Annotated in this window: 51 protein-coding genes (1 of these 51 cut by a window edge); 31 read left to right on the forward strand and 20 right to left on the reverse strand. The window is 67.0% G+C overall.

What is annotated here, in order from left to right:
• Positions 1-361 precede the first annotated feature (361 nt).
• Both D3654_RS21025 and D3654_RS20790 read right to left on the reverse strand, forming a co-directional pair.
• Positions 362-685 carry a DUF7368 family protein gene (locus tag D3654_RS21025; RefSeq protein ID WP_425359406.1) on the reverse strand — a complete coding sequence of 108 codons (324 nt, stop codon included), beginning with the start codon at positions 683-685 and terminating at the stop codon, positions 362-364.
• Between the two features lie 107 nt (positions 686-792).
• Positions 793-1,917: an EcsC family protein gene (locus D3654_RS20790; protein WP_120521462.1), complete on the reverse strand. Its 1,125-nt coding sequence runs from the start codon at positions 1,915-1,917 to the stop codon at positions 793-795.
• Between the two features lie 1,862 nt (positions 1,918-3,779).
• On the opposite strand from D3654_RS20790, the gene phnD reads away from it, so the two are divergent.
• Genes phnD through D3654_RS10640 form a run of 5 tightly spaced genes read left to right on the forward strand, consistent with a single transcriptional unit; the run spans position 3,780 to position 7,723 of the window.
• A complete protein-coding gene (gene phnD / locus D3654_RS10620) occupies positions 3,780-4,679 on the forward strand; it encodes a phosphate/phosphite/phosphonate ABC transporter substrate-binding protein (protein WP_120521463.1) in 900 nt (299 codons plus the stop codon).
• Positions 4,676-5,497, forward strand: a complete 822-nt coding sequence (gene phnC / locus D3654_RS10625) for a phosphonate ABC transporter ATP-binding protein (RefSeq protein WP_245413175.1) — start codon at positions 4,676-4,678, stop codon at positions 5,495-5,497. Before phnD ends, phnC begins: the two co-directional genes overlap by 4 nt.
• Entirely contained in the window at positions 5,487-6,362 is an 876-nt protein-coding gene (gene phnE, locus D3654_RS10630) for a phosphonate ABC transporter, permease protein PhnE (protein WP_245413176.1), read from the forward strand. Before phnC ends, phnE begins: the two co-directional genes overlap by 11 nt.
• A 10-nt stretch (positions 6,363-6,372) precedes the next feature.
• Positions 6,373-7,125 (forward strand): tyrosine-protein phosphatase, encoded by a 753-nt coding sequence (locus tag D3654_RS10635; RefSeq protein WP_120521465.1) that lies wholly within the window; start codon positions 6,373-6,375, stop codon positions 7,123-7,125.
• Entirely contained in the window at positions 7,118-7,723 is a 606-nt protein-coding gene (locus tag D3654_RS10640; RefSeq protein WP_120521466.1) for a TetR/AcrR family transcriptional regulator, read from the forward strand. The genes D3654_RS10635 and D3654_RS10640 overlap by 8 nt, the downstream gene beginning before the upstream one ends.
• A 3-nt stretch (positions 7,724-7,726) precedes the next feature.
• On the opposite strand, the gene D3654_RS21030 is transcribed toward D3654_RS10640, so the two are convergent.
• From D3654_RS21030 to D3654_RS10655, 3 genes are all read right to left on the reverse strand, one after another.
• A complete protein-coding gene (locus tag D3654_RS21030) occupies positions 7,727-8,011 on the reverse strand; it encodes a winged helix-turn-helix domain-containing protein (protein ID WP_120521467.1) in 285 nt (94 codons plus the stop codon).
• A 15-nt stretch (positions 8,012-8,026) separates the two neighbouring features.
• Positions 8,027-9,079 (reverse strand): restriction endonuclease, encoded by a 1,053-nt coding sequence (locus D3654_RS10650; protein WP_120521468.1) that lies wholly within the window; start codon positions 9,077-9,079, stop codon positions 8,027-8,029.
• Between the two features lie 165 nt (positions 9,080-9,244).
• On the reverse strand, positions 9,245-10,060 hold the full coding sequence (locus D3654_RS10655) for a glycoside hydrolase family 25 domain-containing protein (protein ID WP_120521469.1): 816 nt from the start codon (positions 10,058-10,060) through the stop codon (positions 9,245-9,247).
• A gap of 743 nt (positions 10,061-10,803) precedes the next feature.
• On the opposite strand from D3654_RS10655, the gene sigK reads away from it, so the two are divergent.
• The 3 genes from sigK to D3654_RS10675 all read left to right on the forward strand — a co-directional run bounded on the left by sigK (position 10,804) and on the right by D3654_RS10675 (position 12,878).
• Positions 10,804-11,418, forward strand: coding sequence for an ECF RNA polymerase sigma factor SigK (gene sigK / locus D3654_RS10665; RefSeq protein ID WP_120521471.1), 615 nt, complete (start codon positions 10,804-10,806; stop codon positions 11,416-11,418).
• Positions 11,419-11,428: 10 nt separating this feature from the next.
• On the forward strand, positions 11,429-12,289 hold the full coding sequence (locus D3654_RS10670; protein WP_425359409.1) for an anti-sigma factor: 861 nt from the start codon (positions 11,429-11,431) through the stop codon (positions 12,287-12,289).
• 136 nt (positions 12,290-12,425) lie between these two features.
• Positions 12,426-12,878 carry a DUF4383 domain-containing protein gene (locus D3654_RS10675; RefSeq protein WP_120521473.1) on the forward strand — a complete coding sequence of 151 codons (453 nt, stop codon included), beginning with the start codon at positions 12,426-12,428 and terminating at the stop codon, positions 12,876-12,878.
• Positions 12,879-12,988: 110 nt separating this feature from the next.
• On the opposite strand, the gene D3654_RS10680 is transcribed toward D3654_RS10675, so the two are convergent.
• Both D3654_RS10680 and D3654_RS10685 read right to left on the reverse strand, forming a co-directional pair.
• A complete protein-coding gene (locus D3654_RS10680; RefSeq protein ID WP_120521474.1) occupies positions 12,989-13,372 on the reverse strand; it encodes a GNAT family N-acetyltransferase in 384 nt (127 codons plus the stop codon).
• 26 nt (positions 13,373-13,398) lie between these two features.
• Entirely contained in the window at positions 13,399-14,070 is a 672-nt protein-coding gene (locus D3654_RS10685) for a hypothetical protein (protein ID WP_120521475.1), read from the reverse strand.
• Positions 14,071-14,171: 101 nt separating this feature from the next.
• On the opposite strand from D3654_RS10685, the gene D3654_RS10690 reads away from it, so the two are divergent.
• Entirely contained in the window at positions 14,172-14,927 is a 756-nt protein-coding gene (locus D3654_RS10690; RefSeq protein WP_120521546.1) for an ArsR/SmtB family transcription factor, read from the forward strand.
• A gap of 46 nt (positions 14,928-14,973) precedes the next feature.
• Here the strand turns inward: D3654_RS10690 and D3654_RS10695 are convergent, their stop codons facing one another.
• A complete protein-coding gene (locus D3654_RS10695; protein ID WP_245413177.1) occupies positions 14,974-15,699 on the reverse strand; it encodes a DUF2182 domain-containing protein in 726 nt (241 codons plus the stop codon).
• Positions 15,700-15,799: 100 nt separating this feature from the next.
• Positions 15,800-16,417 carry a DUF1326 domain-containing protein gene (locus D3654_RS10700; RefSeq protein ID WP_120521477.1) on the reverse strand — a complete coding sequence of 206 codons (618 nt, stop codon included), beginning with the start codon at positions 16,415-16,417 and terminating at the stop codon, positions 15,800-15,802.
• 257 nt (positions 16,418-16,674) lie between these two features.
• On the opposite strand from D3654_RS10700, the gene D3654_RS10705 reads away from it, so the two are divergent.
• Positions 16,675-17,499, forward strand: a complete 825-nt coding sequence (locus tag D3654_RS10705) for a GntR family transcriptional regulator (RefSeq protein ID WP_120521478.1) — start codon at positions 16,675-16,677, stop codon at positions 17,497-17,499.
• Between the two features lie 24 nt (positions 17,500-17,523).
• Here D3654_RS10705 and D3654_RS20480 read toward each other — a convergent pair whose 3' ends face one another.
• Both D3654_RS20480 and D3654_RS10715 read right to left on the reverse strand, forming a co-directional pair.
• Positions 17,524-18,228, reverse strand: a complete 705-nt coding sequence (locus tag D3654_RS20480; protein WP_162943709.1) for a hypothetical protein — start codon at positions 18,226-18,228, stop codon at positions 17,524-17,526.
• Between the two features lie 242 nt (positions 18,229-18,470).
• Positions 18,471-20,165: a PucR family transcriptional regulator gene (locus tag D3654_RS10715; RefSeq protein WP_162943710.1), complete on the reverse strand. Its 1,695-nt coding sequence runs from the start codon at positions 20,163-20,165 to the stop codon at positions 18,471-18,473.
• Between the two features lie 103 nt (positions 20,166-20,268).
• On the opposite strand from D3654_RS10715, the gene D3654_RS10720 reads away from it, so the two are divergent.
• Genes D3654_RS10720 through D3654_RS10740 form a run of 5 tightly spaced genes read left to right on the forward strand, consistent with a single transcriptional unit; the run spans position 20,269 to position 24,996 of the window.
• Positions 20,269-21,153: a hypothetical protein gene (locus tag D3654_RS10720; RefSeq protein WP_120521481.1), complete on the forward strand. Its 885-nt coding sequence runs from the start codon at positions 20,269-20,271 to the stop codon at positions 21,151-21,153.
• A 49-nt stretch (positions 21,154-21,202) separates the two neighbouring features.
• Positions 21,203-22,144 carry an ABC transporter substrate-binding protein gene (locus D3654_RS10725; protein ID WP_120521482.1) on the forward strand — a complete coding sequence of 314 codons (942 nt, stop codon included), beginning with the start codon at positions 21,203-21,205 and terminating at the stop codon, positions 22,142-22,144.
• Positions 22,141-23,097, forward strand: coding sequence for an amino acid ABC transporter permease (locus tag D3654_RS10730; protein ID WP_245413178.1), 957 nt, complete (start codon positions 22,141-22,143; stop codon positions 23,095-23,097). Before D3654_RS10725 ends, D3654_RS10730 begins: the two co-directional genes overlap by 4 nt.
• Entirely contained in the window at positions 23,094-23,858 is a 765-nt protein-coding gene (locus D3654_RS10735) for an amino acid ABC transporter ATP-binding protein (protein ID WP_120521483.1), read from the forward strand. Before D3654_RS10730 ends, D3654_RS10735 begins: the two co-directional genes overlap by 4 nt.
• A 25-nt stretch (positions 23,859-23,883) precedes the next feature.
• Complete coding sequence (locus D3654_RS10740) at positions 23,884-24,996, forward strand: mandelate racemase/muconate lactonizing enzyme family protein (protein ID WP_120521484.1); 1,113 nt, start codon at positions 23,884-23,886, stop codon at positions 24,994-24,996.
• Positions 24,997-25,019: 23 nt separating this feature from the next.
• Here the strand turns inward: D3654_RS10740 and D3654_RS10745 are convergent, their stop codons facing one another.
• Positions 25,020-25,532, reverse strand: a complete 513-nt coding sequence (locus D3654_RS10745) for a nucleoside deaminase (RefSeq protein ID WP_120521485.1) — start codon at positions 25,530-25,532, stop codon at positions 25,020-25,022.
• 142 nt (positions 25,533-25,674) lie between these two features.
• Here D3654_RS10745 and D3654_RS10750 point away from each other — a divergent pair, with 142 nt between their 5' ends.
• From D3654_RS10750 to D3654_RS10770, 4 genes are all read left to right on the forward strand, one after another.
• Positions 25,675-26,292: an ankyrin repeat domain-containing protein gene (locus D3654_RS10750; RefSeq protein ID WP_120521486.1), complete on the forward strand. Its 618-nt coding sequence runs from the start codon at positions 25,675-25,677 to the stop codon at positions 26,290-26,292.
• Between the two features lie 87 nt (positions 26,293-26,379).
• Positions 26,380-26,757 (forward strand): YciI family protein, encoded by a 378-nt coding sequence (locus D3654_RS10755; protein ID WP_120521487.1) that lies wholly within the window; start codon positions 26,380-26,382, stop codon positions 26,755-26,757.
• A 9-nt stretch (positions 26,758-26,766) separates the two neighbouring features.
• Complete coding sequence (locus D3654_RS10760) at positions 26,767-28,056, forward strand: RNA polymerase sigma factor (protein ID WP_120521488.1); 1,290 nt, start codon at positions 26,767-26,769, stop codon at positions 28,054-28,056.
• A gap of 1,294 nt (positions 28,057-29,350) precedes the next feature.
• Positions 29,351-30,961: an ABC-F family ATP-binding cassette domain-containing protein gene (locus D3654_RS10770; protein WP_120521490.1), complete on the forward strand. Its 1,611-nt coding sequence runs from the start codon at positions 29,351-29,353 to the stop codon at positions 30,959-30,961.
• Positions 30,962-30,971: 10 nt separating this feature from the next.
• Here D3654_RS10770 and D3654_RS10775 read toward each other — a convergent pair whose 3' ends face one another.
• The gene (locus tag D3654_RS10775; RefSeq protein ID WP_120521491.1) at positions 30,972-31,757 is read right to left on the reverse strand and encodes a pullulanase X25 domain-containing protein; all 786 of its coding nucleotides are present in this window, start codon (positions 31,755-31,757) and stop codon (positions 30,972-30,974) included.
• 147 nt (positions 31,758-31,904) lie between these two features.
• Entirely contained in the window at positions 31,905-32,930 is a 1,026-nt protein-coding gene (locus tag D3654_RS10780) for an adenosine deaminase (protein WP_120521492.1), read from the reverse strand.
• A gap of 491 nt (positions 32,931-33,421) precedes the next feature.
• On the opposite strand from D3654_RS10780, the gene D3654_RS10785 reads away from it, so the two are divergent.
• From D3654_RS10785 to D3654_RS10795, 3 genes are all read left to right on the forward strand, one after another.
• On the forward strand, positions 33,422-34,957 hold the full coding sequence (locus D3654_RS10785) for an HNH endonuclease signature motif containing protein (RefSeq protein ID WP_245413183.1): 1,536 nt from the start codon (positions 33,422-33,424) through the stop codon (positions 34,955-34,957).
• A 562-nt stretch (positions 34,958-35,519) separates the two neighbouring features.
• Positions 35,520-36,125, forward strand: coding sequence for a transglycosylase family protein (locus D3654_RS10790; RefSeq protein ID WP_120521494.1), 606 nt, complete (start codon positions 35,520-35,522; stop codon positions 36,123-36,125).
• Between the two features lie 131 nt (positions 36,126-36,256).
• Complete coding sequence (locus D3654_RS10795; protein WP_120521495.1) at positions 36,257-37,150, forward strand: MSMEG_6728 family protein; 894 nt, start codon at positions 36,257-36,259, stop codon at positions 37,148-37,150.
• A gap of 26 nt (positions 37,151-37,176) precedes the next feature.
• On the opposite strand, the gene D3654_RS10800 is transcribed toward D3654_RS10795, so the two are convergent.
• Entirely contained in the window at positions 37,177-39,000 is a 1,824-nt protein-coding gene (locus D3654_RS10800) for a gamma-glutamyltransferase family protein (protein ID WP_120521496.1), read from the reverse strand.
• 9 nt (positions 39,001-39,009) lie between these two features.
• Positions 39,010-41,403: a Tex family protein gene (locus tag D3654_RS10805; protein WP_425359407.1), complete on the reverse strand. Its 2,394-nt coding sequence runs from the start codon at positions 41,401-41,403 to the stop codon at positions 39,010-39,012.
• Between the two features lie 73 nt (positions 41,404-41,476).
• Here D3654_RS10805 and D3654_RS10810 point away from each other — a divergent pair, with 73 nt between their 5' ends.
• Positions 41,477-41,773: a hypothetical protein gene (locus tag D3654_RS10810; RefSeq protein WP_120521498.1), complete on the forward strand. Its 297-nt coding sequence runs from the start codon at positions 41,477-41,479 to the stop codon at positions 41,771-41,773.
• 113 nt (positions 41,774-41,886) lie between these two features.
• Here the strand turns inward: D3654_RS10810 and D3654_RS10815 are convergent, their stop codons facing one another.
• Positions 41,887-42,324: a CBS domain-containing protein gene (locus D3654_RS10815; protein ID WP_120521499.1), complete on the reverse strand. Its 438-nt coding sequence runs from the start codon at positions 42,322-42,324 to the stop codon at positions 41,887-41,889.
• Positions 42,325-42,668: 344 nt separating this feature from the next.
• On the opposite strand from D3654_RS10815, the gene D3654_RS20650 reads away from it, so the two are divergent.
• The gene (locus D3654_RS20650) at positions 42,669-44,987 is read left to right on the forward strand and encodes a hypothetical protein (protein ID WP_205571784.1); all 2,319 of its coding nucleotides are present in this window, start codon (positions 42,669-42,671) and stop codon (positions 44,985-44,987) included.
• A gap of 198 nt (positions 44,988-45,185) precedes the next feature.
• Positions 45,186-48,788, forward strand: a complete 3,603-nt coding sequence (locus D3654_RS10830; protein ID WP_120521500.1) for a TM0106 family RecB-like putative nuclease — start codon at positions 45,186-45,188, stop codon at positions 48,786-48,788.
• Between the two features lie 66 nt (positions 48,789-48,854).
• Here D3654_RS10830 and D3654_RS10835 read toward each other — a convergent pair whose 3' ends face one another.
• The 3 genes from D3654_RS10835 to D3654_RS10845 form a co-directional block, all read right to left on the reverse strand.
• Positions 48,855-49,934 carry an alkene reductase gene (locus D3654_RS10835; protein ID WP_120521501.1) on the reverse strand — a complete coding sequence of 360 codons (1,080 nt, stop codon included), beginning with the start codon at positions 49,932-49,934 and terminating at the stop codon, positions 48,855-48,857.
• 80 nt (positions 49,935-50,014) lie between these two features.
• Positions 50,015-50,677, reverse strand: a complete 663-nt coding sequence (locus tag D3654_RS10840) for an SRPBCC family protein (protein WP_120521502.1) — start codon at positions 50,675-50,677, stop codon at positions 50,015-50,017.
• A gap of 207 nt (positions 50,678-50,884) precedes the next feature.
• Positions 50,885-52,633, reverse strand: a complete 1,749-nt coding sequence (locus tag D3654_RS10845) for a purine-cytosine permease family protein (protein ID WP_120521503.1) — start codon at positions 52,631-52,633, stop codon at positions 50,885-50,887.
• A gap of 256 nt (positions 52,634-52,889) precedes the next feature.
• On the opposite strand from D3654_RS10845, the gene bioB reads away from it, so the two are divergent.
• The 6 genes from bioB to D3654_RS10875 form a co-directional block, all read left to right on the forward strand.
• Positions 52,890-53,882 (forward strand): biotin synthase BioB, encoded by a 993-nt coding sequence (bioB, locus tag D3654_RS10850; RefSeq protein ID WP_120521504.1) that lies wholly within the window; start codon positions 52,890-52,892, stop codon positions 53,880-53,882.
• 152 nt (positions 53,883-54,034) lie between these two features.
• Positions 54,035-54,142, forward strand: coding sequence for a biotin synthase auxiliary protein BsaP (gene bsaP / locus D3654_RS21050; RefSeq protein WP_483458050.1), 108 nt, complete (start codon positions 54,035-54,037; stop codon positions 54,140-54,142).
• Complete coding sequence (locus D3654_RS10860) at positions 54,139-55,533, forward strand: adenosylmethionine--8-amino-7-oxononanoate transaminase (protein WP_245413179.1); 1,395 nt, start codon at positions 54,139-54,141, stop codon at positions 55,531-55,533. Before bsaP ends, D3654_RS10860 begins: the two co-directional genes overlap by 4 nt.
• A gap of 8 nt (positions 55,534-55,541) precedes the next feature.
• Positions 55,542-56,717 (forward strand): 8-amino-7-oxononanoate synthase, encoded by a 1,176-nt coding sequence (locus D3654_RS10865; protein WP_120521548.1) that lies wholly within the window; start codon positions 55,542-55,544, stop codon positions 56,715-56,717.
• Positions 56,714-57,424 carry a dethiobiotin synthase gene (gene bioD / locus D3654_RS10870; protein WP_120521507.1) on the forward strand — a complete coding sequence of 237 codons (711 nt, stop codon included), beginning with the start codon at positions 56,714-56,716 and terminating at the stop codon, positions 57,422-57,424. The genes D3654_RS10865 and bioD overlap by 4 nt, the downstream gene beginning before the upstream one ends.
• Positions 57,421-57,517, forward strand: the beginning of a protein-coding gene (locus tag D3654_RS10875; RefSeq protein WP_120521508.1) for a cytochrome P450 family protein. It continues 1,031 nt past the right edge of the window; 97 of the gene's 1,128 nt are visible here — the first part of the coding sequence; it begins with the start codon at positions 57,421-57,423; its stop codon lies beyond the right edge, outside the window. Before bioD ends, D3654_RS10875 begins: the two co-directional genes overlap by 4 nt.

The following is a 57,517-nucleotide window of genomic DNA, read 5'->3' on the forward strand; positions in this document are numbered from 1 at the left end:
ATGCTTAGACACACTCATCCCAGCAGGGCCACGGGCCCCATCTTTATCTACGACACGGAATCATTTCCCTGCCAACCACGAAGAGCCCCTTATCCACGGTTCGTTTCGGGTCGCAGAAGAACCCGGCGGACCGCTATCGGCGTTCATCAGCGCACAGCATCCGGGCAAGTCGGTCCGCGTCTGAAAGCATCCGTGCTGAAGAATCGAGGGCCCACTGAACCAGCCATCACGAGCCCCCGAAGGACTCGCCGTTCCCGACGCGGCCGTGCCGGAGGCGATCACAGCTCCGACAGCAGCGTCACGGAGCTGGCGGGTGGACTCGGTGTCAGAGCCCGATTCACCATCAATCGCGAAGAGCCGGTTACCACCATCGGTGACCGCACTCCGGGTTCTGGCAGGCCCAGTTCGGTGTCCCCCACTCGACTTTGCCGGTGGCAGGATAGATGCGTTGTTCCTGCGCCATTATGCAGCCGGCAAATTCTGCTTTCGGGTATTGCTCCCTGACATGGGGCATAACCATGCCGTAAATGATGTGCCAGGCCTCATGCCCACAGATTGGACACTCCGCTGTCTCAACTCTTTTCCTTGTCGCGCTATCTCTAGTCATGCGTTTAAGGTAACGGCCTGCGCGGACATTCCTAGCCCTTAGAAAAGGTTTTTCGTCGAGAAATGCCTTTTCTAACAATCCGATCGCCTTGGGCTGTCATGCGCACCATGGCTCAAGTCCGAGTTCAACCTCCGAACGCATAATGTGCAGGGCACGCTCGCACGGTCTAAACGCACAGCGCGCGTTTAGAGTAGGTCGGGCCCGCCGGCCTCGACTATCTCACCGAGCACGCTGATAGGCTCATCGCCGCCGTCGGGGCCAGGCTGGTCGTCATCAGGAAAAAATCCTCGTTCTTCTTCCTCGCCAAGGTGTGGGTACTTCTCCAAAAGGAACCGCCGACGGTATGCGATGTTGGCGGCGTCAAAGATCCCTTCGAGTGTGGCCCAGTTGAGGGAGCCGCCCACGAGAATCCCTGCTACGGGTACGACTTTGCCCAGTCCTTGCTTTGTAAGGCGGACACCGAATGCCTTCGCGAACTGCTTCGAAACCTGGGCAACGATTGATCTGTCAAGGATCTCCCAAGTCTTTTTGCGGACAAGAGCTTGGGTGAGCCGCGAAATATCCGCCATTGCTGCGGACTTTGCGCCGGCGGATACAGCCGTTCCGGCATTGACTACAGACATTATGAAGAGCTTTTCTGCGGGTTCTTCAGGATCATAGCCGTAATGCAATGAGACCTCGCCGACGCAACGAGAGCCAAGCGCCAGAACAAATGCGGCATCACCAACGAAGGCGCCCGCAATTACGGCCCCCGAAGGTGCAGCCGCGGCCCCTCCGCTGAGGGGGACTGCAAGCTCCCCACCGGAAATCGCCAGCCCTGCACCGGCTCCAGAAAGTGCGGCAGCAAGGGGATATCCCCAGCTCGCCGCTCGTCCTCGGACAGCGTCGATCTGTTCAAGGTCGAGGCTACGCAGGTCGGAAAGGACCGTGATGGCATGCTTTCGCTTGTTGTGTTTCGCGACCACTTGCTTTGGTGAGAGTCCTGCCCGGGAGACCCGCGCAATCGATTGGCGCATCGATGTAATAGCAGCGGCGCTCCAGTCGGCGACGCCATCCGGGATGGAATTGGCCACTTTGCGTGCCCCAGTCCCGAGGGCGTGAGCGGTGCTGGAGACGATCTGTTGTCCCCGGACAACAGCACCCTGAGCTCCAGGCCGTTCCTCCAAGTACTGTGCTGCACCCTCACCGAGCTTCACAGCTCCGCTGACCAGCTTCTCGCCAGTATTTCTTATTGTCTGTGAGAGCGGACGGCCTTTAAACCGCTGGATGTTGTGCCACGCTTCGAGCTCGTACGCCGAGGGTTCTGTCATGCCGCAATTATGCCTTCACGTAGCAGTGAACCGAGTTCGACACGAGCGCCACTCGCCACACAGGGCACGACGGGGACGCAGCGGCTGCATTCACAGCTTGAGCACGTAAGAATCCACCCTGCCGAATGAACATGGTGGTCTTCGAAATGTGGATCGCTGACCGCGGTGCCTAGCCAACATATTGCCGATTATTGGCGCAAATTCCATTCCAATGAGGCGCAGTTATAGCTCTACGGACATGCCGCCCTTGGCCGCGGAACAACTGTACCTTGGGCCGTCCCGAGCGCGGAGCTTGATCATGGGCTCCACAAGCGAATTCATAATGAGTTTGGAATCTGCCGGGCTGGGCGACCATAGTCTTGGTGGCCCCAAAGATGAACTTCGTGTGGGACCGAATGCCACACCCCGGTGATGGTAGATCTGCTAAACGTGCCCAGTGCTCCGACGGGCGGCGCGACAATGGTTAGCTCGAGTTCTGTTCCGGAAAACGCTAGGGCTAAGCTATCGCCCTCCCTTTGAAGCTGCGAATACCAACCGGCGATGTCTCCGAGCGTTAGGACAAGCCGCCCTCGTTCGGCATTCATTTCCCGGAAGCATCTGGGTCGCTCCCGAATCTGTCGGTCTGGGGCAAACAGCTGCATATCAAGGTGCGCCTGAATGTGAAGGCCTTGACAATCGCTAAGGCCCCCTTCGCCACACCACCGTTCGAGGACCTCGCTAATCAGTCTCCCGGAGGTCCCAACCTCAAACTTGAGTAGATGGTGAGAATACGGAATCCAATCCATTTGAGGCGCAGAAAAGTAGCGCAGCGCATCGTGCCCCCATACACGAGCAAGGACAGTCAACTCTGGGCAGGAACGAGGCATACCTTGAACGATCCAGCGAGCAACACCTATCGCAGGATCGGACCACCCTAGCAATGCAATCGCCAGTGTGGGAAGTGGCGCCCAGTAGCGCGCATTGTCGGAATTCCTGTCATCGAAAAGCCCTCGCTGCATCTGCCAGGTTGAGTCCCAACCTGCCAAGGTATGAAACAAGGGGCCAATTCCCCAAGTCCAAGGCGGAGAGTTGTCCCCGACTAACTCGGGATCGTGCGCGCTCCACTCCTCTGGTGCCGGTCGGAGCAGCCTAGGGGACGGACCCTCGTGCCGTCGGGAAACCTTCAGCAAGACACCGATGATGCTGCGCCACGCCTTGTTTATGGTTTCGCTCTGCAGGATTTCAGGCCCAACGTCGCAGGTCTCAACCAGACCATTGCACGCCAAATTCAAGAGCGCCAAAGATGCAACCGCCCGTCGGGGATCGCGCTCGCTTCCCTCAACAATGGCGCGCATTTCTAAAAGTGCTCCTTCTAGTTGGCCGATGGATTCAACCTTTGCGGCGGTCGGCAGGCTCAATCCAGTTTCAAGAAGGAATAGTCGCAACCGACTGATTGCTCCGCGTAGCGAGCTTTCGTCCACAATTGGTAGGACTAGCCTCGCCGCCTGCCACTGGTCCGCCACTCCGCGTGCCTCTGCGGTCCTGCCCCTTGCGGGCCAACACAGCACCGCAGCGGACTCAAGCGTGAGAAGACTGTCGTGGAGAGATTCAAACGGCACCCAAGGATCTACTCGCATGGGATGACCCTAATTTGCAGCCGGAGTTTAGAACAGACCTCTGGCCAATGGTTCTACGTGACCTCACGAGCTTCCAAAGGCCGGGAATCCTGCCTCATCTCCTACCCCACCCCAACTCGTAACCTCCCCGCAACCAGCAGACTGCCAGTCTCGTAATTCCGATTCAGATACCGCTGGTTTCGTAATTCCGTCACCGCGGCTGCCACCTCCGGGCAGCCGACCCCAACCTTGACGGAAGGCATCACCATGCACGCTCGTGCAGGCATCATCGCTACTTCGCTCGTCGGACTGCTGGCCCTCACCGGCGCCCTGGCCGGCTGCTCCGGCACCGCCAACGCAGGCGCCCCGGAAGCCAAGAAGGAACTCGTCTTCGCCACTCCCCCGGGCACGGACGACCCCGAAGAGCAGTCCATCATGCAGCACCTTTCCACCATGGTGGGCGAAGCCTCCGGCCGCCCCACCAAGAACCTCCAGCCCGCCGACTACCTGGGCGTCGTCGAGGCCGTCCGCAACGGCTCCGTGGACGTCGCCGTCCTCAGCCAGTTCTCCTCCGCCCTGGCCTACAAGACCGGCAGCGTGGACCCCATCCTCGTCTGGCCCGCCAGCCCCGAACCGGCCGCCTTCTGTCTGGCCAAGAAGGACAGCGGCATCACCAAGCCCGCCGACCTCAAGGGCCACCAGATCGCCTTCGTGGACCCCGGCTCCACCACCGGCGACTTCATGCCCAAGGCCCTCTTCAAGAAGGCCGGCCTCACCGACGGCACGGACTACAAGAGCACCTTCGCCGGCTCCCACGACTCCGCCGTGCTGGCCCTCGCCAACGGCAGCGTGGACGTGGCCTGCACCGCCCGCCAGCTCTACCCCACCTTTATCGACAAGGGCATCCTGAAGGAAAGCGACGTCACCATCATCGGCAAGACCGATCCCATTCCCGTGGGCATCTCGATCGTGGTGCGCAAGGACCTGGACGAGGCAACCCGCACCGCCCTCAAGGCCAAGCTCCCCGCCATGATGGCCGCCGACGAGAAGATCGCCAAGACCCTCGGCCTCAAGGGCACCCCCACCGAGGACCCCGAGTTCAGCACCTACGAACCGCTTGTAAACGTGGCCGAATCCATCGGCGTGGACATCGAGGACCTCCGGTGAGTGCCGCCGTCCTCAACAAGCCCGCAACACAGGGCAAACCGCCCGCCCCGCCAACGCAGACCACGCCGACCGTCACCGCCCGCGCCCTGCGCGTGCAGTACGGCGAGCAGCTGGCCCTGGACAGCATCGACCTCGACGTTCGCCCCGGCGAGGTCCTGGCCCTGCTGGGCCACTCCGGCTCCGGCAAGTCCACCCTCATGAAGACCTTCACGGGCATCGCGCCGTTCACGGCGGACAAGCTCGAGGTGGCCGGCCGCGAGGTGGCCAAGCAGAACCCGGCCGGCCTGCGGGAGCTGCGCTCCGACGCCGGCTACGTCTTCCAGCACTTCAATCTGGTGCCGCGCCTCACCGCGCTCACCAACGTGCTCACCGGGGGCCTGCACAGCGCCGGCCCGCTCAACCTGCTCGGCACCTTCAGCCGCGCCCAGCGCGCCACCGCGCTGGAGTTGCTGGACCGCGTGGGCCTTGCCCACAAGGCCCGGCAGCGCTGCCGCGAGCTCAGCGGCGGTGAACAGCAGCGCGTGGCGATCGCCCGCGCCCTCATGCAGCGGCCCCGCCTCATCCTGGCCGACGAACCCGTGGCGTCCCTGGACCCGCGCCTGGCCGGGACCATCCTGGGCCTGCTGCGGGACATCGCCCGCGACGAGCAGATCCCCGTGATCGTCAGCCTCCACGTGGTGGGCCTGGCCCGCCGCTACGCCGACCGCGTGATCGGCCTGCACTCCGGCTGGCTGGTCTTCGCCGGCCCCGCCGCCCAGCTCACCGAAAAGGAGGTGCACCAGATCTATGGAACAGACACTGAGCTCCTTGAAAACTGAAACTGAAATGCCCGACGCCGGTGCTGCCGCCACCGCCCCGGCAAGGGCCCCGGCAGTCCTGCCGGGCTCCCTTTCCGAAGCGGACCGCGCCCGCCTCTCCCGCCCGTTCAACCTCCCGACTCCGCGCGGCGCGGCACTCTGGGTGCTGGTCGCCGTCGTACTGGTGTGGTCGGGGCTCGGCGCGGGATTTAACCCGGACAAGCTACTAAGCGGCATCCCGAACATGGCCAACTTCCTGGGCCGCCTGTTCCCGCCCACCTTCGACAAGTTCGACGTCATCGTCAAACTCCTGGTCGAGACCCTGCAGATGGCCATGGTGGGCACCGTGCTCGGCGCCCTGGCCTCGCTGCTGCTGAGCTTCGGCGCGGCCAGCAACATCGCCCCGCGCTGGATCTACACCGCCTGCCGCTGGGTGCTGAACGTGCTGCGCTCCATCCCGGACCTCATCTTTGCCCTCATGTTCGTCTCCGCCGTGGGCCTGGGACCGTTCGCCGGCATCCTGGCAATCGTGCTGGGCTCGGTGGGCTCCATCGGCAAGGTCTACGCCGAGGCCATGGAATCCGTGCAGCCCGGGCCGGTGGAGGCGCTCACCGCGGTGGGCGCGAACAAGCGGCAGATCGTGGCCTACGCGGTGCTCCCGCAAGCCGCTCCCGTGCTGGTCAGCTACACGCTGCTCCTGTTCGAAGGCAACGTCCGCGGCGCCACCATCCTGGGCCTGGTGGGCGCGGGCGGCATCGGCCTGGAACTCACTACCGCCATGCGCATGTACGACTACGGCCACCTCTGCGCCATCATCATCAGCATCATCGTGCTGGTGACCATCATCGACCGCGCCAGCGCCTTCATCCGCGCCAAACTCAGTTAGGAACCGTCCCTTGGAAACCCTTGATCTCAGCCCCGTCAACCTCCGCGACCTCGGCGGGCTGCCGGTGGACGGCGGCGTGACGCGCAGCGGCGTGCTGCTGCGCAGCGACGACGTCTCCATCATGCCCGCCGATTTCGCCCGGCAGATGGTGGACGACGGCGTCCGCCAAGTCATCGACCTCCGCTCGGCTGAGGAGGCGCTCTTCACCGGCCGTGGTCCCCTCACGGTGCCCGGCGTCAACTACCACCACCTGCCGCTGACGGCCTCCGTGTCCATGCCGGAAGACATCAGCCGCGAGCTGATGTCCTCCTCCACCACTCCGGAGCAAGTGGGTGCCTGGTATGCGGCGCTGGTGGAGGGCCAGGCCCGGCAGCTCGCGCTGGGGCTCACGATCGTTGCCATGAGCGACGGCGCCTCGGTGTTCCACTGCGCGGCAGGCAAGGACCGCACGGGAGTGTTCGCCGCCGTCGTGCTTTCCGCACTGGGTGCCTCGCAGGAAACCATTTCCGCGGACTATGCCGAGACGGCCGCCCGGCTGCCGCGGCTGTTCCCGCGCCTGCAGGCGATCATGGGCGGGCTGCTGCCGATGCCTACCGGCGGCGAGCAGTATGGCGCCATGATGGGCGCGCACGCGGCGTCCATGGACGCGATGCAGCGGATCCTGGTGGAACGGCACGGCAGCGTGCTTGAGCCGGTACGCCAGGCCGGGCTGGGCGATGGGCTCATCGGGGAACTGCGGGGGAAGCTGGTGACGGATGCCTGAAACACTCGTCCGCGCTCCCGGTCGCCCGCGGGACACGACCCTGGAGGCCACAGTCCTGTCCGCCACCGTGGACCTGCTCCTGGAGCGCGACACCCGAGAGGTCACCATGACCGCCATCACCGAGCGCTCCGGCGTGAGCCGGGCGGCGATCTACCGGCGCTGGCCCAGCCGCGAGGAACTGATCGCGGCCGCGCTGGACAGCGTGCGCAGCGAAGTGGAGATCACGCCGTCGGGCAGTTGCCTGGACACGATCCTCGACACGTACGAGCAGGCGTCCGAAGTGGTGGACGGCCGGGTGGGCACGCTGATCAAGAAGCGCGTGGCCCTGGGCCTGGAGAACGAGAAGCTGCGGGCGCTGTCCTGGGAGCGGCACGTATCGCGCCGCCGGGAGCCCGTGGCGGCGGAGATCCGGCGCGGCATGGAGACCGGCGAGATCGATCCCGGTGTGGACGTGGAGGCCATGATCGACCTCATCAACGGCATGTACTACTACCAGCTGGTGGTGCGTTCTGCTGGGTCGGAGGATCCGGCCGCCGCGCGGGAGCGGGTGCGCAATGCAGTGCGGCTGGTGTTCGAGGGGGCGGCGCGGCGGGGCTGACGGCTACTTTCGTGCTTCGGCCCAGCCTATGGCCGTCAGTTTCCAGGTCCCGCGGCTAGGCCGTTCAATGAGGCCTTCTTGAAACATGAGGCTGCTAGATTTCCTGGCGCGTGTAATCCATTTCTTCACGCCCTTGGAGTGTTCTTCCAAGTCAATCTCGTTGAAAAGGTGACCATATCGTTCTTCCAGCAGCCTGAGGCATTCCTCGGCAGTCAGTGTCCCGTCAGCCTGTTCCGCCAACAGGGTCAAGATCCTCGTGCGGTGGACACGTTCTTGGGTTCTCAACATCTCCGGGCCCTTCCATTAGCCGGCTTCATCGGCAAGCGTCCAAATCTGTTTCAGCGGTAGTTCCTGCCGTACTCGTGCAGGAAATTCTGCATAGTGATCCTGGACCTGGCTCACAAGTTCGTCCGCGTCCCAGACGCGAATGGCGAACCTTTGCGAGTCCACCAACTTTCGGGCTGCCATGGTAAGTCCGCCCCAAGCTACGAGAAGGCCCTGGTCAGCCTTGTGGATGGACAACGACCCATGCAGCTGGGACACGGTCGGAGAATCTACTGGACTGGCCTGGCTTTTCACCTGAACGATGACGCGCGGACTGTCCAAACCCAAGAGCCCCTTTCCGGCAACCAAATCGATGCCGTCATCAGTTCCCTGCCCATGTTCTGTACACACAAAGCCATCGGCCTTGAGGATTTCGGCAACCAACGCTTCCATCTTGTGCCCCGCAAAAGTCTCGATCAGACGGCTTGCTATCGAATCGGCCGCATAACGTGAAATATCCACGGGCACGTTCTCTTGTTCGGTTTCATCGACCGAAAAGCTGCCGCCTTTGGAAGGAAGGTCCTGCATCTCCAGCCGGGCCCCCGGGTCCTTGCCAGACGTCATGGCAGTGCGGAGCCTGAACTCGGCGTCATTCCGTTCGATACGACAGACCGTCGAAAAGGCTCCGAGGGAGTAGAGCAGATCCTGATTTATTCGGGAACGGGCAATATCGGGCGCATCCCATCGGACGCGGCGGATGTGGCGGCGTTCTGGATCCGGTTCGTTGGAGTCGTACTCGTAGGGTCCTTCGATGATTCCAATGGCGACTGCTGCCGAGCGCTTCAGCGGCATGACCACGAGGTCTCCGAGCTCCATGCGCCCCCGAAGAGCCCAAAGCTGGGCGGCAAAGTTCCTGACGGCTCCAAGCTTCTGGCCGGGAATTCCGGCTTCAACTTTCGAGAAGACCTTTTCCCTGGTGTCTGAATCTTGAAGCGAGTCCACGTCGCCGTACCCGGCGCCGGTGACCGCATTACTAAGAGCCCATTGTTCCCGCTCCCCCGTGCTTCCTGCCCGAACCAGCCATGCAGTCATGTACTCACGTGCCTTTCGAAGCTCATCATGCTCTAACTAACACCCGCACCCTGCCACCACACTCAGCGCAATTCTGCCAATATCAGGAGCCCTCGTGCATGAAGAAAGGTTTCCGAGTTGCGGCCAATTGCCAACGCCTTCCAAGCGCGGGGAAGCACCGGAGTTTCAGGGGCAGGAGTAGTCGTAGTCGAGACCCCCGGACACATACTGGGTCACCGACATCCGGCTTCCGGTTGTCAGGCCGGGCAAGGAACAGTTCGATTTTGCTCCGCGCAGGGTCTTGGCGCCGGCGAGCCAGCTCGGCAGCCCGGTAAGGGAACTGCTGGATGGCACGGTCCCGGCGATGGTCCCCCACTGGTAGCCGGTCGAATAGATCCCCACGCCGGCACCGGCAACGCCGGAGGTGATGCTCTTGAAGTAGGCGACCATGCCTTCGAGGTCGGCCCTGTTCAGTGCCGTGTTGGCCTGCCAGCTATTGCCGGTTTCCACATCCAGCCACCAGAAATAGCTCCCGGGGTTGCTGACGCCGCGGATGGTGGCATCGTCGTAGGCCTTCGCATAGCCGTACATGTAGGAGCAGGAGGCGTCCACGGCGCCGCCGCAGGTCCCGTAGGGATTGGTGATCTGCCGGCCGGCGTAGCCGTTCGAGGTGGGCCACCACGTGCCCGCATGCCCCGGGTTGGCCGTGTTCACATACAGGGCCACCTTTGCTTGCGCCGTTCCGCCGGTGGAGCCCGCGGCCCATGCCAGTTGCTGGGCCAGGCAGGGATTGGTGTTGTTGGCCAGGCCGCCGGTCACTCCCACGATCGCGAAGGCCTGTCCCGTGGGGAGGGTCTTGCCGCACTGCGGCCAGGAGACGTCGTTGCCCACCGGTTCTGCGCTCCGGGGCGGCGGTGCCGCCGTCGAAGGGGCCATCCCGGCCGTCAACAAGCCAAGAAGAGCCAGGAACGTGCACGCCATCTTCATACCGAAACGAGCCATGACCCATCGTAGTCCTCGCGGAACGCACCCCGCCTTCGTTCCGCCAACATTCAGCCGCCGTCGTGCGCCGGAAGCCGGCGCACGACGGCGACCCTCCCCCAGGATCCGCCTGCGCCTAACGCCCCGCGCTCGACGCCGCCGAGATCATGATGAACAGGACCAGCACGATNATGATGAACAGGACCAGCACGATTCCCAGTGCCGAACAGATGGTGTCCACCCAGCCAAGGACCTTGCCCAGCGTTGCCGAGTGATGCAGGGCCTCGGCCTTCCGTGCATTGGAAATGGCCAAGGGGCCGAAGACAATTCCCAGGAAGAAGAATCCGATCACCCCAAAGATGATCGACTTTTCCTTGAACTTGGTTCCCTGAAAGTGCTCCAGTGAATTGTTCTGCTGCACGTTCGCGTAATTCGGGTACTGGTACGACTGGCTGTAGTTTGGCTGGGACATTCTCAGACCTTTCGACGACGGTGTCGCTTGCGATTTTCGAGAGACTCCCGCGCCGCATTCTCGGTCCGCTGTGCATCCCCCGAAACGAAGATACGCAGCCATTCCCCGCCACGGGACAAGTTGGGCCAATCCTGCGGAAATCCTGCCCCGACGCCGTGTTCCGGGACGCACGCAGGGACTGGACAAGACCCGTCCAAAACCCCCGCGGCGCCGAATGCCTTGTGTCAACAGGCGGAACAGGGAGGCGGGACCGGTGACAACGCTGCAGCTGCGCGGCCTATGCTGGACCGTGATGGACACTCCCCATGTTCCCGAAACGGCGGACGGGCCTGCGTCTGTCGCGGCGACCACCGGGCTGGATCTGAACGCACAGCTGGCCGGGCTCCTCGGACAGATCGCCGACGGCGACCGGGCCGCCTTCGCGGAGTTCTACCGGCTGACCTCGCGCCGGGTGTTCGGCATGGCGCGGCGGGTCCTGGTGGACCTGGAGCTCAGCGAGGACGCCACCCAGGAAGTCTTCCTGCAGGTCTGGCAGAACGCCGGAAGCTTCAACATCGCGGCAGGGAGTCCGCTGGCCTGGCTGATGACCATCGCGCACCGCCGGGCCGTGGACAAGGTCCGCTCGGCCCAAGCAGCCACGGACCGCGAAGCCAGGTACGGCGCCGACAGCCAGGAGATCGAGCACGACTCCGTGTCCGACGAAGTGGACGGCCTGCTTGAAGCCGAAGCCGTGGTGCGCTGCCTGAAGACCCTGACCGAAACTCAACAGGAATCGGTCCGGCTGGCGTACTACGGCGGCCTGAGCTACCGGGAAGTCGCCGAGCGGTTGAATTCCACGTTGCCGACCATCAAATCCCGGATCCGCGACGGACTGATCCGCCTGAAGAGCTGTTTGGAGGTGAGTTGAGATGAACAGCATGGACACGAACGACGGCGGCACGCGCCCTCGCGGTTTCGCCGCGGATATTGCCACGGACCTGAAGGCCGGCCGGGCCGTCGAGCTGGCAGAGATCTACGCGCTGGACGCCGTCAGCGACGACGAACGCGCCGCCATCGACGCCTACATCTCCACCGCCCCGCAGGCCGAGCGCGACGCCTTCAACGAACGGGTCCGCCAGGCCCGCGAAACCCTGGCCCTGGCGTTCACGGCGGAGGAAGAGCCGCCCGCCGGGCTGCTGGAGCGCACCCTGTCGCAACTACCGGCACAGCTGCCTGCGCAAGCCCCTGCACAGCTGGCGGAAGCAGCGCCTTCGCAACCGGCGGCGGAAGCTGCCGGACCGGCGTCGGGCGATGAACTGGCCGCCGCGCGCCACAAGCGAGAAGAACGACGCCGGCCTTCCGCCACCCGCAGGTGGCTGATCGGCGCCGCCGCCGCGGCTGCCTTGGCCCTGGGCGGGGTGGGTATCGGCAGCTATGTGGCCAGCCAGAACGACCCGGTCAAGCAGGTGCTGCAGGCACAGGACGTCCGCGAAGCCACGGCAAGCGTGACCGGCGGCGGCACCGTTATGTTGTCGATTTCGGCGTCGAAGGATGCCGTGGTGGTGCGGATGAAGGACGTGCCTCCTCCGCCCGCGGGCAAGGTCTACCAGATGTGGCTGATCCCCAAGAACGGCTCGGCGCCCGTCTCGCAAGGACTCATGGACGCCGAAGCGCTGACCAAGCCGGCCGTGGTGAGCGGGATCGGGCCCGCCTCCACGCTGGGGATCACCGTGGAACCCGCCGGCGGATCGTCGTCGCCCACCTTGCCCACGGTCGCCGCCGCCCGGCTGGATTCCTAGAACTGGACTCCTAAATTCTTTTCCTGAACCACCCATCCGGCTTGCGATGCGCGCCGAATAACAGGCGTAACCCCTCGGGACAGCGGAACCCCCGAGCCGCTGATCCAAGGAACCATCGCATTCAGGAGAACTCATCATGGCTACTCACCCGCTTACCCGCACAGCAGGCCGCACCATTGTCCAGAAGGCATCCCTGGCCGTAGGCGCCGTGTTCCTGCTGGTCGGTGTGCTTGGTTTTGTTCCTGGCATCACCACGGACATCGGTGAACTGGGCTTCGCCGGACACCACTCCGAAGCAATGCTGCTGGGCCTGTTCCAGGTATCGGCCCTGCACAACATCGTGCACCTGTTCTTCGGCGCGGCCGGCCTGTTCCTCGCTCGCAGCGCCAGCGGTTCCAAGGCGTTCCTCCTCTATGGCGGAATCATCTACCTTGTTCTGTTCGTCTACGGCCTGGTGGTCCCGCAGGATTCTGCCGGTAACTTCGTGCCGCTGAACAGCTTCGACAACATCCTGCACCTGCTGCTGGGCGTGGGCATGGTGGTGCTGTCCCTGATCCTCACCAGGGGCCGCAACAGCGTCCGGCCTTAACTGTCCGCTCGCGACACTGGCTCCCCCGCTGAAGCCCGGGGAAACACGGCAGGGCTCCCGGAAATCCGGGAGCCCTGACGTGCTTTTGGCCGTTGCGTCGCCGCTGAACCCTAGGCCTTGACTCGCTGCGCGAGCGCGTCCTCGAGGAAGGCGAGGTGGGCCGGCGTCGGCCTGGTCACGTGGGCCTCGTACTCGGTGTGCTTGAGGAGGAACTTCTTGATGAACGGGCACACCGGAACGATCCGCAGGCCCGCGGCGACCGTCTGGTCCAGCGCTTCGGTGGCAAGCTTCCCCGCCAGGCCTTGCCCGCCGTACTCCTCGTTGATGACCGTGTGGTAGAAAATCCGCTGCGTTGCTGCGGCGGCCTCCGAACCCGAGCCGGCGTCAGCGCCGCCGTCGTAATCCTTGTACGCGGCCTTGCCGATCACGCGGTCGGCCTCCAGCAGTTCGAAGCGTTCCCGCTCGGTGTTGTGGCGGATGAGCAAATTGTCCATCCCCCGAATGTACTTCATGCGGCAAGTCAGGCCCGATCGTTCCGGGCGTCGAGCATTCCGGCGATCTTTTTCTCCACAGCCGCGACCGCCGCTTCCGGCAGGACGATCAAACCGTCCAGTTCCTTGCGGGCGCGCCTGTAGGCCGTCTGCCTTTCAGCCGGTGTAGCGGCACTGTCTTCGGCGATCCGGAGGAGCTTCCGGGCCGTCGCCAAGCGCTGCCGTTCGGGGCCCGTGAAGTTGCCATCCTTGATGCGCCGGGCTTCGCGCTCGGCGACGTCGAACGCCAGCTCGAACCCGTGCACTGCGGCGCGGTACTCAGCCAGCCGGGCCGCCGTCGTGATGTCCGCCGGGTCGGCCGGCCGCAATGCGTCGGCATCCTTCTTGGCCCGAAGGAATGCGACCGTGAGGGGCTCGCGGACATCCGTCATGAGCGGGAAGTCGATGATCTTGCCGACGTCCAGTTCGTAGTCCAGCCATTTGTGGTTCACCGAATCGTGCGCCGCGATCAGAGCGGCCACCTCGGCCCGATTGGCCTGCTCTACCGCGACGGTCTGGTTCTTCAACTTGTAGAGCTCAACCTTGCGGCGATGCCGCCGTTCACTTGCCCTGGACCACTGGCGCGCCCACCCGCCGGCCATACCGCCGATGGGAAAAATGAGCCACGAGTAGTTTCCTACAAAGTCGAAAAAGGGTTCCACCCGTTCATCCTCGCACCGGCCCTGATGCGCCTCAAGGATCGCCGTGCGGACCCTCCCGGAACCCATTGACATGTGACCAAATGGTCACCTATTCTGGGCACATGGACGCCGTCTTCAAGGCACTCTCCGACCCCACCCGCAGGGAACTGCTCGACGAGCTTTTCCGCGAGGACGGCCAGAGCCTTGGTGCCCTCGAAGCGCGCTTCAGCATGACCCGCTTCGGGATCATGAAGCACCTGAAGATCCTTGAGGAAGCCGGACTGGTGGCCAGCCGCCGTCGTGGCCGCGAAAAGCTGCATTTCCTCAATCCGGTCCCCATCCGCCTGGTCCACGACCGCTGGGTCAGCAAATATGCAGAACCATGGGCCGCTGCCCTCAGCGACCTCAAATCCAGATTGGAAAGTCCCATGGAAAAGATCTTCGAGATCTACATCAAGACCACCCCGGAACTCCTCTGGGAGGCCATCACCACCAGCGACATCCGCAGCAAGTACCAGTTCGGCAACACCCACACCGCGGACTGGACGCCGGGCGGTCACTACGAAATGCACAACCCCAGGGCCAACGGCATGGTGCTGGGCGAAGGCGAGAACCTGGAAGTCGATCCCCCGCGGCGCCTGGTCCAGAGCATGCGCGCGCTCTGGGACGAGGACGTCAAGGCCGAGGGCACCTCGAAGATCACGTGGGAGATCGAGCAGGTGGGCGATTCCTGCCACCTCACTGTCACCCACAGCGATCTGCGCGAAGGCGCCAACGACCAGCTTTACGGCGGGTGGCCCATGATCCTGTCCGGCCTGAAGACCTGGCTGGAGACCGGCGAAAAGCTCACGACGCCGGGCTCGCTGCTGTACGGGTAAGCGCCCGGTACGCCGAGGGAGCCCGGTACGGCTAGGAGCCCTGTGGTCAGGAGGTCATTCCCGGCACGAGGGCAACACCAAGCGCGATCACGACCAGGGCGACGGCGACGGCGCGGTTGGCGAAGCGTTGCCACGGAAACATCTTCTCGAGGGCGATGAACGCACCCACCACTGCCATCCAGCCAAGGCTCATGACGCCGAGCGCGAACAGGGCAATCATCAGCGCCCAGCAGCAGCTGACGCACCACGTGCCGTGTTCGACTCCCAGGCGCAGCGCGCCGACGTACCCGTACCGCACCCGGCGCAGGATGAAGTCCATGGGGGTCCGGCATTTCATCAGGGCGACGTTCTTCGCCGGCGTGAACTGATAGGCAGCCGCCGCGAGGATCACCACCGCCGCCACGTAGCGGCCACCGGGTCCGGACGTGAGCGCACCGGGAATGATTGCCGCAACCAAGGCGTAAAGCGCGTAGGCAGCCAGACCGAAGGCCGTCCACGCAAGGAGGTACCCGGCCACGAACACAGCAGTGGAACCCCGCGGGGCGTAGCGTCCGGAGCCGCGGCGGTGGCGCTGGATCTTGTCATAGGCAACGACCATCGGCGCCACCGATGGAAACATCATCGCGGCCAGCATCACCACCCACGTGGTGAGGAAGAACCCCAGCGGACCGGGGTCCGTCCAACGCCCCATGTCCATGCCGTTCATCTGCACGGCCGAGAAAATCCAGCTCGCACCGGCGAGCGCGAGCAGGAACGCGACGAGGACCGCCACGCGTGGATCAACCGAGCGGGGATCGACCCGGAAAACCGGGGCGCCCGCCATGCGCGCCCCGGTTCCCCGAACTCCTTTCCTGTTCACCGGCGGCCGGCCGTCATGCCCGGCCCCTGGCGGCACCTTCAGGCATCTCGCTGGCGAAGCTGAACTCGGCGCTCTCGCCGTAGACGCCGTCGAAATCGAGGCCGAACAGGGTCGACTTGGTCGGCGCCCGTCCGATCATGAACTCGGGGGCGAAGCCATACATCGCGTTCTTGACCGTTGTGACGCCGCCGTCGGGTCCGGGCAGCGGCTCGAAGGTGTAACTCACGCTCCCTTCCACCGAAGCGGACGGTGTGGCGCTGTCAGAGAAACTGATACTTGCACGCTGCACACCCAGCCACTCCCCGTACAGCGCGGCGAAGTCCGCAAACGGGCCTCCCTCGTCGCCGTGCAGGATCCGCTCCAGGGCAGCTGCCTGGCCATCGGCGGCCCCTTGATCAACGACCACCCCGACCTTCCAGCCGCCGGCCGTGAGGTTCGTGGGGAACCAGTTGGCGAAAGCGAAATCGACTCCCGAGAGATCGGTGTCGTCGAGTTTGCCGCCCTCAATATGGAACACGGCAACGCCCCGGCATTCCCTGTCCGGGCCGGTGGGCTCGCCGTCGACCGGGCACGGGCAAATCAGCGAACAACTGCAACTTTGGACATATTTTCCGGACATTTCCCAAGACATGGGACCCTCCTCGCTGGCTCTATCGCCCAGCGGAGCGCCCCCAGACGCAGCGCCGAAAACACTGAAGAAACGGGCCAACCACGCCCGTTAAGGCAGAGGGTAGGCCTGCCCCAAGACGGAGTCAATATGCCGCGGCAGGCCAATCGAAGACGCCATTTTGCAGGTACGGGACGGCCTTCATTGCCGGCTCCACGCGCCGGATTTGATTTGTTATACAACCCCGATACAGTGGCGATACCCCACCCAAGCGAGGCCCCGTGAGCGACACCGCCGTCCAATTCCTGTCCCGACCCCTCGGCGCCCAACAGGGCCAGCCCTTGCGCGTTGCCGCGTACTCCCGCATCGCCGAGGCCATCCGCACCAAGCTGCTCCCGCCCGGTTCGCTGCTACCCACGGAAACCGAACTCGGCGTCATGATGGACGTCAGCCGCACGGTCATCCGCGAAGCCCTCATGCTGCTCGAGGAGGACGGCCTCACCCGGGCGCGCCGCGGCGTCGGACGCTTCGTGGCGGACTCGCTCCCCCGCATCGGCATCGAAAAGATCCGCCCCTTCGACCAGCTCCTCGGCGGCTCCGAAATGGACGTCCAGGTCAAACGCACCCTGGCCGATTTCCAGCCGGCCTCCGAGTTCGTCGCCCCGGGCATCGGCGTCGAGCCCAACGAGGACTGCTGGCTCTGGGAAAGCGTGCTCATCCGCAACGGCGAGGCGATCGGGCACCTGCAGGAAAACGTGCCGGCGGGCACCGGCCGGGAGCCCGGTTCTGCGTCCGGTTCCGGCAAAACAGCCGACGACGGCGACTGGCTGGCCGCCGCGGCCGACCCCGCCGGGCGCACCAGCCTGGCTCCCAAGACCCTCCTTGAAATCCTCGCCGAGCGACCCGGTATGACGCTGGGCCCGGGCGAATGCCAGATCAGCCTCAGCACCGCGGGCCCGAGCCGCGCCAAGCTCCTGGACCTGCGCCCCTCCGACCCGGTGCTGGTGCTCACCCAGTACGTGCGCCGAGCGGGCAAGCCGTTCTACCTGGCCAAGTGCCTGGTGGCGGCCAAGGCCGGGCACCTGTCGGTCATGCAGTCCTCGTAGCGTTTTCGGAGCCCGTCGCTCCGCTCAGGAATTTGGCCGCAGGGACGTGATCATCCTCTTGATGTCCTTGTACTCCTGCGTATCCATGTAGGCCTCGGGCGTGTCCGGCCCCGGTGTCGCACCCTCTACCGCTTCCATCGGGTTGTACGCCCCGCCAAAAGCGGCGCCGCTGGGTGGCCAACCGAAGAAGTGGAAGATGGGGCAGGCATCGGGGCCGCTTGGAGCGGGAGACGAGGTGATCCCGTAGGCAAAGGGACCAGGCGTCGCCGGGTCCGTGCCTTGCCGGCCTTCGAAAACGAAGCGGGGCGTGGATCCCTTCTGTGCCAGCGCCGGAAGCGGTTCCGAATCAAGCAGCGAGTACGGCGACTTGGTGGTGCACTCGGAGCCCGCAACCATGTTGGTCCGCAGCGTTGCCAACTGCTTGCCTGCCTCGTTCGACACGCTGAGGAAGACACCACCCGCTGCGGCTTGCCCTGCCGGATCCGTGATCGTCCAGCGCGCGGGGTAGTCGAAGGTGAGCGTGCCGTCCTTGGTCTTGTAAGCGGCCCAGGCCTCCGCCGAGCTCCCAGGCGTGCCTGACGACGGCGCTGTGGTGGGAGTATCAGATGCCGATCCTCCCGGCGTGGCACCGTCAGCCCCCGACGGGCTGGACCCGGGCGCCGGTTGGACGCAAGCCCCAAGGAAAAGCAAGAGGGACAACGTTGCTGCGGAACGGATTGGGTGACGCACGGCAGTCTCCTTAAGCACGTGAGACCAGCGAATAGATGCCTCAATTGTGGGCCGGTTATCGGGCTGGAAGAAGCCATAAATCCAATCGATATCCGAACGTTGTGGCTGGTCACGAATCGTTTCCGTCTTTGCCGAAGAGCGACCACGCGCAACGAGTGCGGTTCGGCACGCCAGAGTCGATTCTGCTGGATCACCCCGTAACACCACCGAGCCCACCCGCGCCGCACCGGGGCCCGGAGGGTTCAACCAGCGGGGTGATCCAGCAGAATGTGTGCAGGCCCGGCCCCACCCAGCTCCTGCACGGCCAGGCTCAGCCACAGGACGAGCATGTCGTCCGCTTGGGCGGGGTCGATGCCGAAGATTTCCTCCATGCGCCGCAGCCGGTATCGCAGGGTGTTCTGGTGCAGGGACAGGGCGTGCGCTGTCTTGGCCGAGTCGCAGGAGCAGGCCAGGTATGTCCGCAGGGTCTTCGCATAGTCGGTGCCGGAGCGGGCGTCGTGCTCCAGCATCGCCGCCGCTACCGGGGACATCAACCGCGGCTTGCTGCGGAACAGCGCCGCCACCTCCAGCAGCGTGAGCCGGCTGCGCATCTCCTCCGCGCTGGCGTACGCCGCCCCGGCAGCGCCCGCCCCAGCAGCACCCGCCCCGGCAGACCCGGCCCCACCACCGCCGTCGGCCAGCATCAAAAGGACCAGGTCGGCGTCGTACTTTGAACGGCTGATCTCGTTCACCGCGGCAACCGGCGTCCCCAGCGCGACCCGCAGCTCCAGCCGCAGCGACGCCGCGGCCCGTTCTATCAGCCGCCGGCCCAGGGCCCCGATCTGCGGCAGCGCAGCCAGCCGGGCCTCGGTGAACAGGGCGTAGATGGAGGTGCCGATCATCACGCACTGGGTTCCCTGCCGGTACGACTCACACTGGGTGCTCACCAGATCCAGCACCCGTGCCAGCGCGATCTCCTCCGAACCCGGCACCACCTCCGTTTGGAAGGCGACGACGGCGAACGGGCCCTTGCGTCCGAGCGCCAGCTGTTCCGCCACGAGCTGCGAGTCGCTGTCGCTTTCCAGGAGCCGGCGCAGCAGTTCGGCACGTTGCTGGCGGGCGAGGTCGTAGCTGCTGCGGGCACGGAGCATGTGCAGCGCGGCGATGTCGGCAGCGCTCTCCAGGGCGCGCCTGGCCTCGGCGTCGAAGGCGCCGTCCGCGTCCACCACCCAGATCGACCCGAGCGGCTGTGTCCCGGCTCGCACGGCGATGGCCAGCCGGTCCATGGCGGCCTCGCCCACACCCTTGACGTGCACGGCGCCTTCGGACCGGAACACTGCGGCGTACTGACCGGCGTTCTCCGGAAGGTAGGGCACCTGCCGGCCGAGGATGCCGCTGCGGCGGTCCTCGTCGATGGGCTGGCCCGGCAGGGTGGAGTAGGCCAGGATCTGTTCCTGCAGGTTCTCGATGGTGGTGGCCCCGCCCACCATCGCGGCGATCGCATTGGCCAGCGCGAACAAGTCCCCGACGCCGAGCGGCACCAGCGAGCTGTTGGCCTCTGCGAGCGTCCCCACGGCGGATTCGAGCAGCCCGTCCAGCTGCCGCCACGACACCCCGTCCTCGACCACGAGCAGCGCGATGCCGGCCCGGTCCGCGGCGGCGGCCAGTTCGTCAATGCTGTCTTGGGAGACTACCTTGACCACGAGCGCCGCGAATCCAGCCGCAGCCGCTTCCTGCACGACGGTGGCAGTCCGCGGATCTGCCGGGTGCAGTCCGATGCCCAGCAGGATGCCGCCCGGAAGGGACTCGAGTTCGGCCGTGGGGTCGTAGAGGCTCGGGCTCAGCAGCGCGAGTTCCGGCGCGGGGCCATGCGTGCGGATGCCCAGGCCCGAGCCTTCCAGCACCTTGAGGAGTTCCTGCAGCGGGATCTGGTGTGAAGCGGACGGGATGGAAGCCATGCCCAGCAAACTAGCCGCCATTGTGGGAAACAACAAGCTCACCGATCAAGCTTGGTGCCACACGCTAAAGCCAGCGGCGCGGGCGCCTCGCCATAGTTGAGGAATGTCACTCACTGTTGAAGCACACCCCGCAGCACGCCAGGCCAGGGAAGCGGCCACCGCGGCCGCCGACCGGGCCGGTGTCACGGTCGCCGAAGAGACGGACCGCGAAAAGCTCCGGGACATCGAAGGCCTGCTCGTCAGCATCTGGGGCACGTCCCCGCACGGCGCCCCCGTCCCCTTCGACATCCTGCGCGCCATCTCGCATGCCGGCTGCAACATCTCCGCCGCCTACCTGCCGGACGGCACCCTCTGCGGGGCCGCCGTCGCGATCGTCACCCCGGGCGACGCGGCCACCTACTCGTTCATCGCGGGCGTAGCCCCGGGCATCGCGGACAAAGGCGTCGGCTTCGCCCTCAAGCAGCACCAGCGCGCCTGGTCCTTGGACCGCGGCATCGACACCATGACCTGGACCTTCGATCCCCTCGTCAGCCGCAACGCCCGCTTCAACCTCAGCAAGCTCGGCGCCCACGTCCGCCAGTACGAGCGGAACTTCTACGGCCTGATGGACGACGAGATCAACGCCAACGACGAAAGCGACCGCCTCGTGGCCGTCTGGCCGCTTTCGTCCGAGGTGAGCATCGCCTGCGGCGAAGGGACGCCCCGCGACGTCGAACTCCCGGCTGTTGAAGGCACCAACGTCCTGAAGTACGGGCCCGACGGCGAGCCCCAGCTTCTCGAGTCAGCCGGCGGTGGGGCGCAGCTTCTCGACACTGGCGGCACCCTCTGGTGCCGCGCACCCCGGGACATAGTGGCCCTGCGTGCCGCCAACCCGGAGCAGGCCGCACTGTGGCGCAGCACCATGCGCGAGTCCTTCGAAAGCGCCTTCGCCGCCGGTTACCAGGCCGACGGCGTCACCCGCACCGGCTGGTACCGGCTCACCCGCTAGCCCACTCACCCGACGCCCGGCCACCCCCAACAACCTCCAGGAGTCCCCCATGAACGCCTCCACAAAGAAGCCCTCGCTGCGCCACCTGCTCTCCGCCGCCGCCCTCCCGCTGGTGCTCGGCCTGAGCGCCTGCGGCGGCGCCGCCACCCCTGCCGAAACGGCCAAGCAGGTCTCTGCCGCCGACGCCGATCCCGCCGCCGCGGCTGCACTCCCGTCGCGCTTCAAGCAGGCCGGCGTCATCAAGGTGGCCTCGGACATCCCCTACCCGCCGCTGGAAATGTTCGACGAAAACCAGAACCTCACCGGCCTGGACGTTGACCTCGCAGCCGCCCTCGGTGCCAAGCTCGGCGTGAAGCTGGAACTGCAGAAGCAGGCCTTCGACAGCATCATCCCGTCCCTGCAGTCCGGCAAGAACGACATCATCATGTCCGGCATGAACGACACCCCGGAGCGCCAGAAGACCCTGGACTTCGTGGACTACCTGCACGCCGGCTTCTCCATCCTGGTCCGCGAGGGCAACCCGGAGAACATCACCACGGCGCTTGACCTGTGCGGCAAGACCGTCGCCGTCCAGAAAGCCACGGTGCAGGGCGACATCCTGCGCAGCTACGAACAGAAATGCAAGGACAAGGGCTCGGAGCCGATTAACGTCACCGAACTCCCCCTGGAGACCGACGTGCAGACGGCGGTCCGCGCCGGAAAGGCGAGCGCCGACGTCGTCGATTCCGCCCCGGCAGCCTACGCCGCAAAGACCGCCGGCGGCGGGAAGATCTTCGACATCGTGCGCGACCCCGCCAACCCGGCCGGCTACAACCCGGTGTACACGGGCATCGGCGTGCTGAAGAAGGACGCCGGGCTGAGCAAGGCGCTGCTGCTGGCCATGGAGGCGATCGTCAAGGACGGTACGTATGAGGAGATCCTGAAGAAGTACGAGCTCTCCGACTACTCGGTGAAGACAGCCGGCATGAACCGCGGCAAGGACGTCAAGTGAGCAGCCCCGCACCCACTTTTCCGGACACGGCACCGGGTGCTGTGGGCAGCGAGGTGAGCGGGGACGACGACGTCGTCGCGATCCCTTTGCGCCACCCCTGGCGCTGGGTGGTGGCCGCCTTGCTGGTGCTCGCCCTGGCGGGGCTTGTCGCCTCGCTGTGGACGAACCCGAACATCGAGCACTCCACGATCGCCACGTACCTGTTCAACCCGAAGATCATCAACGGCGTGGGGCTGAGCCTGCTGGTCACCGTGGTGGCCATGCTCATCTCCACCGTGCTGGGCGTGCTGCTGGCTGTAATGCGGCTGTCCAAGAACCCGGTGATGAACGCCTTCGCCTGGCTGTACGTGTGGGTGTTCCGCGGGACGCCGCTGCTGATCCAGATCGTCTTTTGGGGCTATCTGGGCCTGCTGTATTCGCAGATCAGCCTCGGCGTGCCGTTCACGGACTTCACCGTCTTCTCCGTGGACACCAACACCCTGGTGCCAGCCTTCGTGGCCGGCCTGCTGGCGCTGACCCTGAACCAGGCCGCGTATTCGGCGGAGATCATCCGCAGCGGCATGCTCTCGGTGGACCCCGGCCAGCATGAGGCGGCGGCGTCACTGGGGATGTCGCCGTCGTACACGCTGTTCAAGGTGGTGCTGCCGCAGGCGATGCGCGTCATCATCCCACCCATGGGCAACGAGACGATCTCCATGCTCAAGCAGACCTCGCTGCTGTCCGTGATCGCGGTCCTGGAGCTGTACACGGTGGCCACGCAGATTTCCTCGCAGAACCTGCGCCAGGTGGAACTGTTGCTGGTGGTCAGCGCCTGGTACCTCTTCCTCACCTCGGTGCTGTCCGTGCCGCAGTACTACCTGGAGCGCCACTACGGCCGCGGCACCGCCGCGCAGGCGCCCAGCCTGCTTGAGCGCATCATTCAAAGCCGCATCATTCAAAGGAGAAAGCGATGACGGAAACCCTGGTGCGGGCCCGCAACGTCCGCAAGAGCTACGGCCACGTGGAGGTCCTCAAAGGCGTTTCGCTCACCGTCAAGCCCGGCGAGGTGATGTGCCTGCTCGGTCCGTCCGGCTCCGGCAAATCGACGTTCCTGCGCTGCATCAACCACCTGGAACGGATCGACGGCGGCCGGATCGAGGTAGGCGGCGACCTGGTGGGCTACGCCCGCCGGCACGGCAAGATCTTCGAGATGAACCCGCGCGAAGTGTCCCGGCAGCGCCGCGGCATCGGTATGGTGTTCCAGCGCTTCAACCTCTTCCCGCACATGACCGCCTTGGAGAACATCATGGCGGCACCGGTGGGCGTGAAGAAGGTGGAGCGCGCCGCCGCCAAGGCCCGTGCCTACGAACTGCTGGAGCGCGTCGGCCTGTCCCATGTGGCCGGCCACTACCCAGCGCAGCTCTCCGGCGGCCAGCAGCAACGTGTGGCGATCGCCCGGGCCCTGGCCATGGACCCCGAACTCCTGCTCTTCGACGAACCCACCTCGGCGCTGGACCCGGAACTCGTGGGCGACGTGCTGGACGTGATGCGCCAACTCGCCGCGGACGGCATGACCATGATCGTGGTAACCCACGAAATCGGCTTTGCCCGCAGCGTGGCGGACACCGTGGTGTTCATGGACGGCGGCGTGGTGGTCGAGGCCGGCTCCCCCGCCGAGGTGCTCGACAACCCCCAGAACCCGCGCACCGTCGCATTCCTCAACTCCGTGATGTGAAAGCCGGCTACATGAAAGGCACCGAATGAAGATCACCAAAGCGACCATCACCCGCATCGACGTTCCGCTCAAGGAACCCTTCGTGGTGGCCTATGACACGTACAGCACCATGCCGAGCATCGTGCTCGCGCTGGAGACCGACGACGGCCTGGTGGGCTACGGCGAAAGCGTCCCGGACGCGCACGTCACCGGGGAAACTCCGGGAGGAGCAGTCGAGGCGCTGCGCTCCGAGCTGCTGCCCGCCGTCGTCGGGCTCGATCCCTTCGACATCACGGCGGTCCACCAGCGCATGGACGCCGCGATGAAGAACAACGGTTCGGCGAAGGCGGCCGTGGACATCGCGTGCTGGGACCTGGCGGGCAAGGCGTCCGGGCGGCCGGTTTACAGCCTGCTGGGCGGGCGGAAGCCGGAGAACCCGACGATCGCGCGGGTCATGAGCATCCTCGCCCCCGAGGTCCTCGCCGAACAGGCGGTCCAGGCCCGGGAGGAAGGTTTCCGGCACCTGAAGATGAAGCTGGGCGGGAAGGACGGGCTCGACGTCGAACGCGTCCGGGCGGTACGCGCGGCGATCGGGCACGATCTGGCGATCCGGGTGGACGCGAACCAGGGCTGGGGCGATCCGGCGACGGCGATCGCCATGATCCGGGAGCTGGAACCGTTCCGGATCGACTGGGTGGAGCAGCCCATCCGTGCTGACGACGTGGACGGCTTCGAGCTGATCCGCGCCCAAGTGGGCGTGCGGCTCATGGCGGACGAGGCAGTGGTGACGCAGGGCGACCTGGCCCGCTTCGTGAAGGCCCGCAGCGTGGACATGGTGAACCTGAAACTGCAGAAGAGCGGCGGCATCCGGGCCTGCCACCGCCTGGCGACGCAGGCGGAACTGGCCGGGTTCTCCGTGCAGATCGGTTCCATGCTGGAGACAAGCATCGCCTCCGCCGCGGGATACCACCTGGCGCTGGCGCACCCGGCCATCGTGTCCACCGAGCTCTCGGGGCCGGTGAAGTTCTCACGTGAACCGGGCAACCTGGAGTTCCGGATTCCGGAGGTGCTGGTATCGGACAAGCCCGGGCTCGGCGTGGATGTGGACCTGGATGTGCTGGATGACCTCGCCGTGGGGCGGTTCGAGGTGGGGGCGTAGGGGCTTAGCCTGCCTGGCGGCGCTCAGGCGCCGGAGCGGCGCTCCGTGAGGGCGCGGTGCAGCTCCCGGATTTCGTCCTCCAGCTCCGGCGCGGGGCCGGCCACGGGGATGCCGGGGGCAACAGCCTGGATGGGGAGGGACGCCACGGGACCGGCGGCCAGTCCCCATCCAGCGCGCCAGGCGGTGAGCTGCTCGGAGCTGCAGGCGTACACGATCCGGCCGAGCCCCACCCAGGCGTGGGCGGCGCTGCACATCGGGCAGTGCTCGCCGGAGGTGTAGACCACGCTTGTGCGGCGCTCGGCTTCGCTGAGGTGTTCGGCGGCCCAGCGGGCGATCTCGAATTCCGGGTGGCGGGTGGCATCGCCGCCGGCCACCCGGTTGCGGTCCTCGAAGCGGACCGTGCCGGAAGCGTCCACAAGGAGCGATCCGAACGGTTCGTCCCCGGCGTCGAGCCCTTCGCGTGCCAGCTCCACGCAGCGGCGGAGGTGGGCGAGCTCGTCGGGAGTGAGGTCGGGCGAGGCTGCAGAAGGTGTCATTCCGCCAGAATACCCTTTTGGTATACCATTTTGAACAGATGGTCCTCCCGTTTGCGCGGCTGCCCCGCGCGACGGCGAGGACCGCTGACACGTATGCCACGATCGTCCTGCCACCCCAGGACCGCGCCACCTGGAGGAACGCATGGAAACCACCACCCTGACCGTCGACGAGCGCTACCTCGAAGCCGCGGCAGCGGGCGAACTGGACGCCGTGAAAGCGGCCCTCGCAGACGGTGCCGACAAGGACGCCGTCGACCGCGAAGAAGCAACGGCGATCCTCCGAGCCGCCCGCGGCGGCCACCTGGACGTGGTCCGCGCGCTCATCGCCGAGGGCGTGGACATCGACGCCCAGGACCAGACCTGCTTCAACCCCTTCATCCACGGCTGCATCAACAACCAGCTCGAACTGGTGAAGACCATGGCCGCTGCCGGGTGCGATCTCAAGCGCCTCACCCGCTTCGGCGGCAACGGCCTGACCCCCGCGGCCGAAAAGGGCCACGTGGAGATCGTCCGGTACCTGCTGGAGAACACCCGCATCAACGTGAACCTGACCAACACGCTCGGCTGGACCGCGCTCATCGAGGCGATCATCCTCAACGACGGCGGCCCCGTGGCCCAGGAAATCGTCACCCTGCTGCTCGAACACGGCGCCAAGCCCGGCATGACGGACGAGCGCGGCGTCACTCCGTTGGAACTCGCCCGCAAGCACGGGCACCACGAGATCGCGGCCATCATCGAACGGCACATCGCCGCTTCCTGATTTTTTCTGCCGCGTGTCGATCGGCGGTGCGCCCGTTCGTCTTGAGAGTGAGCCCGATACGGGCCACGATCGGATGAAGGAGGAATCATGCGCTACACACTGCTGATGCACTACCAGGAAATGACCCCCGAGGAACTCGGCCCCGAGATGCTGGCACAGGGCGAGGCGGCCATGAACAGCTACGCCGCCACCCTCCAGCAGGCCGGGGTGCTGCTGGGCGCCGAAGTCCTGCAGCCCTCGCACGCGAGCACCACCATCACCACCGACGACGGCAAACTGAGGATCCAGGACGGACCCTTCGCCGACACCAAGGAGCAGCTGGGCGGCTACTTCCTGATCGACGTACCGGACCTCGACGCCGCCATCCAGTGGGCCGGGCAGGCGCCGGCGGCCATGTGGGGCAGCGTGGAAATCCGCCCCGGCGCCACGCACACCGTGGACGGCGCCTGGGTGCCGAACGCCTGACCCGCTTCGGTGACCGGGACTCCAGCCGACGACGGCGGGGCGCGGGCGGCCGCGGAACTGGCCGCCCGCGCGTCGTACGGCCGCCTGCTCGCCATCCTCGCAAGCGGCACCGGAGACGTGCTGCTCGCGGAAGACGCCTTGGCCGACGCGTTCGAGCAGGCGCTGCGGCACTGGCCCGCCGACGGCGTGCCGGAGCGGCCCGAGGCCTGGCTGCTGACCGTGGCCCGGAACCGGCAGCGTGACGAATGGAAGTCCGCCCGGCACCGGCTCACCACTCCCCTGGATTCCCTTCCGGAGCCTGCCATGCCTGACTCTTCGCCCTCCGCCGCGCCAGACTTTCCCGACCGGCGGCTGCCGCTCATGCTGGTCTGCGCGCACCCGGCCATCGCGGAGGACATCCGCGCTCCGCTCATGCTGCAGACCGTCCTGGGGTTTGACGCCGCGCAGATCGCCGCGGCGTTCGCCGTCCCGCCGGCCACGATGGCGCAGCGCCTGGTCCGGGCGAAACGGCGCATCCGCGACGCGCGGATCCCCTTCGAGCTTCCCGGGCCCGAGGTCCTGCCGGAGCGGTTGCCGCCCGTGCTGGAGGCGGTGTACGGGTGCTTGGCGATTCCGGCTCTTTCCTCTTCGGATTCCGGCCCGGCGGTGTCCGACGACGGCGGCGCGGGTTCCCGCCCGTCGCTCGCCGAGGGGCTGTTCCTGGCCGAGCTCGTTGCCGACAGCCTGGGGACGGAACCGGAGGCGTGGGCACTGGCGGCACTGGCCGCTTTCCTGCTCTCCCGGCCGTCTGGCGGGAGCTACGTGCCCTTGGAGGACCAGGATCCGAGGAGCTGGAATGCGGTGCTGATCCGGCGCGCCGAGGAGTACCTCCAGCGGGCGTCGGCGCTGGTCACGGGCTCACGCGGGCCGGGCCGGTTCCAGCTGGAGGCGGCCATCCAGGCCGTGCATGCTGCGCGATTCCGCAGCGGCCGCACCGACTGGACAGCCTTGGGCACTTTGTATGCCGCGCTGAACACGGTGGCGCCTACGCTGGGATCGCTCGTGGCCGAGGCCGCCGTGATCGGCCGCCTCGATGGGCCGTTGGCAGGCTTGAGTCGTTTGGACGGGGTTGCCGCCGCGCACGCTGAATGCGCGCGCTTCCAGCCGTACTTCGCCGTCCGCGCGGAGCTCTTGGCAGCCGCCGGGGACTCCGCAAAGGCGGCCGAATGCCTCGGCACGGCCTTCGAATTATGCGGTGAGACACGAACCCGCGAGTATCTGACGGCTAAGCTGCGTGGCATGGAGGAAGGCGCGCGATGAGGACAAAGTCGACGCGGTGAGCTTCTGTGGCAGGGCAACTGCCGGAACATTCGAATTGGGGGATTCAATTAATGAAGCAGAATGCGGTTGCGGTAGGCGTTTTGGTCGCAATTGTCGGCGTGTCCGGATGCAGTGTCCCGGCCGGATCATTAACCGCACCCCCAGACACGGAGGACGCTGCCATTGAACAAGCTTTCGCCACAGTTAAAGAATATTGGGCTCTCGAAGACCAGATACTGATCACCGACCTCGGTAAGGACCCAGAGCGGATCAAATCCGTTGCTACCACTCAGGTAGCGGCTGACCTCGCCGGGTACGCGGATCGACAAATGCAATCCAATGACACTCCCCATGGCACCCGGGACGTGACCTTCATTCGAGGGCGGGCTTCCGAGCGGAGCGAGGATGGGCGGACTTACCCCTTCGGTACGGCCGAAATGACTGTCTGCAATGACCTTTCCAGGACATATGTGACTGGGGAGGACGGTACCTCTTATCCGCGACCATATCCAATCCGGCAGACCAACAAAGTGAAACTAGTCTTTGCGCCCGGCGAACGAAAATGGCTTGTAGAGGACATTCAGACCGTCAGTCCACGCGAGGAGTGCTGACCCTGACTGCCCGAACCCGGGAGACCACAGACCTGTCCACTGTCATCCCTCCCCGCTAAGCTCCCCTCATGACTCTCAAGCTTCCTGAGCTATCCCGCCCATCCGGGCGGGAGCTGATCCGGAAAAGGAAGCTGTCATGGCACATTCACCCCACCGCCGCCATAAAGGCTGCGCACTCTGCAGGCCCCATCAGTGGAAGGGCCAGGGAAAGGCCCGCCGCTCTCCGTGGGCGGTCAACCGCCAGCTCGGCCGCAAACGCCGCTGGAACCGTCGCGTAGAAGGCGACGAGTAAGCTGCCCGCGGGGCCGGGAAGCCACACCGGCCCCGCGGAGGTACCCGTCCTACCTCAGCAACGCCCTGTGGTAGCCTCGACGGCATGGAGATTGAGGTCGACAGAATCTAGCCGCCGGAGTTCCGGTGGCCATCGCCCCTCTTGAGCACCCGCAGCGTCCGAACGCCGGGTCCTGTTCCCGCAAACACCAAAGCAGGGAAACCCTTCAGCTCATCGGGCATGCGCCCCTCCCCTTTTTGAATCCCCGTCGCGTCCTCCCTTGACGCCACCTTCCCGGGGACCGGAACCACCGCGCCTCTGATTCTCAGCCATCACGCGAACCGCGCCGCGATGCCACCTGTCCTTTCCCGGTCAGTGCGAAGATGCGGCGCTCCGGACGAAAGACCACACCATGAAATCAGCCATCTCCCTTCACAACCTCACTTTCCACTGGCCCGACGGAACCCCGGCACTGTCCGGTCTCAACGGCTCCTTCAATCCAGGACGGACGGGACTGGTCGGGCGCAACGGCACCGGCAAATCCACCCTGCTGAAGTTGATGGCCGGCCAACTGGAACCCAGCAGCGGCCGGCTGGAACGCAGTGGCGAGGTGGGCTATCTGCCGCAAAACCTCACCCTCAGCGGCGACACAACCGTCGCCGGTTTACTGGGCATCGAGCACATCCTCGCAGCCATGAAGGCCATCGAATCCGGCGACGTCAGCCACGATCACTTCGACATCATCGGCGACGACTGGGACATCGAGTCGCGGGCGGACGAACACCTGCAGCAAATCGGCTTCAGCTCTGCCGACCTCCAGCGGCGCGTCGCCGAAGTCTCCGGCGGCGAGGCGATGCTCATCGCCGTGACCGGCCTGCGGATCCGGCGAACACCCATCACGCTGCTGGACGAGCCCACCAACAACCTCGACCGCTCCACCCGCCGCCAGCTGACCGCCATGGTGGACGAATGGCCCGGCACCCTGGTGGTGGTCAGCCACGACCAGGAGCTCCTGGAACGCATGGACAACACCACCGAGCTGCATGCCGGCGCGCTGGAGACCTTCGGGGGCCCGTACAGCGACTGGAAGGCCCACCGGGAACAGGAACAGGCCGCCGCTACGCAGGCCGCGCAGACCGCCCAACAGGCCCTCAAGGTCGAGAAACGGCAGCGCGCGGAGGCCGAAACCAAGCTGGCCCGCCGGGAACGGACGGCGCAGAAAACCCAGAAAGACGGCGGCATCCCGAAAATCCTGGCAGGAAAGCGGGCGAGCAATGCCCAAGTCTCCGCAGGGAAGCTGCGCGGCACCCTGGAGGACAAGATCGTTGCGGCGCAGGCCGCCGTCGACGCCGCGGACGCCAGGGTTCGGGACGAGCAGCACATCAGGCTCGAGCTGCCGGACCCGCAGGTGCCGCGAGGAAAGCGGATCGCGGAAATCCACGACGGCGGCCGCACCTTCGTCATCCAGGGTCCGGAGCGCGTGGCGCTTGTTGGCCCGAACGGCTCCGGCAAGTCGACCGTGCTTGCCCGGCTGCTGGTCGGCAGCGCTTCTCCAGCGGGTCCGCATGGGGTACTGCTCACCGATCGCGTCGGGTACCTTCCCCAACGGCTGGACGGGCTCGACGACGGCGCGAGCGCCCTGGCGAACGTGCAGTCCGTGGCGCCCTCGACGCCGTCGGGAACCATCCGTAACCGGCTGGCACGGCTGCTGCTGCGCGGGCCGGCGGCGGACCGGCCGGTGGCGACACTCTCCGGCGGCGAACGCTTCCGGGTGAGCCTTGCGAAACTCCTCCTGGCCGAGCCGCCCGCGCAACTGCTGGTCCTGGACGAGCCCACCAACAACCTGGACATCTCCAGCGTGGAACAGCTCGCCGAAGCCCTGGATTCCTACAACGGCGCCGTTCTGGTCGTCAGCCACGACTTCGCGTTCCTGGAACGGCTCGGCATCGACACCGTGCTGGAGCTCGGCGCGGATGGCCGGCTCCAGCAGCGGCGAAACCTGGAGGAAGTTGCCTGGGACTAGCCGTGCGGGACTAGCTCAGGACGATGTCGCGAGTGGCGTGGTTGTACGTGAAGGTGACCTTGCCGCCGTCGTGGTGCAGTTCGTGGTTGGCGCCGTCACGGACGCCGAACGCGCCGTAGTTCTCATCCCACGCGCGGTTCAGCGCGATCTTGTAGGTGTAGAAACCGGCGGGCAGCTCGGCGGTGAGGGTCCAGAGCTTCTTGCGGGCGTTGTACTTCATCTGGACTTCGTCGTGCTGGGGAGCCCAGTCCTCCGGCGCGCCGAGGATCGTGCTGAAGTCACCGGCGACGGCGACGGCGGAAGGCTGCTCGAGCTTCGGCTCCTTCGCGGCGGGTGCCTTCTTCGCGGGGGCTTCCGCCGCCGTCGTGCTTGCAGTCTTGCTCGCAGCAGACTTCCGGGCGGTGGACTTCTTGGCGGCCGGCTTCTTGGGAGCCTCCGGCAGCGGGGTTCCCTCCGGGACGGGGGTTCCCGAGGCGAGGGCTGCGGCGAATTCCTCCGGCTTGGCGAAGGCGACCGTGGCGCGCAGGCCGTCGTCGGTGATGGTCCAGCCGGAGCGGCCCTTGACCAGCCAGCTCGCCTTGACCAGCTTGGCGGTGGCGGTGGTCAATGCCTTGTGGCCACGCGGAATGCCGCCGCTCAGGAGCTCGGATTCGTGGTCGTTGAAGGGCACGCGCGAGGCCGCTTCGGCCAGGACTTCGCCGGCGTTCAAAGTGGTTTCGGACCAGGTTCCCTCGGCCAGTACGTCGAGGACGGTCTTGAGACGGGCGATGCTGTTGTCGGCGGCAGTCTTGGCCATGTGGCTCCTTCAGCGGCGGGTATTTGCTTGCAGTCTGCCAAGCTTCTGTAAATTCCGGGTACCGCAACCGGTTAACTCCGTGTGTCGTGACCCACTGTTACGCCGACAGACGCCCAAGTGAGTGCGGAGTCTCGGGTAGGGGTGGTTTCAGCTCGAAACCGAACCGGCAGCCTCTTCCCACGCCCGCACCTCGCCCAGCAGTTCCGCCTTGCGCGCCTCGGAGGCGAACGACGAACGGATCGAGTTTGCCGCGAGAGCCGACTGCTCCGCTGCCGTCAGGCCGTGGACAGCCGCGAGCTGGCCAAAGTTGTCGTCCACATAACCGCCGAAGTACGCGGGGTCATCCGAATTCACGCTGACGTTCAGGCCCGCGGACAGCATCGCCGGCAGGGGGTGGTCGGCCAGGGTGTCCACAGCACGCAGCCGCACATTGGAAAGCGGGCAAACCGTCAGCGGGATCTGCTCCTCCACAAGGCGCTGCACCAGTGCCGGGTCTTCCATGCAGCGGATGCCGTGGTCAATCCGTTCGACGCCCAGCAGGTCCAACGAGTCGGTGATGTACGACGCCGGCCCCTCCTCACCCGCGTGGGCGATCCGGCGCAGTCCGGCTTCCGCCGCGCGCTGGTAAAGGCGAACAAATTTCGACGGCGGGTTGCCCACTTCGGCGGAATCCAGGCCAATGCCTGCGATCGGGGCGTTCATCGCCAGGAGCTGCTCAAAGACGTCCAAAGCGTCGTCTTCAGGCAGATCGCGCAGGAAAGCGGCAATCAGGAGGGTCGAGACGCCGAACCCCTCCTCCGACGTCGCGAGGGCCGACGCAACGCCATTCACGCACGTCTCAAGCGAAACACCCCGGGAAACGTGGGCCTGCGGGTCCATCATCACCTCGACATGCCGCACACCGCCCGCCGCTGCCCGGGCCAGGTAGGCGCGGGTCATGTCAGCGAAGTCCTGCTCGGTGCGCAGGACTGCCATATTGGCGTAGTAGAGGTCGAGGAATGACTGCAGGTCGGTGAATTCGTAGCGCGAACGAAGCTCGTCGAGGTCCGCATACGGGAGCTCGATGCCGTTCCGCTCCGCGAGGGCGAAGATCAGCTCCGGCTGGAGCGTCCCTTCGATGTGCAGGTGCAGTTCGGCCACCGGGAGTGCTGTGTTCGCGCCATGAGTTTCCACCCGACAAGACTACCTGCGAGGGCCCCTGGCCGAGCTTGCTAGGCCTGGGAGCAGGCTCGTCGCTAGCTTGGCGCTCAGGGTGGGGGTCTCGCGTGGGAGCGGCGTGTTTGCCCCGGCGAGAGCGGGCGGAACCCCTTGGCGCCGCGCCGAAGGCGGGCGGAACCCCTTGGGCCGCCGCTCGAAGCCGCAGCCGGCAGAGGAAGTCACCCGCAGGCTCCCCCACCGCTCCACACAAACTACCGCCCCATGATCCATCACCTTTTCTGTAGGCGTCCGCGCCATTGCGTCTGTAGGCGTCCGCGCCATTGCGCCGCTCAAGGCGGATTCCGAGGCTGCGACCCAGGCCGAGCGCTATTTTTGTCAGTGCCTCATGGCAGAGTCGGGTTATGGAAGCAGTCGCGCAGTTGGAGCGGTGGAGGGACCGGGTACCGGTCCCTCTGACGCCCGCTGCTCGGATTGCAGCCGGCTCGGATCCACTCGGCTTGGACGCCGTGCTTGATTCCCTGCGTTCATGCGCGGAGGACGCACCCGACGGCGTGCGGAACCTCGACCTGGACGCCTCGGCCCTGTTCGCCGCCCGGGTCGAGGAACTCTCCCGGACCGTTGAATACCTGCAGATCGTGGCCGCCGGACAGCTCGACCGGCTCAGGACCCAGCAGGACAAACCAGCGACGAGGCCCGCCGGGTGGACTACCGGCTGGCGCGACATCACCCCACTTTCCGGCGACGGCAGCACCAGCGGCGCGGAGAAGAGCAACAGCCCCCGGACGGCCACCTCGGAAACCGCCCGTGCCGGGCTCGCCGCCGAATTCCGCAGCAGCACCGAATACCTGCGCGTGCTGCTGCGCATCGGCGCTGGCGAAGCCCGCAGACGCCTCGCCCTCGCCGCCTCGCTCCTGCCCCGGACCGGAATCACCGGCCAAACGATGGACCCCGCCCACGAACACCTCGCCGAAGCACTCGCCACCGGCACCATCAGCTCCCGCGCCGCGACCATCATCACCCTCACCCTGGACAAAACCCGGCACACCACCACCGTAGAAACCCGAACCACCCTCGAGAAGGACCTCGTCCACACCGCCGAACACCACGACCCCGACTTCCTCACCCGCATCGCCCGCCGCTGGGCCGACGCCTTGGACCTCGACGGCGCCGAACCCACCGAAGAAGAACTCCGCCACACCCAAGGCGCCTTCCTCCGCAAACCCAAACACGGCCTCAACCACCTCGAAATCTTCGCCACCCAAACCCAATACGAACACCTCCTCACAGTCATGAATGCCGCCACCAACCCCCGCACTACACCCGGCCCCCGTCCTGGCGCCGCGGGCACAGGTACCGTGGGCACGGGTGCCGCGGGAGCGGGTGCCGCGGGCGCCACCCGCCCCGGTACCACCGGCACGGACGCCAGCTACGAGATGCTCGACCGTCGCTCCCGCCCCCAGAAACTCCTCGACGGGCTCATCAGCGCCTGCAAAGCCGCCCTCACCACCGGCACACTCCCCACCAACGGCGGCCACCGCCCCCAAATCACCGCCACGATCAACTACGAGCAACTCCTAGAGGCGTTCAGGGCCAAGACCGTCGGCACCGGGCGCACAGCCGCCAGCACCGGGACCTTCACCTTCACCGGCCCTGTCCCCGCCGCCACCCTCCGCACCCTGGCCTGCGACGCCGACATCATCCCCGCCGTCCTCGGCGGCCAAGGACAAATCCTGGACATCGGACGCGCCAACCGCCTCTTCCCGCCCCACCTCCGCAAAGCCATCACCACCCGCGACCAAGGCTGCGCTTTCCCCGGCTGCACCATCCCCGCCCCTTGGTGTGAAACCCACCACATCACCTACTGGACACACGGCGGACCCACCACCATCGACAACGGCACCCTGCTCTGCAGCCACCACCACCACGTCATCCACAAAGAACAGTGGCGGATCCGGGTCGAAGCAGGCATCCCCTGGTTCATCCCCCCACCCCACATCGACCCCCACCAACACCCCGTCCGCAACCACTACTTCCGCTGCTGAGCGATGGGCTGGAGGCTGCGAGACGCACCGGATGGGAACGGTCGCCCCATGATCCAAGCCGCTACTTCCGCGGTGGCGGACCATGTCGGGCTGGAATGGATCCGCGAAAAGATTAGGTCGCCGGGGTGCGCTAACGGGTGGTGCCCAGGCGCGGGTGCGCCGAGATCCGGCACACGTCGCCCAGGATGGAACATATGCCCGACATAACCCAAGCCCGCCCCGGGCTGGCCCGCGCTCACCGCGGAACATGGCCAGAACCGTAGCCACCTGACAGCCAGCCGGGAATTTACTACACGGGGCCTCAAGAATCCGCCTGTCAAAACAACCGATCCCGGTTTCAATTTGACAACGATTGGATGGGCTACAAGCCTAGGCAAAGTGCCCGCTTCCCCGGGCACGGTGCTGCAGCCTTGGGCTGCAGCTGGAATGCCGGGTGCTGCCACCACCTCTCGACTGTCCAAACGGCAGACACCGCAATGACCTCGATTCGTCAGAGGAGGACAGTGGTGCATCGACGCCCGGGGACGGGTAGAGCACGAGGTGGCCTTCGGGAGCATCAAAGATGACCAACAACACTCTCCGTACTTCCGCACGCGCCGGCGCCGCAGTCATCGCCGTGGCGGCAGCAGGCCTTAGCTTCACCGCCACGAGCGCGAATGCCGCAACGTCTTCCAACGTTTGGGACCAGCTCGCGCAGTGCGAAAGCGGCGGCAACTGGAGCATCAACACCGGCAACGGGTTCTCCGGCGGGCTGCAGTTCACCCCCTCCACCTGGGCTGCCTACGGCGGCACCGGCGCTCCGGAGAACGCCACCCGCGAACAGCAGATCGCCGTCGCCGAACGCGTTCAGGCCAGCCAAGGCTGGGGTGCCTGGCCAGCATGTTCGGCGAAGCTTGGGCTGAGCGGCTCGCCGTCGCCCGCCGCAACCGCCGCGCCAGCCCAACAGTACGTCCCGGCCGAAACCCAGACGGAAGCCGCCCCGCGCCATGCCGCCACCGTGCCGTTGAGCGGTGAGAAGTACACGATCAAGAGCGGCGACACCCTCAGCAAGATCGCAGACGCCCTCAAGATCAAGGGCGGCTGGCAGCAACTGGCCGATGCCAACGCGGACATGATCGACGACCCGGACCTCGTCTTCGTCGGCCAGGTCCTGAACCTTCCCGCGTAGCGCGGCAAGACCCCGTTGGGTGCTCACTTGTGGTGGGCTTTTCCGCGGAAAGCCCGCCACGAGTGAGCACTCAGCCTGGGGTTGGCCCGCCCGACTTGGTACCAAGCCAGCCCCACCCTCAAACTAAAGGGATGCAGACCTACCTCCCGTTCCCTGATTTCAAACAATGCGCCGCCGCCCTGGACACCGACCGGCTGGGCAAGCAGCGCGCCGAGGTCCTGCAGATCCTGCGCACCCTGGTCATTCCCGAGTTCGGCCGCCTGGGCCACCCCGCCATTCGGATGTGGATGGGCCACGTCCCCGCCCTCACCTTGTATGGCCTGGCGATGGTTGACGAATGGGAGTCACGCGGCAACCCGGACAAGCTCCGCGCCGACATCACCGAGTTCGCCCCGCAGGCAGCCCACCCGGACTATGCCGCCAAGATTCCGATGCCCCACTGGCTCGGCGAGTCCGACCTCCACCTGAGCCACCGCTCCAAGCTGATCCAGAAGGACGCCAAGTTCTACGGTGAAGCTTTCGCGGGAACACCGGCCGGACTCGAATACATCTGGCCCGAGCCCACCATGGACCTCATCCCGGAGGACCCCGAAGAGGACTTCCTCTGGGTGGTCCGCTCCGATCAGACCGGAACCGCCCCGGAAAAGATCCGCACAGTGGGCCTCCCCGCAGTCGGGAAGCCTGCCACGCGAAGCGAAGCGGCCGACGTCGAGACCCCCGAAGAAGGGGCGGCAGCACCCGTCCGTAAGGAACCGCAGCGCCCGGTGAAGAAGCCCACCGCACGGCGCAAGCGCCAGGAGGAAGTCTTCCGCACCCTTCCGGGCAAGACCCCCGTGCTCGTCCCGCTGGAAGACGGCCGCACCCTCGCCCTCGGCAAGGTCGTGGGCCGGCCGATCACGCTCGACGACGGACGCTTCGGCCGCAACTTCGAACTCACCCAGGTCCTGGACCGTTCGGACCTGTCCAACCCGGCCCTGCTCCAGGACCCGCGGATCTTCTTCCCGGTCCCGGACCCCGCCCTCTAGCACCGGGCCCCAAAAAAGAGAACCCGCTACCGCCCGGCCGCGTACCCCTGCGCGCCGCGCGGATTCGCGGCCGCCTGCAGCACGCCGCTCGCCGGGTCGCGCACGACGGCGGACAGCCGTCCCAGCGCCCAGTCGCCAGCGCGGGTGATGCGGTGCCCGCGACGCTCGAGCCCCGCGATAACCTCCTCACCCAGCCGGTCCTCGACGACGGCGCCGCCCGGTTCCCAGGTGCGCGGCCAGAACGATCCGGGCATGGAAGTCGTGTGGAACGCGGGAGCGTCGATGGCCTGTTGCGGCGAGTACCCGCCGACGATGGTCCGCAGCAGGTACAGCAGCTGCCATTGGTCCTGCTGGTCGCCGCCGGGTGAGCCAAGCGCCGACACAGCGGCACCGTCACGCAGCACGAGGGTCGGGGTGAGCGTGGTGCGGGGCCGTTTGCCGGGCGTGAGGGTCGACGGGGTGCCGGGCTCCAGCCAGGTCGTCTGCAGGCGGGTGCCCAGGCAGAAGCCGAGCTCCGGGATGGCCGGCGAAGACTGCAGCCAACCACCGGACGGCGTGGCGGACACCATGTTGCCCCAGCGGTCCACGACGTCGAGATGGCAGGTGTCGCCGCGCGTCTCACCGGACCAGGACACGGTGGGCTCCCCGGTCCCGGCCACCGTGGCAGCTCCGGACTCGCCCTCGGTCCGCAGCCCGGGAAGGCAGGGCTCCCACCCGGGGATACGGCCCGGCCGGAACTCGTGGGACGCGGTGTCGCTGATCAGCGCCCGCCGGGACGCCGCGTACGCCGGAGACAGGAGCTCATCCAAGGGCACGTCGCCGTCGCCGTAATAGGCCTCCCGGTCGGCGAGCGCGAGCTTCATCGCCTCCAGGATCGTGTGGGCGCCGAGCTCGGTGGACGGGTCCAGCCGCGCGTCGTCGAAACCGTCCAGGATGGCCAAGGCCTGCAGCAGCGCCGGCCCCTGGCCCCACGGACCCGTCTTCGCAATCGTGTGGCCCCGGAATTCCAGGGTGGCCGGCGCCTCGTAGCTCGCGCTGAATCCTGCCAGGTCAGCCAGCGACAGCACGCCGCGATGGTCCGTGCCGGTGGAATGCCGATGCGGCTGCTGCACGGACTCCGCCATGGCGCGCGCGACAAAACCTTCGCGCCATTCCCGGCGGGCGGCGTCGATCCTTGCCTCGCGCGTGTGCGCCACGGTTCCGCCTGCCGCATCGCCGAGCCCGGCACCCGCCTGGACCAGCCGCTGCAGCGTCCGGGCGTACGCCGGATTGCGGATCAGTTCGCCCTCCCCGGGAATCCGGCCTTCCGGTATCCACAAGTCGGCGGACGCAGGCCAGTGCTCCCGGAACAGCCCGGCAACCGAGGCAATTGTCGCGCCCACCCTGGCCAGCACCGGATGCCCGTCGCGCGCGTAGTGGATCGCGAAATCCAAGACCTCGGCCAGTTCCCAGCTGCCGTGGTCCCGCAGCAGCAGGAGCCAGGCGTCGACGGCGCCCGGTACGGCCGCGGCGAGGGCACCGGAACCGGGGACTAGGCTGAGCCCCTCGGCGCGGAAGTGCTCCACCGTGGCTCCTTGCGGAGCCGGCCCCTGTCCCATGAGGACCACCGCTTTTCCGGGCTCGACGGCGGAGCTGAAGACCGCAGTCAGGTCGCCGCCGGGACCGTTGAGGTGCGGTTCCACCACGTGCAGCACAAAGGCAGCGGCGGTTGCCGCGTCGAAGGCGTTGCCGCCGCGTTCCAGGACGGCCTGGGCCGAGGCGGTCGCCATCCAGTGCGTGGACGCGGCCATGCCGAAGGTTCCTTGAAGGGTGGGCCGGGTGGTGAAAGCGTCGGGCCGGGTGAAACTCATGGGCACACGCTACTTGCCGAGGCCCGCCCTGCGAAGCGCATCCGCCAAGGCCGTATCGGCTGCCGCCGGCGCCTGGGAACGCCCCTGCTGCTGGCGCCCATGGCCTCGTTCCTGGGCACGGCCTTGCCGTCCACCGCCCTGCCGGTTGTCGCCCCGACGTTCCTGGCCGCCGGAACGCCCGGCCCCGCCAACGCCGGGTTCGTCGTCGAGCCGCAGGGTCAGCGAAATCCGCTTCCGCTCGGGATCGGCCTCGAGGACCTTCACGCGCACCACCTGGCCGGACTTGACCACTTCGCGCGGGTCGGAGACGAACTTGGTGGACATCGCCGAAACGTGGACCAGCCCGTCCTGGTGCACCCCGACGTCCACGAACGCCCCGAACGCGGCCACGTTGGTGACCGTGCCTTCCAGGATCATCCCCGGCTTCAGGTCGGAGATCTTCTCGACACCTTCGGAGAAGCTCGCAGCCACGAACGCAGGACGCGGGTCGCGGCCGGGTTTCTCGAGTTCGGCCATGATGTCCCGCACGGTCGGCACACCAAAGGCGCCGTCCACGAAGGCCTGCGGATCCAGGGCGGACACGGAGCCGCCCGAAGCGGCGGCCAGGATCTTCCGGGCCACGGAGTACGCCTCGGGGTGCACACTGGACGCGTCCAGCGGCTCGGCTCCCCCGCTGATCCGCAGGAAGCCGGCACACTGTTCGAACGCCTTGGCGCCCAGGCGCGGCACCTTCTTCAGGTCTGCACGTTTGCCGAACGGGCCGTTCTCGTTCCGGTAGGCCACGATGTTCTCGCTCAGCAGCGGCCCGACGCCGGCCACCCGGCTCAGCAGCGCGGGCGAGGCCGTGTTCAGGTCCACTCCGACGGCGTTCACGCAGTCCTCCACCACGGCATCCAGGGAGCGGTCCAGCTTCGCCGCGGTGACGTCGTGCTGGTACTGTCCCACGCCGATCGACTTCGGTTCGATCTTCACCAACTCCGCCAGCGGGTCCTGCAGGCGCCGCGCGATGGACACGGCCCCGCGCAGGGAGACGTCCATGCCGGGCAGTTCGGCGGCGGCGAGCGCGGACGCCGAGTACACGGACGCCCCGGCTTCGGAGACCACCAGCTTCTGCAGCGCCGGTCCGCCCGACGCCTTGAGGGACTTGATGAGTTCCCCGGCCAGCTTGTCCGTTTCACGCGAGGCGGTGCCGTTGCCGATCGCGACGAGCTCGACGCCGTGCTGCGCCACCAGCCGCGAAAGTGTTGCCAAGGCTTCGTCCCACTTCTTCGCGGGGGCATGCGGGTACACGGTGTCCGTGGCCACCACCTTGCCGGTGCCGTCGACGACGGCCACCTTCACCCCGGTGCGCAGCCCCGGGTCCAGGCCCAGCGTGGCGCGGTTGCCCGCGGGCGCGGCCAGCAGCACGTCGCGCAGGTTGGCGGCGAAGACGCGCACGGCCTCGTCCTCAGCCTGGGCGAACAGCCGCCCGCGCAGGTCGTTCGCGAGGCGGTCCAGGATCCTCGACCGCCAGGCGATCTGGGCGGTCTGCATCAGCCAGCCGTCGGCGGCCCTGCCGCGCTCGGCAACCCCGAGACAGGCGGCCACGGCGTTCTCGTAACGGGTGCGCGCGGCGGCCAGGGCGTCGTCGTCGGCCGGTTCCGCCTCGGCGAGCTGCAGCTCCAGCACGTCTTCCTTCTCGCCGCGCAGCAGCGCGAGAACCCGGTGGCCCGGCATCTTGGCCGGCAGCTGGGAGAACTCGAAGTAGTCCTTGAAGTTCTGGCCCTGGGCCTCCATGCCCTTCTTCACGCGCGACACCATGCTGCCCTGGGTCCACAGCCGCTCACGGAGGGTCTCGGCGAGGTCGGCATCCTGGGAAACGCGCTCCACCAGGATGGACCGGGCGCCGGCGAGCGCCGCGGTGGCGTCGTCGACCGAGTGCTCGGCATTGAGGTACTTGGCGGCCTCGGTCTCGGGGTTGAGTGTTGGATCGGCCAGCAGCGCGTCGGCGAGGGGCTCGAGGCCCGCTTCGCGGGCGATCTGCGCCTTGGTGCGGCGCTTGGATTTGTAGGGCAGGTAGATGTCTTCAAGCCGGGCCTTGGTGTCGGCGGCGACGACGGCGGCCTCGAGTTCCGGGGTCAGCTTGCCCTGCGCGGCAATCGCCTCGAGGACGGTCCGCTTGCGCTCCTCCAGTTCCCGCAGGTACCGCAGCCGCTCTTCCAGCTGGCGGAGCTGGGTGTCGTCCAGGGTGCCCGTGGCCTCCTTGCGGTAACGGGCGATAAACGGCACGGTGGAGCCGGCGTCGAGCAGTTCGACGGCGGCTTTGACCTGCCACGCTTTCACGCCAAGTTCGTCGGCGATCAGGGCGTGGATGGCGGCCTCGGGCGATGCGGCGTTTGCGGTACCGGAAGGAATTTGAGTCACCAAGACAGTTTGCCCTACCGAATCGGGTTGCCGCGTGCTGTAGTTGGAAGGCACCGCGAGGAAGGGGCGCACCATGCAGGAATTGCTCGTTATCCTCCAGGACGGGTTCGACGGCGACGACGTCACCATCACCGTCAACGGCAAGGAAGCCCACCACGAACCGGGCGCGTCCACGAAGATGCTCCTGGGCATGGCGGCCGAAGTCTCCGTGGAGCTCCCGGCGAAGGGGGCGACGGTCGGCGTCGAGATTCCGTCCCGGGAAATGTCCGCCGAGATCACGGTCCACGGCCGGCCGAAGAGCGTGCTGGCCTCGGTCGAAGACGGTGAGCTGGTGCTGCGCGAGGGCACGGGGCGCGAGGCGTTCCTCTAGACCCGGTCGAATAAGACGCTGGACAATAGGAGGCACCGCGGCGCGTCCGCCGCGGTGCCCGGTCTGTTGTCTCGTCAGGCCAGTTTCGGCCCGGCTTCAGCCCAACTGAGTCCTCAGCCCATGGGCGCCAGCGGAGTCCTGGCGGAAATGTGCTCCACCAGTTCGCCGGTGCGCTGCTCGGAGTAGTTCCTGGCGATGTCGCCCTGGCTGATGATGCCCACCAACTTGTGGTCGGTGATGACCGGGAGGCGCCGTACCTGGTGCTTTTCCATCAGGTCGATCGCGGCGTCAACGCTGGCATCTGCGTCAATCCAGATGGGCGTTCCCTGGGCAAGGTCGGATGCCCGCTTCTCGCTGGCGTTCCAGCCTTCGGCGACGCACTTGACCACGAGGTCGCGGTCAGTGATGAAGCCCTTGAGTTTTCCGTCACTGCCACAGATCGGCAGGGAACCGACGTCCAGATCGCGCATCATCACGGCCGCTTCAAGGAGCGACTGGTCTTCTTTCACGCATTGGGCATTGGTGGACATGAATTCGCGTACAACACTCATGAGTCCTCCTAGTTCGATTGGTATCGACGCGGGCCCCTCGGCACCGGCGCCGATGATGCCAGACTACGCCTGCATGGGGTGGGAAGGATCGTGGTCTAGCCCACCATTTCAATAATCTATTCGTTGGAGTATTGTTCCCCTTGGTTACTTACGGATTCGGGGCGCGGGCCACCTTCTGACTGTTTCTGGGGACACCGACCGACTCGCACCGCCTCGCTCTGGACCGTCTTTCCGCCGGCCCCTCCATGGCCCCGCCCTCCGGGCTACCCGTTGCCCGCCGCGCCGCCCATGCCGCCCCGGCGAACGATCATGTTCCATTGCCTTGAGCGAGAAAAGACCCCCCGATGAACACCCCCAACATGCCTGATCCGTCGTACACGCCCAACCCCGACAACCCGCTTCCGGTGCCGCCGCCGCCGTCGCCCCTTCCGGGGCCGATTCCGCTTCCGGGGCCGGTCCCTTTGCCCGGCCCCATCCCCTTCCCCCAGCCGGGCCCGCTGCCGGTCCCGCCGGACCACGATTGGTGGCGGTGCTGGCGGAACACCGCCATCAGCGGACGCTACGAAGGAAACCAGGCCGGCGCCTCCCTGATCGGCCGGTCGCTCGATCTCCGCCTGGACATCGACCGGCGGACCAATGTTGAATCCCACGTGCTGAACAAGGTCAGCGGGGACATCTACACGAAGCGTTTCGTCCGGGTCGGCGGCCGCTTCCGGCTGGTCACCACGTACCTGGAGTCCTGGATCGTGGATAATCCGGTGGTCACATGGTCCCGCTGCCGGGTGCGGATCAGCGGCACCGTCCGCTACTGGCAGGGCGTCCACCCGCCCACCACGGTGGACATTTCCGTGGGCTGGTTCTTCGGCGCCATCCAGCCGGCCAGCGTGGTCTTCACGGTCGGCGGCACCGCGGAGGCCGCCTACTCCTGCACGTACAAGTCCGATTGCTTCCGGGACGTGAACCTGGAAGTGGACTTCTGCAGCTCCGTGGACGTGGACCCCAAGGCCCCGTCCTACAACACCCACAGCCACAACAACCGGCCCGCGGACCTCGCCGAACGCACCCTGGACATCGGCACCACCTACAAGGACGCGGGCATCGACCTGCGGGTCGACGCCGTGCACACGGTGATCGACGACAGCGCCCCGGCCTTCGTGTCCTGGAACGTCGGCGAACTCCACGACGCCATGGAGACCTCCTTCAGCCGCTTCACCTCCGGCTGGCCGGCCTGGAACCTCTGGGGAATGCAGGCCGGGTTGTTCGACAGCGCAGGCGTGGGCGGCATCATGTTCGACGCCGCGGCCGGCTTTGGCGGGGCTGGCCGGGGACCGGACCGGCAGGGCTTTGCCGTGTTCCGCAACCACTCCTGGTTCACCAACCTGGTGGCGGGAACCCCGGCCAACCAGGCCCAGGCATGGGCCCAGCGCCACTACCTCTACACCTGGGTGCACGAGGCCGGGCACGCCTTCAACTTCCTGCACTCGTGGGACAAGGCCCGCCCGGATTCGCTGTCCTGGATGAACTACGACTGGCGCTACGACCAGAGGAACGGGACCGACCAGTTCTGGGCGAACTTCCGCTTCCGCTTCGACGACGACGAGCTCCTGCACATGCGCCACGGCGACCGCGCCTCGGTGATCATGGGCGGGGATCCGTGGGCCTCGGGCGGACACCTGGAATCCCCGGCCGGTGCCATGACGGTCTCGGGCCCGGGCAGCGATGTGGAATTCACCGTGTCCGGCAAGAGCCACTTCGATTTCATGGAGCCGGTGGCCCTGGAGTTCCGGCTCCGGAACACCAGCGACGCGCCGCTGGTGCTGGACCGCCGCCTCGACCCGCGCTACGGGAACACCACCGTGTACGTCCAGAAGCCCAACGGCACCACCGTGCTGCACGAATCGGTGGTCTGCTATTACGGCATCCCGGAGCCCGTGACGCTTGGCCCGGCGGCCGGGGCCGGCGGCAAGGAAGGCGAGGACCGCTTCAGCGAACTGGTCCAGCTGGCCTACAGCACCGGCGGCTTCGTGTTCGATGAACCGGGCCAGTACCTGGTCCGCGTCGTCTACAGCAGCGAAGGCGTGTTGCAGGCCTCCAACACCTTCCCGCTGCGGATCGGCTTCCCGGTCACCAAGGAAGAGGACCGCTTCGCACCGGATTTCTTCAACCGCGAAGTCGGGCTCACCCTCGCCTTCGAGGGCTCCATGTCGCCCTACCTGAGCAAGGGGCTGGACGCCCTCACGGAGGCAGCCGAGCGCTTCACGGGCGAGCCGTTGGGCGTCAAGGCGGCCACCGCCGTCGCGCAGTCCGTGGGTGACGACTTCTACCGCCGCGAGGAGCGCACGATGGTCAAGAGCCACAGCGCGGACCCGGAACGGGCCTTGGCCCTCACCGAGCCCGGGCTGGAGCGGTACCAGGCGGCGGCGACGCCGTCGGGCAACCTCGCGTACCGGAACCTGGTCCAGTTCCGCACCGGGCTGCACCTGGCCGCCGACAACGCCCAGGCCGCCAACGCCGAAGTGGAGACCCTGGCGAAGGACCTCAGCGAACGGGGGGCCAACCCGAGCGTGGTCGCCGAGGTCCGGGACCTGATGCCGGTCGCGGCGGCAGAGGAGAAGCCTGAGGGCAAGCCTGCCCCCAAGTCCCGGCGGACGCCGCGGAAGTAGCGGCCCGCATACCGCGGCAGTCCCTTCCCAACACTCGCAAGCTCGCGTCGGGACCCTCGGGACGACGCTTACGACGGCGGCACCCGCCTTCTCTTTGGAAGGTGCGGTGCCGCCGTCGTGCTGTCTTATGGCGCGGCTTGAATGTCAGCCCCCGCTGATAGCTTGGCTTCATCAGTTCGACAGCCTTTTGGGGGCGAAATGTTCTTTCTCGATGCGGAGACGGCCGGCCGGCCCAGGGACCTGGTGTATTCGGCCAGCGACCTCGTGACTGCTGCGACGTGCGAGTACCAGGTCCTGCGGAAGCTCGACGAGAAACTCGGCCGCAGCGCCCCGGCCGATTTCCCGAAGGACGCCATGCTGGACCGGGCCGCGACGCTCGGCGACGTCCACGAGCACAAGGTGCTGGATACGTTCCTCGCGGAGTTCGGCACCTGGGATCCGGGGACCGGACGGGGCGTGTACGACGTCGTTCCCGCCGGCGCGATGGACCGCGCCACCCTGCGCGCCAAGCATGAGGAATCGATCGGCGCCCTGCGGTCCGGGGCGGACATCGTGTTCCAGGCGGCGTTCTTCGATGGCACCTTCCACGGCCGCTCGGACTTCCTCGTGAAGCGCGGCGAGGCCAGCTATGCGGTGTTCGACACCAAGCTGGCCCGCCACGCCAAGGTCACCGCCCTGCTGCAGTTGGCGGCCTATGGGGATCAGCTCCTCAAGGCCGATATCGCACCCGACCCGACGGTCACGCTGGTGCTCGGCAACGGGATCCACAGCGACCACGTGCTGGCGGACATCCTTCCGGTCTTCAGGGAGCGCCGGGAGCGGTTCCTCGCCATGACGGCCGACCACGTCGCCAGCACCGGCCCGGTCGACTGGGGCGATCCGCGCTATTCCGCCTGCGGCCGCTGCGACTACTGCGCCGAGCAGGTCCTGCTGCACCGCGACCTCCTGATGGTGGCCGGAATGCGCGTGAACCGGCGCAAGAAACTGATCGAATCCGGGATCACCACCATCGACCAACTGGCCGCCGCGCCGGCCAACGGCGATGCCACGTTCCAGCGGCTCCGGGAACAGGCCCGCCTGCAGACCGGCACCGGCACCCCGGACGGCACCGTCCGCTACACAGACAAGAAGGGCGAGGCCAAGGCCGTGGCCTACACGGTCCTGCCCGACAACACCCTGGGCCGGATCCCGGCACCGGATCCGGGCGACATCTTCTTCGACTTCGAGGGCGATCCGCTGTGGCAGGACTCCGCCGGAGTGTGGGGGCTGGAGTACCTGTTCGGCGTGGTCGAAAATCCGGTGGAACCGGGGGCGACGCCCGTGTTCCGGCCGTTCTGGGCACACACCCGGGCCGAGGAGGGCAAGGCTTTCCGGGACTTCCTGGACTACGTGGCCGAGCGCCGGGCCAAGTACCCCGGCATGCACATCTACCACTACGCGTCCTACGAAAAGACAGCGCTGCGGAACCTGTCCCTGAGCCATGTGATGGGCGAAGCCGAGGTGGACGACCTCCTGCGCGACGGCGTGCTCGTGGACCTGTACGACACGGTGCGCCACAGCCTGCGGATCTCCGAAAACTCCTACAGCATCAAGAAGCTCGAACCCCTCTACATGGGCAAGAACCTGCGGTCCGGGGATGTCACCGACGCCGGAGCCTCCGTGGTTGCGTACGCCAACTACTGCACGGCCCGCGACAACGAGCATGCGGACGAAGCCGCTGCGATACTGGCCAGCATCTCCGACTACAACGAATACGACTGCCTCTCCACCCTGGAACTGCGCAACTGGCTGCTCGGACTGGCCGCGGAACGGTCCATCGCGGTTGGCGCCGCCGTCCCGGAGTCCCCTGCGGAGGCGGCGGTGGAGGCCGCGCGGGACGCGGGCGGGTACGAAGCCGCCCCGGAGGAAACGGCGCTGCTGGAATACCTGGCCACGCTGCAAGAGGAGGAACTCCAGTCCGACGATGCCCGGGCGATTGCCCTGGTGGCCGCGGCGGTCGGCTACCACCGGCGCGAGGACAAACAGTACTGGTGGGGACACTTCGACCGCTTCGACAAGCCGGTCTCGGAATGGGAAGACACCCGGGACGTCTTCGTGGCCGAAAGCGTCGACGTGCTCCAGGACTGGGAGAAACCCGGCCCCCGGAAAAACCCTGTCCGTATACTCCGCCTGAGCGGCAGGGCCGCCGAGGGCTCCGACTTCTCGGCCGGCCGGACGTTCTTCCGGATGTACGGTCCTCCCCTGCCGGACTGCCTGCAGGAAAAGGACGACGCCTCGGGACTGCAGTCCGCCTTGGGCCGCTCCGGCTGGGCAGGCACGGAAGTGGTCGAAAGCGGCGAAATCGACGGGCGGGACACCGTGGTCGTCGCCGAACGGCTGCCCCGCAATGCAGCGGCTTTCGCCGCGCTGCCGATGGCGCTGACGCCGGACCGGCCGATTCCCACCGACGGGCAGAAGGCCGCCCTGGCGCAGCTCGCCAGCAAGCTCCGGGGCTCCCTTCCGGGATGGCCGCGCGACCCCGCGTTGGACCTACTGCGCCGCTGCCCGCCCCGGCTGCGTACGCGTGACGCGCTGCACCCGGTGGCGGACGGCCCGGACGGCTACATCGATGCGATCACCGACGCCGTGCTGGACCTCGACCATTCGTGCCTGGCAGTGCAGGGTCCGCCAGGGACAGGAAAGACCCACGTGGGCTCCCATGTGGTGGCCCGTTTGGTGGCGCGAGGCTGGAAGGTGGGTGTGGTCGCCCAATCGCACGCCGTGGTGGAGAACATGCTGCGGGCTGCCGTGGAGAAGGCGGGTGTCGATCCGCGGCGGGTGGCCAAGGAAGTCAAGCACGACGATCCACTGCCTTGGCAGCAGCGAGGCAAGTCCGACGTCGAGCGCGTCCTCTCCGGCGCCGGCGGGGCCTTGATCGGCGGGACGGCGTGGACCATGACCGGCAACGGCGTGCCGGCGGGGTCACTGGACCTGCTGGTCATCGATGAGGCCGGTCAGTTCTCGCTGGCGAACACCATGGCGGTCAGCCGGGCCGCGCAACGGCTCCTCCTCCTGGGCGACCCCCAGCAGCTCCCGCAGGTCACGCAGGGCAAGCACCCGGAACCAGTGGACGAATCGGCCCTCGGCTGGCTCTCGCAGGAGCACCACACCCTGCCGCCGGAGCTGGGGTACTTCTTGGCCACGTCTTGGCGCATGCACCCGGCATTGTGTGCGGCCGTGTCAGAACTCTCCTACGACGGCCGGCTCCACGCCGCTTCCCCGGCCTCGGCCCGGCACCTCGAGGGATTCCCGCCCGGGATCGAGTGCGTCTATGTGCCGCACCGGGGGAATTCGACGTCGTCACCCGAGGAAGCGGCGGAGGTGGTCCGGCAGGTCCAGGCCCACCTCGGCCAGCGCTGGAGTGACCCCGCGGAAGGCCCAGGGAGCCGGGCCCTCGGGAAGCTCGACGTCCTGGTGGTCGCCGCCTACAACGCCCATGTGCAGCTGGTCCGGAACGAACTGCGGGCGGCCGGGCTGGGCAAGGTGCGGGTGGGGACCGTGGACAAGTTCCAGGGCCAGGAGGCACCGGTGGTCATCGTGTCGATGGCGGCATCGGCAGCAGGCGACGTTCCGCGCGGCATGGAGTTCCTGCTCTCCCGGAACCGGATCAACGTGGCGGTTTCGCGCGGGCAGTGGCGCGCCGTCGTCGTCCGCTCACCGGAGCTGAGCAACTACCTGCCCGTCCACCCGGAGGGCCTCGAGCAATTGGGCGGGTTCATCGGGCTTTGCCAGAGAGCGGCTAGCGCGGGGAAGAGGGGTTAAACGCCCGACGACGGCACGCCCGTTCCGGGGGTGCCGCCGTCGGTGCCTGTCGGGCGTCGGTGGGGACTAGTTCTGCGATTCCTCGTAGAACGGGTAGTCCGTGTAGCCCTTGGCCCCTTCGCCGTAGAACGTGGTGGGGTCCGCTTCGTTGAGCGGCAGGCCTTCACGCCAGCGGCGCACGAGGTCCGGGTTGGCGATGGCCGGGCGGCCCACCACCACGGCGTCGGCATGGCCGCCGGCCACCAGCTCCACGGCCTCTTCGCGGCCGGTCACGGTGCCGAATCCGGTGTTCACCAGGAAGGTGCCCTTGAAGCGTTCGCGCAGGTCCTGCACCAGGGCGCCCTTGGGATCGTCGTGCAGGATGCTCAGGTAGGCCAGGTTGAGCGGGGCGATCGTGTCCACGAGTACCTCGTAGGTGGCGCGGACGTCGGCCGGGTCGGTCTCGGCGATCTCCTGGACCAGGTGCTCCGGAGAAATCCGGATGCCCACGCGGCTGGAGCCGAGGGCTTCGACCACGGCCTGCACGGTCTCGATCACGAAGCGGGCCCGGTTCTCGGGGGAACCGCCGTAGCTGTCGGTGCGGACGTTGGTGTTGGGCGCGAGGAACTCGTGGAGCAGGTAGCCGTTGGCAGAGTGCAGCTCGACGCCGTCGAACCCGGCTTCGATGGCGTTCCGGGAGGCCGTGACGAGTTCCTGGATCACCAAGGGAAGCTCGTCGGTGCGCAGTTCGCGCGGCACCGGGTAGGGCTGCTTGCCATTCGGGGTGCGGACCTCGCCGCTGATCCCGACCGCGCTCGGCGCCACGATCTCGTGGCCGCCTGTGATGTCCGGGTGGGAGACGCGTCCGCCGTGCATGATCTGGGCGAAGATCCGGCCGCCCTCGGCGTGGACGGCGTCGGTGACCTTCTTCCAGCCGGCAATCTGCTCGTCGGAGACGAGGCCGGGCTGGCCGGGGTAGGACTGGCCGGCAGGCACCGGGTAAGTGCCTTCGCTGACGATCAGGCCCAGCGAGGCCCGCTGGCGGTAGTGCTCCGCGAGCAGGGGGCCGGGAATGCCCTCCTGGCCTGCGCGGACGCGGGTGAGGGGTGCCATTACCAGGCGGTTGGGAATCTCCAGCTCGCCGACGGTCAGGGGTGAGAACAGCATGCGCAGAACCTTTCACACGGGAATCGTTTCCGGCTTTGGCAACTATGGCGCGCGTGCAACTATTCCGGGTGAGGTGGAGATCACGCGGATTCTTGTCCTCCCACTTGGGAGTTCCGGGCCAGCGACTCAGCAATCCGGCTGAAGTAGTCCCGCGCAAAGTGGCCTTGGACGATCCGGAATTGGCGTGCTGCGTGACTAGGAATCTCAGCTTGGCACGCGTACGTGAACGTCGAGGTGTTGCCTTGATCTGTGATGTCGAACGTCGATACGTGCGTCCGCTCCGGAAACACTGAACGGACGGTCGCCGAGCGGCCTTCATTCACCGATAGCACTTCAAGGATCGAAGCCTGCCCATTGGCCGCAATTGAACACTGCCATTCCCCAGCACCGTCCGGGGTACCTGGAACCTTGAATGCATGGACGGCGGCTCCAAGTGCAACGGAATTCTCAGCCGGGCGGATCAGCGCCCAGACCTCGTCGGCAGGGTGCTGCAGCGTCACGCTCTCCTCGACACGAACGACCTTCGTCCTGGCGTGATTCCGGGCGGCGCCGAAGGCCAGACCTTGCTTCCAACGCCTGAGGTAATAGGACAATGAGAGGATCAGGCACAAGATCAGGGCCACTAGTATCAAGCCGCCGCTTCCCCGCTCGCCCGCGGATATTTTCTGCAGGGCCAGGACGCCAACGGCGACGGCCCCGACTACTTGAAGCAAAGCTTGAAACATGCCCACGAATTTCCCCATGGACCAACGGTAGGACAGATGCGCACGATGACGGGGGACCTCGTGCGCAGACGTGACGCCTGCACAACGAAACCCGGGCTCAGTGCGCCAGGCTGCCAGCGCCGGCTGGCCGCCAGGCACGACCCACTAGGCCGCCGGCAAAACCGCCCGACGGCGGCGGCCGCCTTCCCGTGGGAGGTTCCTGCCGCCGTCGGAACTTGACCGCCGCTACTGCTGCGCGGGCAGCACCAGTTCCCCGGTTTTGTCTGTCGAGAGAGCGAGCGAGGAGATGTACTGCGGCTCGCCGTCGGGCCCGTCCTGGGCCGAGCGGAGCATGTCCGGCCGTTCGAACTCGATCCCGGTCACGTGGCAGAGCAGCTTGGCCTGGCTGGGGTTGCCCTCGGAGTCGAACATGGCCAGGTCGATGCCGTCGTCAGTGCGGCGCAGGTAGTACTTGCCGCGGGTCAGGACGGCCAGCAGTGGCGGCAGGAGCAGGGCCAGGCCGACGGCGAAGATCGGCGAGTACGGCTGCACGGCGGATCCGAACGCACCGAAGAACACGGCGATGGACACCCCGGCCGAGGCGAGCATGGACACGAAGCCCACCGGGTTCACGGCGTAGAGCATGCCGCGGCGGAACTCGGGCACCTTGGGCGAGATCTTCAGGAGGTACTTGTTGATGGCGATGTCTGCGGCCACCGTGACCACCCAGGCGATGGCGCAGTTGGCGTAGAAGCCCAGGATGGTGTTGAGGAACTCGAACATGTTGGCTTCCATGAGCACCAGGGCCACGGCCAGGTTCAGCACCACGAACACCATGCGGCCCGGGTAGGTCTTGGTGATGCGGGTGAAGCTGTTGGTCCAGGCGAGCGATCCTGAGTAGGCGTTGGTGACGTTGATCTTGATCTGCGAAATGACCACCAGCACCACGGCAAGGGTCATGGCCAGCCAGGCCGGCATCATCTCCCGGTAGACGCCTAGGAACTGGTGCACGGGCTCGTTCGCGTGCACGGAGGCCGCCGGGTCCAAGGTAGCGATGAGGTAGACGGCGATGAACATGCCCACGACCTGCTTGATGGCGCCGAAAACCACCCAGCCCGGCCCGGCCAGGATCACGGCCCGCCACCAGGCGCCCCTGTTTGCGGCGGTGCGGGGCGGCATGAAGCGCAGGTAGTCGATCTGTTCGGCGATCTGCGCCATCAGGGACAGGCAGACGCCCGCGGCCAGCATCACGGAGGCCAGGTTCGTGCCGGACTCCCCGGACGTGCCGGTGTAGGCGAAGAACGAATCGATGCTTTCGGGGTGCGACACCACCAGGTACCCCACCGGCACCACCATGAGGAGCAGCCAGAGGGGGGTGGTCCACACCTGCAGTTTGGCCAGCGTGTTCATCCCGTAGACCACCAGCGGGATGATGATCAGCGTGGACGCCGCGTAGCCGATCCATTGCGGGATGCCGAGGCCAAGCTCCAGGCCCTGCGCCATGATGGAGCCTTCGAGGGCGAAGAAGATGAAGGTGAAGGTGGCGAAGATGACGTTCGTGACCACTGAACCGTAGTAGCCGAAGCCGGAACCGCGGGTGATGAGGTCCAGGTCGATGTTGTACCGCGCTGCGTAGTACGCCAGCGGGAACCCGGTGGCGAAAATGACGACGGCGGCCAGGACGATCCCGAGGATCGCGTTGCCGGTGCCGTAGGAAATCCCGATGTTCGCGCCGATGGAGAAATCCGCCAGGTACGCAATGCCGCCCAGCGCGCTGGTCGCCACCACCCCGGCGCTCCACTTCCGGTAGGAGCGCGGCGCGAAGCGCAGCGTGTAGTCCTCCAGGCTTTCCTTCGCGGCGCTCAGAGCGTCGCGTCCCGCGGAACCGGCCCCCGTCGCGGAACCTGCCGCCGCCCTTCCGGAACCGTCGACGACGGCGCTGCCGCCCGCCGTCGTGCGTTCCAGTGTCTGTATTGCCTGCTGTTCTTCAGTCATCCCCACGTCACTTTCCTCAGCTGTTCGGGGTGTTCCCCGGCTCCGCCCGACGCTATCGGCGGGATTCGACGACGGCGTCACCGCGGTGTTTCGGGGCTGTTACTTGTGCACGGGCCCGGGTTTGCTCCAGCCCGCGGGTTGCCAAGAACGGCGGCCGGGCTTTGTGGACGTCCAACAAAATTGCCGTCCCGCGGGATGGCTACGGTCAGTGAGGAGGCATTCACCGAAGCACTTCAGCGAGGAAGCAGGGAGCAGCATGACCATTTTGGACACCGCCCGGGAACAGGTCCTTGAGCGCGGGATCGGACTGAACGAGGCCCAACTGTTGGAGATCCTTCAGCTCCCGGACGCAGACATCCCGGCGGCGCTGCAGCTGGCCCACGAGGTCCGCGTGGAGCACTGCGGCGAGGACGTGGAGGTGGAGGGCATCATCTCGATCAAGACCGGCGGCTGCCCCGAGGACTGCCACTTCTGCAGCCAGTCCGGGCTGTTCGACTCCCCCGTGCGCGGCGTCTGGCTGGACATTCCGGAGCTGGTCAAGGCCGCCAAGGAAACCGCCGCCACCGGCGCCACCGAGTTCTGCATCGTGGCCGCCGTGCGCGGACCGGACATCAAGCTGATGAACCAGATCAAGTTCGCGATCGACCGCATCAACGAGGAAGTGGACATCAACATCGCCTGCTCCCTGGGCATGCTGACCCAGCGGCAGGTGGACCAGCTCGCCGAATGGGGCGTGCACCGCTACAACCACAACCTGGAAACGGCGCGCAGCTACTTCCCGCAGGTGGTCACCACCCACACGTACGAGGAACGCCTGGAAACCTGCGCCATGGTCAAGGAAGCCGGCATGGAGCTGTGCTGCGGCGCCCTGATCGGCATGGGCGAATCGCTGGAGCAGCGGGCCGAACTCGCCGCCCAGCTCGCCGCCCTGGACCCGCACGAAGTCCCGCTGAATTTCCTCAACCCGCGCCCCGGCACGCCGTTGGAAAACCAGGGCATCATGGACGGCAAGGACGCCCTCCGCGCCATCGCCGCTTTCCGCTTGGCCATGCCCCGCACCGTGCTGCGCTACGCCGGCGGCCGCGAACTGACCCTGGGCGACCTCGGCACCCGCGAGGGCCTGCTGGGCGGCATCAACGCCGTGATCGTGGGCAACTACCTGACCACCCTGGGCCGCCCCGCCGACGCCGACCTGCAGCTGCTGGTGGAGCTGAACATGCCCATCAAGGAACTCCAGAAGACGCTGTGAGCACGGAACTGTACTGCGGGCACTGCGGCGGGGAGCTGCCGGGCGCTCCCGGCGGGACCTCGGACGGCGGGCCAGCCGCCATTGTTGGGGACCCGACGTCGGACCCTCGCCTGGGAGCCCCGGCGCACCTCGGCTGCCGGGCGCTGCTGGCCATGGAACCGCCGCGCTATTGCGCGCAGTGCCGCCGCCGGATGAAAGTCCAGGTTACGCCCCTGGGCTGGAGCGCCGAATGCTCCCGGCACGGGAGTCTCGCGGGATGAGCCGGGGTCCGAACCTGACGCAGCCCGGTGGCCTGATCGGGCGCGACAGCCTGATCGAGCGCGGCGACCTGATCGAGCGTGACCGTGCCAGCCTGTGGCACCCGTATGCTCCGGCGTCGGGCACGCTTCCGCTGTGGGAGGTGGAAGGCGCCGAGGGCGTGCGGCTGCGGCTGCGCGATGAGAATGGCGAGCGCTTCGAGGTCCTCGATGCCATGTCCTCGTGGTGGTCGGTGATCCACGGCTACCGGAACCCGCTGCTGGATGCCGCGGCCAAGCGGCAGCTGGCGGATTTCAGCCACGTGATGTTCGGCGGGCTCACGCATGGTCCCGCCGTCGAGCTCGCCGAACGGCTCCTGGCCATGGCGCCTTCCGCGACGGACCGCCCCGCCCTGGAGCGGGTGTTCCTGGCCGATTCAGGCTCCGTGTCCGTGGAGGTCGCGCTCAAGCTGGCCGTGCAGTTCCAGACGGCGTCTGGGCGGCCGAAGCGGCAGCGCTTCCTCAGCCTGAGCGGCGGCTACCACGGCGACACCTTCGCGGCGATGGGCGTCTGCGATCCTGTGGACGGCATGCACTCGGCGTTTCCGGGGCTGCTGGCGAGGAACGTTTTCGCGCCCCGCCCACCGGCCGCTTCGACGGCCACCGCGCAGGACATCCAGCAGTGGCGGGCCGAGGTGGAGGAACTGGCCGCGCGCCATTCCGACGAGCTGGCCGCGATCATTGCCGAGCCCGTGCTGCAAGGGGCCGGCGGCATGTTCGCGTACCCGGCGGAATGCGTGCGGATCCTGCGGCAGATCGCCGACCAGCACGGCCTGCTGCTCATCCTGGACGAGATCGCCACGGGCTTCGGCCGTACCGGCGAACTCTTCGCCGCCGACCACGCCGGGATGGTGCCGGACATCCTCTGCGTAGGCAAGGCCCTCACCGGCGGGTACCTCAGCCTGGCGGCCATGATCTGCACCGGTGAGGTGGCGCGGGCAGTCTCCGCCGGCACGGCCGGGGCTCTCCTGCACGGGCCCACCTTCATGGGCAATCCCCTGGCGTGCGCAGTGGCGAACGCGAGCCTGGGCATCATCGCCACGGGCGCCTGGCGCTCGGACGTGGCCAGGGTGGGTGCGGCACTCGCCGCTGGGCTCGCCCCCGCGCGGGAGCTCGACGGCGTCGCGGACGTCCGCACGATCGGCGCGGTGGGTGTCATCGAACTGGAGGACGCCGCGGACGTTGCCGCCGTGACCCGGGCGGCCCTGCGCAACGGTGTGTGGGTGCGGCCGTTCCGCAACCTCGTCTACGCCATGCCGCCGTACATCAGCTCGGCCGCGGAGGCGGAAGCGATGGCGGCCGGGATGGTGGCGGCGGCAGCGGCAACCGTCGCCGGAAAGGTGCCCGCCTCGTGAGCGTCTCGATGACCCGGTGGCTGGAACAGCAGGCCGCCGTCCGCGAGCGCCGCGGGCTGCGACGCTCACCGGAAACCCGGTCGGTGGAAACCCGTCCTGCCGGAGGCCCTGTGGTGGAGCTGTCCAGCAACGACTACCTGGGCCTCGCGTCCGATCCTCGACTGGCCGAAGCTGCGTGCGAGGCCGTCCGCCGCTGGGGCACGGGCGCCACGTCCTCGCGGCTCGTGGCCGGTACCACCGCATTGCACTTGGAGCTCGAGGAGGAGCTGGCCCGCTTCACCGGGATGGAGGCCGGCCTGGTGTTCTCCTCCGGATACCTGGCGAACCTGGGCGTGGTGACGGCGCTGGGCGGTCCGGGCACGCTGATCGTGGCCGACGAGCACTGCCATGCCTCGCTGATCGACGGCTTCCGTTTGTCGCGTTCGCGGGTGGAAACGTTCGCGCACAACGACACCGAGGATGCCGCGCGGCTGCTTTCGGAACGACACAATCGTCAAGGGAACAGCGAGCCGCGGGCGCTGATCGCCGTCGAGTCCATCTACAGCGTGTGGGGCGACGCCGCGCCCCTGGCATCCCTGCTGGACCTGGCCGTGGAACACGACGCCATGCTGTTGATCGACGAGGCCCACAGCCTAGGCGTCTCCGGCGGGGCCGGCGCCAAAGGACACGAAGGACACGGCGCCGTGGCCGGGACTGCCCTGGCCGGCCACCCGAACGTGGTGCTCACCGCCACCCTGTCCAAGGCCCTCGGCAGCCAAGGCGGCGCGGTCCTGGGTTCAGCCCTGCTGCGGGAACACCTCGTCAACCGGGCTCGGAGCTTCATCTTCGACACCGCCTTGGCACCGGCGTCCGCGGCCGCCGCCCTCGAAGGCCTCCGGGTCATTGGCGACGAGCCGTGGCGTCCCGCCGCCGTCCGGGACAACGCGGCCCGGCTGGCGGCCGCCCTGCGGCAGGAGACTGCACAAGCGGGCCCCGTCCTGTCCATCCCGCTGCCCGACGCCGGCATCGCCTTGCGCGCGAGCCGGGCAGCGCGCGAGATGGGGATCCGGGTGGGCTGCTTCCGGCCGCCGTCGGTCCCGGACGGCGTGTCCCGGCTGCGCCTCACCGCCCGGGCCACCCTCGCCCCCGACGAGATCGACTACGCCTGCGCAACGCTGCGCGGCATCCTGGAGGAAACCCCATGACGCGAGACCACCAGAGCCTGCCACCCATCATCCTCGTCACCGGCACGGACACCGGCGTCGGAAAGACGGTCGCCACGGCTGCCCTGGCCGCCGCCCTGCACTCCCGCGGCCGCACGGTGGCGGCCTACAAGCCGTGCCAAAGCGGCAACAAGGATGGCGACTCGGACTGTTCCGAAATCTCCCGGCTCGCCGCTCCCCTGACGGCGGAGGCCGGCGTCGTCCTCGAGGAACCGCTGGCCCCGGTGCAGGCCGCCGCGCTGGACGGCGTGGAACTGCCGCCCTTGGCCACGCACGCCGAACGCATCCGGCAGCTCGCCGCCGGGCACGACCACGTGCTGGTGGAGGGCGCGGGCGGGCTGCTGGTGGAGCTGGATCCCGACGGCGGAACCCTGGCCGATCTCGGCGCCCTGCTCGGCGACGGGGCCGGCTTTGCGGTGGTCGCCCGGCCCTCGCTGGGGACCTTGAACCACACCGGACTGACCCTGGAGGCCCTGGACCACAGGAGCCTTGCAGTGACGGGCGTGATCCTGGGCAGCTGGCCGGAGCATCCCGGACTGGCAGAACAGGGCAACCGGGCGGCCTTCTCCTCCGGTGCCGCCCCGTTGCTGGGCGCGCTTCCGGACGCCGCGTCGGCGTTGCCGGCGGAGGCGTTCCGCGAGCAGGCGCCGCTTTGGTTGGAAAACCTGTGGCTGGGCGGACTCTCATGACCGCCGCCCGATGCCCCTACCGTGTGGTCCGGGAACCCGCCGAGGTCCGCGAGGTCCTGCACCGCCCCGACGACTTCGGCCCGGCCAACGCCC

Origin of the sequence: Arthrobacter celericrescens (assembly GCF_003614925.1) — a bacterium.
GTDB lineage: Bacteria > Actinomycetota > Actinomycetes > Actinomycetales > Micrococcaceae > Arthrobacter > Arthrobacter celericrescens.

What these genes read in the sequence shown, in the direction of transcription:
- D3654_RS20790 (WP_120521462.1), bottom strand. Translation starts at nt 1,917, where the DNA reads ATGACAGAACCCTCGGCGTACGAGCTCGAAGCGTGGCACAACATCCAG.
- phnD (WP_120521463.1), top strand. Translation starts at nt 3,780, where the DNA reads ATGCACGCTCGTGCAGGCATCATCGCTACTTCGCTCGTCGGACTGCTG.
- D3654_RS10640 (WP_120521466.1), top strand. Translation starts at nt 7,118, where the DNA reads ATGCCTGAAACACTCGTCCGCGCTCCCGGTCGCCCGCGGGACACGACC.
- D3654_RS21030 (WP_120521467.1), bottom strand. Translation starts at nt 8,011, where the DNA reads ATGTTGAGAACCCAAGAACGTGTCCACCGCACGAGGATCTTGACCCTG.
- D3654_RS10650 (WP_120521468.1), bottom strand. Translation starts at nt 9,079, where the DNA reads ATGACTGCATGGCTGGTTCGGGCAGGAAGCACGGGGGAGCGGGAACAA.
- D3654_RS10655 (WP_120521469.1), bottom strand. Translation starts at nt 10,060, where the DNA reads ATGGCTCGTTTCGGTATGAAGATGGCGTGCACGTTCCTGGCTCTTCTT.
- sigK (WP_120521471.1), top strand. Translation starts at nt 10,804, where the DNA reads ATGGACACTCCCCATGTTCCCGAAACGGCGGACGGGCCTGCGTCTGTC.
- D3654_RS10670 (WP_425359409.1), top strand. Translation starts at nt 11,429, where the DNA reads ATGGACACGAACGACGGCGGCACGCGCCCTCGCGGTTTCGCCGCGGAT.
- D3654_RS10675 (WP_120521473.1), top strand. Translation starts at nt 12,426, where the DNA reads ATGGCTACTCACCCGCTTACCCGCACAGCAGGCCGCACCATTGTCCAG.
- D3654_RS10680 (WP_120521474.1), bottom strand. Translation starts at nt 13,372, where the DNA reads ATGGACAATTTGCTCATCCGCCACAACACCGAGCGGGAACGCTTCGAA.
- D3654_RS10690 (WP_120521546.1), top strand. Translation starts at nt 14,172, where the DNA reads ATGGACGCCGTCTTCAAGGCACTCTCCGACCCCACCCGCAGGGAACTG.
- D3654_RS10700 (WP_120521477.1), bottom strand. Translation starts at nt 16,417, where the DNA reads ATGTCTTGGGAAATGTCCGGAAAATATGTCCAAAGTTGCAGTTGTTCG.
- D3654_RS10715 (WP_162943710.1), bottom strand. Translation starts at nt 20,165, where the DNA reads ATGGCTTCCATCCCGTCCGCTTCACACCAGATCCCGCTGCAGGAACTC.
- D3654_RS10720 (WP_120521481.1), top strand. Translation starts at nt 20,269, where the DNA reads ATGTCACTCACTGTTGAAGCACACCCCGCAGCACGCCAGGCCAGGGAA.
- D3654_RS10725 (WP_120521482.1), top strand. Translation starts at nt 21,203, where the DNA reads ATGAACGCCTCCACAAAGAAGCCCTCGCTGCGCCACCTGCTCTCCGCC.
- D3654_RS10735 (WP_120521483.1), top strand. Translation starts at nt 23,094, where the DNA reads ATGACGGAAACCCTGGTGCGGGCCCGCAACGTCCGCAAGAGCTACGGC.
- D3654_RS10740 (WP_120521484.1), top strand. Translation starts at nt 23,884, where the DNA reads ATGAAGATCACCAAAGCGACCATCACCCGCATCGACGTTCCGCTCAAG.
- D3654_RS10745 (WP_120521485.1), bottom strand. Translation starts at nt 25,532, where the DNA reads ATGACACCTTCTGCAGCCTCGCCCGACCTCACTCCCGACGAGCTCGCC.
- D3654_RS10750 (WP_120521486.1), top strand. Translation starts at nt 25,675, where the DNA reads ATGGAAACCACCACCCTGACCGTCGACGAGCGCTACCTCGAAGCCGCG.
- D3654_RS10755 (WP_120521487.1), top strand. Translation starts at nt 26,380, where the DNA reads ATGCGCTACACACTGCTGATGCACTACCAGGAAATGACCCCCGAGGAA.
- D3654_RS10770 (WP_120521490.1), top strand. Translation starts at nt 29,351, where the DNA reads ATGAAATCAGCCATCTCCCTTCACAACCTCACTTTCCACTGGCCCGAC.
- D3654_RS10775 (WP_120521491.1), bottom strand. Translation starts at nt 31,757, where the DNA reads ATGGCCAAGACTGCCGCCGACAACAGCATCGCCCGTCTCAAGACCGTC.
- D3654_RS10790 (WP_120521494.1), top strand. Translation starts at nt 35,520, where the DNA reads ATGACCAACAACACTCTCCGTACTTCCGCACGCGCCGGCGCCGCAGTC.
- D3654_RS10795 (WP_120521495.1), top strand. Translation starts at nt 36,257, where the DNA reads ATGCAGACCTACCTCCCGTTCCCTGATTTCAAACAATGCGCCGCCGCC.
- D3654_RS10800 (WP_120521496.1), bottom strand. Translation starts at nt 39,000, where the DNA reads ATGAGTTTCACCCGGCCCGACGCTTTCACCACCCGGCCCACCCTTCAA.
- D3654_RS10810 (WP_120521498.1), top strand. Translation starts at nt 41,477, where the DNA reads ATGCAGGAATTGCTCGTTATCCTCCAGGACGGGTTCGACGGCGACGAC.
- D3654_RS10815 (WP_120521499.1), bottom strand. Translation starts at nt 42,324, where the DNA reads ATGAGTGTTGTACGCGAATTCATGTCCACCAATGCCCAATGCGTGAAA.
- D3654_RS20650 (WP_205571784.1), top strand. Translation starts at nt 42,669, where the DNA reads ATGAACACCCCCAACATGCCTGATCCGTCGTACACGCCCAACCCCGAC.
- D3654_RS10830 (WP_120521500.1), top strand. Translation starts at nt 45,186, where the DNA reads ATGTTCTTTCTCGATGCGGAGACGGCCGGCCGGCCCAGGGACCTGGTG.
- D3654_RS10835 (WP_120521501.1), bottom strand. Translation starts at nt 49,934, where the DNA reads ATGCTGTTCTCACCCCTGACCGTCGGCGAGCTGGAGATTCCCAACCGC.
- D3654_RS10840 (WP_120521502.1), bottom strand. Translation starts at nt 50,677, where the DNA reads ATGGGGAAATTCGTGGGCATGTTTCAAGCTTTGCTTCAAGTAGTCGGG.
- D3654_RS10845 (WP_120521503.1), bottom strand. Translation starts at nt 52,633, where the DNA reads ATGACTGAAGAACAGCAGGCAATACAGACACTGGAACGCACGACGGCG.
- bioB (WP_120521504.1), top strand. Translation starts at nt 52,890, where the DNA reads ATGACCATTTTGGACACCGCCCGGGAACAGGTCCTTGAGCGCGGGATC.
- bsaP (WP_483458050.1), top strand. Translation starts at nt 54,035, where the DNA reads ATGGAACCGCCGCGCTATTGCGCGCAGTGCCGCCGCCGGATGAAAGTC.
- D3654_RS10860 (WP_245413179.1), top strand. Translation starts at nt 54,139, where the DNA reads ATGAGCCGGGGTCCGAACCTGACGCAGCCCGGTGGCCTGATCGGGCGC.
- D3654_RS10865 (WP_120521548.1), top strand. Translation starts at nt 55,542, where the DNA reads ATGACCCGGTGGCTGGAACAGCAGGCCGCCGTCCGCGAGCGCCGCGGG.
- bioD (WP_120521507.1), top strand. Translation starts at nt 56,714, where the DNA reads ATGACGCGAGACCACCAGAGCCTGCCACCCATCATCCTCGTCACCGGC.